The organism is Thalassotalea sp. G20_0 (genome assembly GCF_017744175.1).
Taxonomy (GTDB): Bacteria; Pseudomonadota; Gammaproteobacteria; order Pseudomonadales; family Endozoicomonadaceae; genus Endozoicomonas.
Genome location: NZ_JAGHQV010000014.1, coordinates 57,672 through 115,054, shown reverse-complemented (window position 1 = coordinate 115,054; position 57,383 = coordinate 57,672). Strand labels below are relative to the sequence as shown.

General features: G+C 49.4%; 56 protein-coding genes and 2 pseudogenes (2 of these 58 cut by a window edge). 42 read left to right on the top strand and 16 right to left on the bottom strand.

What is annotated here, in order from left to right; all coding sequences use genetic code 11:
- The 8 genes from J7438_RS10795 to murB all read left to right on the top strand — a co-directional run.
- On the top strand, positions 1-77 hold the end of the coding sequence (locus tag J7438_RS10795; protein ID WP_209276540.1) for a DNA internalization-related competence protein ComEC/Rec2. The gene continues 2,218 nt to the left of window position 1, outside the view; the window shows 77 of its 2,295 coding nt (coding positions 2,219-2,295); its start codon lies beyond the left edge, outside the window; its stop codon occupies positions 75-77.
- 134 nt (positions 78-211) lie between these two features.
- Positions 212-877 (top strand): flagellar polar localization protein PocA, encoded by a 666-nt coding sequence (pocA, locus tag J7438_RS10790; protein ID WP_209276539.1) that lies wholly within the window; start codon positions 212-214, stop codon positions 875-877.
- Complete coding sequence (locus J7438_RS10785; protein ID WP_163372422.1) at positions 874-1,302, top strand: ExbD/TolR family protein; 429 nt, start codon at positions 874-876, stop codon at positions 1,300-1,302. Before pocA ends, J7438_RS10785 begins: the two co-directional genes overlap by 4 nt.
- A complete protein-coding gene (gene lpxK, locus J7438_RS10780) occupies positions 1,299-2,357 on the top strand; it encodes a tetraacyldisaccharide 4'-kinase (RefSeq protein ID WP_209276538.1) in 1,059 nt (352 codons plus the stop codon). The genes J7438_RS10785 and lpxK overlap by 4 nt, the downstream gene beginning before the upstream one ends.
- Before the next feature lie 13 nt (positions 2,358-2,370).
- Positions 2,371-2,565 (top strand): Trm112 family protein, encoded by a 195-nt coding sequence (locus tag J7438_RS10775; RefSeq protein ID WP_503003900.1) that lies wholly within the window; start codon positions 2,371-2,373, stop codon positions 2,563-2,565.
- Entirely contained in the window at positions 2,565-3,419 is an 855-nt protein-coding gene (gene kdsB / locus J7438_RS10770; RefSeq protein WP_209276537.1) for a 3-deoxy-manno-octulosonate cytidylyltransferase, read from the top strand. Before J7438_RS10775 ends, kdsB begins: the two co-directional genes overlap by 1 nt.
- A gap of 5 nt (positions 3,420-3,424) precedes the next feature.
- A complete protein-coding gene (locus J7438_RS10765; protein WP_209276536.1) occupies positions 3,425-3,916 on the top strand; it encodes a low molecular weight protein-tyrosine-phosphatase in 492 nt (163 codons plus the stop codon).
- Between the two features lie 11 nt (positions 3,917-3,927).
- Positions 3,928-4,980, top strand: coding sequence for a UDP-N-acetylmuramate dehydrogenase (gene murB, locus J7438_RS10760; protein ID WP_209276535.1), 1,053 nt, complete (start codon positions 3,928-3,930; stop codon positions 4,978-4,980).
- Positions 4,981-5,094: 114 nt separating this feature from the next.
- Here murB and J7438_RS10755 read toward each other — a convergent pair whose 3' ends face one another.
- The gene (locus tag J7438_RS10755; RefSeq protein WP_209276534.1) at positions 5,095-5,577 is read right to left on the bottom strand and encodes a hypothetical protein; all 483 of its coding nucleotides are present in this window, start codon (positions 5,575-5,577) and stop codon (positions 5,095-5,097) included.
- Between the two features lie 247 nt (positions 5,578-5,824).
- Positions 5,825-8,986, bottom strand: coding sequence for a ribonuclease E (gene rne, locus J7438_RS10750; RefSeq protein ID WP_209276533.1), 3,162 nt, complete (start codon positions 8,984-8,986; stop codon positions 5,825-5,827).
- Positions 8,987-10,094: 1,108 nt separating this feature from the next.
- Here rne and rluC point away from each other — a divergent pair.
- Together rluC and J7438_RS10740 are read left to right on the top strand one after the other, a co-directional pair.
- Complete coding sequence (gene rluC, locus J7438_RS10745) at positions 10,095-11,048, top strand: 23S rRNA pseudouridine(955/2504/2580) synthase RluC (protein ID WP_209276553.1); 954 nt, start codon at positions 10,095-10,097, stop codon at positions 11,046-11,048.
- Between the two features lie 47 nt (positions 11,049-11,095).
- The gene (locus J7438_RS10740; RefSeq protein ID WP_209276532.1) at positions 11,096-12,082 is read left to right on the top strand and encodes a S49 family peptidase; all 987 of its coding nucleotides are present in this window, start codon (positions 11,096-11,098) and stop codon (positions 12,080-12,082) included.
- A gap of 42 nt (positions 12,083-12,124) precedes the next feature.
- On the opposite strand, the gene J7438_RS10735 is transcribed toward J7438_RS10740, so the two are convergent.
- A complete protein-coding gene (locus J7438_RS10735; protein WP_209276531.1) occupies positions 12,125-12,706 on the bottom strand; it encodes a Maf family protein in 582 nt (193 codons plus the stop codon).
- Between the two features lie 177 nt (positions 12,707-12,883).
- On the opposite strand from J7438_RS10735, the gene J7438_RS10730 reads away from it, so the two are divergent.
- From J7438_RS10730 to plsX, 3 genes are read left to right on the top strand one after another with little or no spacing between them, the layout of a single operon-like run.
- On the top strand, positions 12,884-13,498 hold the full coding sequence (locus J7438_RS10730; RefSeq protein ID WP_209276530.1) for a YceD family protein: 615 nt from the start codon (positions 12,884-12,886) through the stop codon (positions 13,496-13,498).
- Between the two features lie 33 nt (positions 13,499-13,531).
- Positions 13,532-13,714: a 50S ribosomal protein L32 gene (gene rpmF / locus J7438_RS10725; RefSeq protein ID WP_209276529.1), complete on the top strand. Its 183-nt coding sequence runs from the start codon at positions 13,532-13,534 to the stop codon at positions 13,712-13,714.
- 8 nt (positions 13,715-13,722) lie between these two features.
- Positions 13,723-14,757 (top strand): phosphate acyltransferase PlsX, encoded by a 1,035-nt coding sequence (gene plsX / locus J7438_RS10720; RefSeq protein WP_209276552.1) that lies wholly within the window; start codon positions 13,723-13,725, stop codon positions 14,755-14,757.
- A gap of 507 nt (positions 14,758-15,264) precedes the next feature.
- Here plsX and J7438_RS10715 read toward each other — a convergent pair.
- Entirely contained in the window at positions 15,265-15,900 is a 636-nt protein-coding gene (locus J7438_RS10715) for a hypothetical protein (RefSeq protein WP_209276528.1), read from the bottom strand.
- An 823-nt stretch (positions 15,901-16,723) separates the two neighbouring features.
- On the opposite strand from J7438_RS10715, the gene fabD reads away from it, so the two are divergent.
- From fabD to J7438_RS10670, 9 genes are all read left to right on the top strand, one after another.
- The gene (gene fabD, locus J7438_RS10710) at positions 16,724-17,662 is read left to right on the top strand and encodes an ACP S-malonyltransferase (RefSeq protein WP_209200862.1); all 939 of its coding nucleotides are present in this window, start codon (positions 16,724-16,726) and stop codon (positions 17,660-17,662) included.
- A 14-nt stretch (positions 17,663-17,676) separates the two neighbouring features.
- On the top strand, positions 17,677-18,459 hold the full coding sequence (gene fabG / locus J7438_RS10705) for a 3-oxoacyl-ACP reductase FabG (RefSeq protein WP_209276527.1): 783 nt from the start codon (positions 17,677-17,679) through the stop codon (positions 18,457-18,459).
- Positions 18,460-18,682: 223 nt separating this feature from the next.
- Positions 18,683-18,916 (top strand): acyl carrier protein, encoded by a 234-nt coding sequence (gene acpP, locus J7438_RS10700; RefSeq protein WP_020582918.1) that lies wholly within the window; start codon positions 18,683-18,685, stop codon positions 18,914-18,916.
- A 323-nt stretch (positions 18,917-19,239) separates the two neighbouring features.
- Entirely contained in the window at positions 19,240-20,481 is a 1,242-nt protein-coding gene (fabF, locus tag J7438_RS10695) for a beta-ketoacyl-ACP synthase II (protein WP_209276526.1), read from the top strand.
- A gap of 24 nt (positions 20,482-20,505) precedes the next feature.
- On the top strand, positions 20,506-21,330 hold the full coding sequence (gene pabC, locus J7438_RS10690) for an aminodeoxychorismate lyase (protein ID WP_209200865.1): 825 nt from the start codon (positions 20,506-20,508) through the stop codon (positions 21,328-21,330).
- Positions 21,323-22,378, top strand: coding sequence for an endolytic transglycosylase MltG (mltG, locus tag J7438_RS10685; RefSeq protein WP_209276525.1), 1,056 nt, complete (start codon positions 21,323-21,325; stop codon positions 22,376-22,378). The genes pabC and mltG overlap by 8 nt, the downstream gene beginning before the upstream one ends.
- A 32-nt stretch (positions 22,379-22,410) precedes the next feature.
- Positions 22,411-23,049, top strand: a complete 639-nt coding sequence (gene tmk, locus J7438_RS10680) for a dTMP kinase (RefSeq protein WP_209276551.1) — start codon at positions 22,411-22,413, stop codon at positions 23,047-23,049.
- Positions 23,050-23,079: 30 nt separating this feature from the next.
- The gene (locus J7438_RS10675) at positions 23,080-24,099 is read left to right on the top strand and encodes a DNA polymerase III subunit delta' (RefSeq protein WP_209276524.1); all 1,020 of its coding nucleotides are present in this window, start codon (positions 23,080-23,082) and stop codon (positions 24,097-24,099) included.
- A gap of 54 nt (positions 24,100-24,153) precedes the next feature.
- Positions 24,154-24,495 carry a PilZ domain-containing protein gene (locus J7438_RS10670; protein ID WP_209276523.1) on the top strand — a complete coding sequence of 114 codons (342 nt, stop codon included), beginning with the start codon at positions 24,154-24,156 and terminating at the stop codon, positions 24,493-24,495.
- A gap of 71 nt (positions 24,496-24,566) precedes the next feature.
- On the opposite strand, the gene J7438_RS10665 is transcribed toward J7438_RS10670, so the two are convergent.
- Complete coding sequence (locus J7438_RS10665; RefSeq protein ID WP_209276522.1) at positions 24,567-25,706, bottom strand: multidrug effflux MFS transporter; 1,140 nt, start codon at positions 25,704-25,706, stop codon at positions 24,567-24,569.
- A 227-nt stretch (positions 25,707-25,933) separates the two neighbouring features.
- On the opposite strand from J7438_RS10665, the gene J7438_RS10660 reads away from it, so the two are divergent.
- On the top strand, positions 25,934-26,716 hold the full coding sequence (locus tag J7438_RS10660; protein ID WP_209200871.1) for a TatD family hydrolase: 783 nt from the start codon (positions 25,934-25,936) through the stop codon (positions 26,714-26,716).
- A gap of 479 nt (positions 26,717-27,195) precedes the next feature.
- Here the strand turns inward: J7438_RS10660 and J7438_RS10655 are convergent, their stop codons facing one another.
- Positions 27,196-27,345, bottom strand: a complete 150-nt coding sequence (locus J7438_RS10655) for a hypothetical protein (protein ID WP_209276521.1) — start codon at positions 27,343-27,345, stop codon at positions 27,196-27,198.
- A gap of 85 nt (positions 27,346-27,430) precedes the next feature.
- On the opposite strand from J7438_RS10655, the gene J7438_RS10650 reads away from it, so the two are divergent.
- The 10 genes and pseudogenes from J7438_RS10650 to J7438_RS10605 all read left to right on the top strand — a co-directional run bounded on the left by J7438_RS10650 (position 27,431) and on the right by J7438_RS10605 (position 37,382).
- On the top strand, positions 27,431-28,768 hold the full coding sequence (locus J7438_RS10650; RefSeq protein WP_209276520.1) for a Na(+)-translocating NADH-quinone reductase subunit A: 1,338 nt from the start codon (positions 27,431-27,433) through the stop codon (positions 28,766-28,768).
- A gap of 33 nt (positions 28,769-28,801) precedes the next feature.
- On the top strand, positions 28,802-29,974 hold the full coding sequence (locus J7438_RS10645; protein WP_209276550.1) for an NADH:ubiquinone reductase (Na(+)-transporting) subunit B: 1,173 nt from the start codon (positions 28,802-28,804) through the stop codon (positions 29,972-29,974).
- Positions 29,974-30,765 (top strand): Na(+)-translocating NADH-quinone reductase subunit C, encoded by a 792-nt coding sequence (locus J7438_RS10640; protein ID WP_286196520.1) that lies wholly within the window; start codon positions 29,974-29,976, stop codon positions 30,763-30,765. The genes J7438_RS10645 and J7438_RS10640 overlap by 1 nt, the downstream gene beginning before the upstream one ends.
- Entirely contained in the window at positions 30,765-31,430 is a 666-nt protein-coding gene (locus J7438_RS10635) for an NADH:ubiquinone reductase (Na(+)-transporting) subunit D (protein WP_209200876.1), read from the top strand. The genes J7438_RS10640 and J7438_RS10635 overlap by 1 nt, the downstream gene beginning before the upstream one ends.
- Before the next feature lie 3 nt (positions 31,431-31,433).
- Positions 31,434-32,030 (top strand): NADH:ubiquinone reductase (Na(+)-transporting) subunit E, encoded by a 597-nt coding sequence (gene nqrE / locus J7438_RS10630; protein WP_209200877.1) that lies wholly within the window; start codon positions 31,434-31,436, stop codon positions 32,028-32,030.
- Between the two features lie 16 nt (positions 32,031-32,046).
- On the top strand, positions 32,047-33,273 hold the full coding sequence (gene nqrF, locus J7438_RS10625; protein ID WP_209276519.1) for an NADH:ubiquinone reductase (Na(+)-transporting) subunit F: 1,227 nt from the start codon (positions 32,047-32,049) through the stop codon (positions 33,271-33,273).
- A 215-nt stretch (positions 33,274-33,488) separates the two neighbouring features.
- On the top strand, positions 33,489-34,760 hold the full coding sequence (locus J7438_RS10620; protein WP_209276518.1) for an ankyrin repeat domain-containing protein: 1,272 nt from the start codon (positions 33,489-33,491) through the stop codon (positions 34,758-34,760).
- 61 nt (positions 34,761-34,821) lie between these two features.
- Positions 34,822-34,956 (top strand): annotated as a pseudogene (locus J7438_RS10615) (NADH:ubiquinone reductase (Na(+)-transporting) subunit F); the annotation flags it as partial.
- A gap of 351 nt (positions 34,957-35,307) precedes the next feature.
- Entirely contained in the window at positions 35,308-36,381 is a 1,074-nt protein-coding gene (locus J7438_RS10610; RefSeq protein WP_209276517.1) for a ShET2/EspL2 family type III secretion system effector toxin, read from the top strand.
- A gap of 236 nt (positions 36,382-36,617) precedes the next feature.
- The gene (locus J7438_RS10605; protein WP_209276516.1) at positions 36,618-37,382 is read left to right on the top strand and encodes an SDR family oxidoreductase; all 765 of its coding nucleotides are present in this window, start codon (positions 36,618-36,620) and stop codon (positions 37,380-37,382) included.
- Between the two features lie 19 nt (positions 37,383-37,401).
- Here J7438_RS10605 and J7438_RS10600 read toward each other — a convergent pair whose 3' ends face one another.
- The gene (locus J7438_RS10600; RefSeq protein WP_209276515.1) at positions 37,402-38,046 is read right to left on the bottom strand and encodes a hypothetical protein; all 645 of its coding nucleotides are present in this window, start codon (positions 38,044-38,046) and stop codon (positions 37,402-37,404) included.
- A 519-nt stretch (positions 38,047-38,565) separates the two neighbouring features.
- On the bottom strand, positions 38,566-39,180 hold the full coding sequence (locus J7438_RS10595; protein WP_209276514.1) for a LysM peptidoglycan-binding domain-containing protein: 615 nt from the start codon (positions 39,178-39,180) through the stop codon (positions 38,566-38,568).
- 445 nt (positions 39,181-39,625) lie between these two features.
- On the opposite strand from J7438_RS10595, the gene J7438_RS10590 reads away from it, so the two are divergent.
- A complete protein-coding gene (locus tag J7438_RS10590) occupies positions 39,626-40,603 on the top strand; it encodes an NAD(P)/FAD-dependent oxidoreductase (protein WP_209200885.1) in 978 nt (325 codons plus the stop codon).
- Positions 40,604-40,616: 13 nt separating this feature from the next.
- Here the strand turns inward: J7438_RS10590 and J7438_RS10585 are convergent, their stop codons facing one another.
- The gene (locus tag J7438_RS10585; RefSeq protein WP_209200955.1) at positions 40,617-40,886 is read right to left on the bottom strand and encodes a hypothetical protein; all 270 of its coding nucleotides are present in this window, start codon (positions 40,884-40,886) and stop codon (positions 40,617-40,619) included.
- Between J7438_RS10585 and J7438_RS10580 the strand changes: the two are divergent.
- A pseudogene (locus tag J7438_RS10580) lies at positions 40,842-41,051 on the top strand (peptidylprolyl isomerase); the annotation flags it as partial. The gene J7438_RS10585 and the pseudogene J7438_RS10580 sit on opposite strands and share 45 nt — an antisense overlap.
- A 7-nt stretch (positions 41,052-41,058) precedes the next feature.
- Here J7438_RS10580 and J7438_RS10575 read toward each other — a convergent pair.
- The 7 genes from J7438_RS10575 to J7438_RS10545 are packed head-to-tail and all read right to left on the bottom strand — an operon-like array spanning position 41,059 to position 49,952.
- On the bottom strand, positions 41,059-44,364 hold the full coding sequence (locus J7438_RS10575; protein ID WP_209276513.1) for an ImcF-related family protein: 3,306 nt from the start codon (positions 44,362-44,364) through the stop codon (positions 41,059-41,061).
- 25 nt (positions 44,365-44,389) lie between these two features.
- Entirely contained in the window at positions 44,390-45,214 is an 825-nt protein-coding gene (icmH, locus tag J7438_RS10570; protein WP_209276512.1) for a type IVB secretion system protein IcmH/DotU, read from the bottom strand.
- A 12-nt stretch (positions 45,215-45,226) separates the two neighbouring features.
- Positions 45,227-46,549, bottom strand: a complete 1,323-nt coding sequence (gene tssK, locus J7438_RS10565; protein ID WP_286196519.1) for a type VI secretion system baseplate subunit TssK — start codon at positions 46,547-46,549, stop codon at positions 45,227-45,229.
- 38 nt (positions 46,550-46,587) lie between these two features.
- Positions 46,588-47,097, bottom strand: a complete 510-nt coding sequence (tssJ, locus tag J7438_RS10560; RefSeq protein WP_353620122.1) for a type VI secretion system lipoprotein TssJ — start codon at positions 47,095-47,097, stop codon at positions 46,588-46,590.
- Between the two features lie 5 nt (positions 47,098-47,102).
- The gene (locus tag J7438_RS10555) at positions 47,103-47,405 is read right to left on the bottom strand and encodes a PAAR domain-containing protein (RefSeq protein WP_209276511.1); all 303 of its coding nucleotides are present in this window, start codon (positions 47,403-47,405) and stop codon (positions 47,103-47,105) included.
- Positions 47,402-47,995, bottom strand: coding sequence for a DUF6931 family protein (locus J7438_RS10550; RefSeq protein ID WP_209200892.1), 594 nt, complete (start codon positions 47,993-47,995; stop codon positions 47,402-47,404). The genes J7438_RS10555 and J7438_RS10550 overlap by 4 nt, the downstream gene beginning before the upstream one ends.
- Positions 47,996-47,999: 4 nt before the next feature.
- Positions 48,000-49,952: a type VI secretion system Vgr family protein gene (locus tag J7438_RS10545; RefSeq protein ID WP_209276510.1), complete on the bottom strand. Its 1,953-nt coding sequence runs from the start codon at positions 49,950-49,952 to the stop codon at positions 48,000-48,002.
- A 284-nt stretch (positions 49,953-50,236) separates the two neighbouring features.
- Between J7438_RS10545 and J7438_RS10540 the strand changes: the two genes are divergently transcribed.
- The 7 genes from J7438_RS10540 to J7438_RS10510 all read left to right on the top strand — a co-directional run.
- The gene (locus tag J7438_RS10540) at positions 50,237-51,274 is read left to right on the top strand and encodes a hypothetical protein (protein WP_209276509.1); all 1,038 of its coding nucleotides are present in this window, start codon (positions 50,237-50,239) and stop codon (positions 51,272-51,274) included.
- A gap of 140 nt (positions 51,275-51,414) precedes the next feature.
- Positions 51,415-51,954 (top strand): type VI secretion system tube protein Hcp, encoded by a 540-nt coding sequence (locus J7438_RS10535; protein ID WP_209200895.1) that lies wholly within the window; start codon positions 51,415-51,417, stop codon positions 51,952-51,954.
- A 74-nt stretch (positions 51,955-52,028) separates the two neighbouring features.
- Positions 52,029-52,529 carry a type VI secretion system contractile sheath small subunit gene (tssB, locus tag J7438_RS10530; RefSeq protein WP_209200896.1) on the top strand — a complete coding sequence of 167 codons (501 nt, stop codon included), beginning with the start codon at positions 52,029-52,031 and terminating at the stop codon, positions 52,527-52,529.
- A gap of 9 nt (positions 52,530-52,538) precedes the next feature.
- A complete protein-coding gene (gene tssC / locus J7438_RS10525; RefSeq protein WP_209200897.1) occupies positions 52,539-54,023 on the top strand; it encodes a type VI secretion system contractile sheath large subunit in 1,485 nt (494 codons plus the stop codon).
- A gap of 8 nt (positions 54,024-54,031) precedes the next feature.
- Positions 54,032-55,288 carry a type VI secretion system contractile sheath domain-containing protein gene (locus J7438_RS10520; RefSeq protein WP_209276508.1) on the top strand — a complete coding sequence of 419 codons (1,257 nt, stop codon included), beginning with the start codon at positions 54,032-54,034 and terminating at the stop codon, positions 55,286-55,288.
- A gap of 13 nt (positions 55,289-55,301) precedes the next feature.
- Entirely contained in the window at positions 55,302-55,691 is a 390-nt protein-coding gene (locus J7438_RS10515) for a GPW/gp25 family protein (protein WP_209200899.1), read from the top strand.
- On the top strand, positions 55,670-57,383 hold the 5' portion of the coding sequence (locus tag J7438_RS10510; RefSeq protein WP_209200900.1) for a type VI secretion system baseplate subunit TssF. Its footprint extends 56 nt past the window's final position; 1,714 of the gene's 1,770 nt are visible here — the first part of the coding sequence; its start codon is at positions 55,670-55,672; its stop codon lies beyond the right edge, outside the window. Before J7438_RS10515 ends, J7438_RS10510 begins: the two co-directional genes overlap by 22 nt.

The following is a 57,383-nucleotide window of genomic DNA, read 5'->3' as shown; positions in this document are numbered from 1 at the left end:
TGTCTTTTACACTCGGTAGCGGTGATCTCACAGTTTCAGCCTACCGCAAAACCCACGCCCGCTACTGGTGGCGCTAACGCAGCCTCAAAGCGATCAGTTACGGCTTATATGGCGCTAATCTCTGTGATACAGTCATACTGGCCGGGTACTGATATGCCTGGCATTAACCGGGCCAGATATCATGAATTTGTCATTATAAGGGAAGATTATTGTGTTCGAACTGGTGAAATCCGGTGGTTGGCTGATGGTGCCTATCCTGTTGTCTTCAGTCATTGCCATGGCAATCATCTTCGAGCGGCTCTGGACGTTGAGACCCTCACGCATTGCACCGAAAAATACCCTTTCTCAAGTATGGAGGTGGATCAAAAGTAATGGATTGGACAATCGCAAGCTTGACCAGCTGAAAGCCGGGTCGCCCCTGGGAGAGATTCTGGCTGCCGGTCTGACCAACGCCCGCAGTGGCCGGGAAATCATGAAGGAAAGTATTGAAGAGCAGGCGGGCAAGGTGATCCATGACCTTGAACGTTATCTCAATACCCTGGGGACCATTGCCGCGATTACTCCCCTGCTGGGTTTGCTGGGAACCGTGATCGGTATGATTGATGTCTTTACTGTGCTGATGGTTGAAGGCACCGGTAATGCCGGTGTTCTTGCTGGCGGGATTTCCAAGGCTCTCATTACCACAGCAGCTGGTCTTACCGTGGCTATCCCGGCCCTGATTTTCCACCGCTATTTTACCCGGCGCATTGATGAGCTGGTGGTTGCCATGGAGCAGGACGCCATCAAGCTGGTGGAAGTGCTGCAGGGTGATCGCAAGGGCTCTTCATCCGCTAACGGCTCTTCATCCGCTCCGGGCAGTGAGGCCAGGAAAAAATGAACTTCCGACGACAGATAAATCAGGAAGAGGTGTCGATCAACCTGACACCCCTGATTGATGTGGTATTCCTGCTGCTGATTTTCTTTATGGTCTCAACCACCTTCACCAAGGAGACGCATCTGGCCATTGACTTGCCGGAATCCTCCGGCGAGGTGTTGCAGCAGCAGCCAAAGCAGATTGAGATCATCATCAGCAAGTCTGGAGATTTTGCCGTTGACGGTCAGGGGCTGGTCAATGGTCAGCTGGATACACTCAAGCGGGCACTGGGCAAAGTAAGCCAGGGAGACAGCAAGATTCCCCTGATTATTACCGCTGACGCCAATACGCCTTATCAGGCGGTTGTTACGGCAATGGATGCTGCAGGGCAGCTGGGTTTTACCAACCTGAGCATGACCACCCGAAAAGATACCGAGTCTGATCAGTGAAGCTCTGGCCCCGTTTCAGCCAGTCGGTCACAGACTCCTGGTATTCTCCTTCCGGTGGCTGGACCCGCTGTCTCAAGCCACTTAGTTGGTTATTTTCCTTTCTGGCTGCGAGAAGAAAGCAGCGTTTACTGCAGACAGCACGGTGGTCTTCGCCTGTGCCGGTCATTGTGGTGGGTAATATTTCGGTCGGTGGAACCGGCAAAACCCCTTTGGTTGCCGCCCTTGTGCGTGAATTTCAGCGAAGGGGCTACCGGCCGGGGATTATCAGTCGTGGATTTGGTGCGAAAACCGGAGGTATGCCCCTGTCGGTCCGGCCGGATTCAGACCCGGCAAAGGCCGGGGATGAGCCGGTTATGCTCGCCCGACAGCTGCATGTCCCTTTGATTGTTGACGTTGATCGAGTAAAGGCGGCCCGCTATCTCTGTGATCAGACAGACTGCAATCTGATCATCGCAGATGATGGATTGCAGCACTATAATCTGCAACGGCATATTGAAGTATTGGTTCTGGATGGTGACCGGTTGCTTGGCAACCAATTGTGTCTGCCCGCAGGCCCGCTTCGGGAACCACCGGAAAGAATGAGCCAGGTGGATATGATTCTGGTCAACACCAACAATGCTTCTGTGTCAGCGAAGGCTGAGGAAGTAGAAAGTTCCCTTGGGCTGACGACGCTGGAGCGGGAAAAACTGTACTGTTTTTCCCTTGAACCTTCTGCGCTGGTCAGTATGGTCGGTATTTCGCAACAAATTCCCGATAAAAGCAGGGTTCATGGTGTTGCAGGAATTGGTAATCCGGAGCGTTTTTTTAATACACTGCGCTCTTTGGGATACGATGTTATTGGGCATCCTTATCCGGATCACCACTTATTTGCACCGGAAGATATCTGTTTTAACGACGATCTTCCGGTAATTATGACCGCCAAGGATGCCGTTAAATGCAGTGGTTTTGCCGATCACAGACACTGGTATCTGCCGGTGACGACCCGTGTATCGGGCTCATGTATTGAGCAGCTGGTGGCAATGATTGAAGCCCGTAAGCCGGTATTTGCTGGCTGATGGCTGAGGAACAATGATGGATAAAACGCTGTTTGAAATTCTGGCCTGCCCACTGTGTAAAGGGGAAGTGCGGCCAAATAAAGAGCGTCAGGAACTGGTTTGCAGACCCTGTGGTCTTGCTTATCCGGTTCGTGACGGTATTCCTGTCATGCTCGAAGGTGAGGCGCGCACATTGACCGTTGATGAACGTTTGGATGAGGCGTCCTGATGGCACAAGGCTTTTTATCGGCTGAGGGCTATTTATCGGCTGAAGGCTCTGACTTCACCGTTGTAATACCTGCCCGATTTGCTTCCAGTCGTTTGCCGGGCAAGCCACTGGCTGATATTGCGGGCAAGCCTATGGTGCAGCATGTTTATGAGCGGGCACTGGCCAGTGCTGCCAGGAAGGTCATCATTGCCACGGATGATGAGCGTATTCTGAAGGTGGCTGAAGGTTTTGGCGCAGAGGTATGCATGACGCTGCCGGGACATCCTTCTGGTACTGACCGGTTGCAGGAAGTGGCCAGAATCTATGGTCTGAAGGATGATGAAATCATTGTCAATGTGCAGGGTGATGAACCTCTGATCCCCCCCTCTGTGATCAATCAGGTGGCCAGAAACCTGCAACTGTCGTCTGAGGCAGGGGCTGCTACGTTATCCAGCCCACTGACCCGGGTGGAGCAGATTTTTGATCCCGGTATTGTCAAAGTGGTTGCTGATGCCCGGGGGTATGCGCTTTATTTCAGTCGTGCCCCTATTCCCTGGGCGCGGGACGATTTTGCCAGGGAAGAAAAAAGAGTGCCGAAAGATGCCTGCTTTCAGCGTCACATTGGCATCTATGCCTATCGGGTTGGGCTCCTGAATCATTATGTGACCTGGGGTGTCAGTCCGATTGAGAACATGGAGTCTCTTGAGCAGCTTCGACTGATGTGGCATGGCTATCGGATTCATGTGGCTGAAGCAGTGGCAACGCCGCCCCATGGTGTCGATACGGAACAGGATCTGCTGGCAGTTCGTGCATTGCTTGAAAGAGAGCAGGAACTGGACAGCCCTGAGCCCAATGAAACAACGGTCAGAGCATAAACAGAATGACAAAAGTACTGTTCGTCTGTCTGGGAAATATCTGTCGGTCACCCACTGCCCATGGTGTGTTTGCCCATCAAGTGGCGGAAGCAGGGTTGTCAGACTGTATCAGAGTTGATTCAGCGGGCACCAGTGGCTGGCATGATGGCGGGTTACCAGACAGCCGTTCCATGCAGCAGGCAGCGGATCACGGTTATGATCTTTCATTTATTCGCTCCCGCAAGGTAACCTCTGCTGATTTTGTTGAGCAGGATTATATTCTGGCTATGGACAGAGAGAACCTGAAGAACCTGCAAAAGATCTGCCCGCAGGAACATGCCTGTAAGTTGAAGCTTTTTCTTGATTTTGCTGGCCTGCCAGTCTCTGAAGTTCCGGATCCATACTACGGTGGTAACGAAGGATTTGAGCGGGTGCTTAATCTGGTTGTGCTGGGTGGGGTTGCGTTGCTGGATCATTTGCAGAAAACCCATAAGTATTTTGTCTCCAATTTCTATTGAATCAACTATTAATGAACTTCCCGGTTAAGATTTGCGACAACTATTCCCTGGTGGAGAGAAATACCCTGGGTTTGCCGTCTACTGCCAGATATTACGCTGAGGCAAATACGGTTGCTGAATTGCAGTCGGCACTGGCTTTTGCCAGGGAAAAGCAGCTGCCCGTTATTCCCCTGGGCGGTGGCAGTAATGTAGTGCTTGGTGATTTTCTTGATGCCCTGGTTGTGCACGTTAATCTCAAGGGAAAAACAGTGTTGAGTCGTGATCAGGAGTGTGTTCGGGTCAGGGCTGAGGCGGGAGAGAACTGGCATGAGTTTGTTTTATGGTCTCTGGATCATCAGGCCTATGGGCTGGAAAATCTCTCCTTGATACCGGGTAACGTTGGCGCTGCACCTATCCAGAATATTGGTGCCTATGGTGTTGAGTTAACGGATTCTTTCGTTTCGCTGGAGGCGGTGAACCTTGAATCCGGGCATGTTGAGTATTTTGACCGGCAAAGTTGTAGCTTTGGTTATCGCGATTCGGTATTCAAAAGAGAAAAGCGTGACCAGTATATTATTGTCGCTGTAACCCTGGATCTTGATGCAACATTAAAACCCAATCTGGGCTATGGCCAGTTAGGTGATCTGCTTGCCAGACGTCTGGGCGATCAGGCTCCCTCCGCAGTGGATATCAGTCGGGCTGTTTGTGATATTCGCCGGGAAAAGTTGCCGGATCCATCTGAGGTGGGTAATGCTGGCAGCTTTTTCAAAAACCCGGAGGTATCACAGTCAGAGATGGATCGCCTGAAACAGGAATATCCGAATATTGTCGCTTATCCCCTTGGGCAGAACTGGAAACTGGCCGCTGGTTGGCTGATTGATCAGACCGGGCTGAAAGGGAAGCGTGACGGTTGTGTGGGGACATACCAGAAACAGGCTCTTGTTCTGGTGAATCACGGTGGAGCCACTGGTCGGGATGTACTGTCTTTCTCCAGGCAGGTTCAGCAGAAAGTAAATGAAAAGTTTGGTGTTCAGCTGGAAAGAGAGCCGCGGCTTTATATGGATGATGACAGAACACCCCTGTGAATCTAAGGATGCAGATTTGTGAGATGGGGGATGATTCTACGTTGCACTGATAGTAATAAACCAGAAGTCCCATGAGTTGTCCGGGACTCCTGACTGACTAGTGTTTCATATCGTTTAACGGACAGTAATAGTGCCAATTGTTGCTTCTTCGGTAGGAGCCTGATCAACGTACCACCATGTTCCAACGGCCTCCTCGGCCCCGTAAGCCTGGGCGTAACGGAAGCGAATCTGGTAAGTGCCCGGTTCGTTGGGCGCAACGATGTGAAAGTCTACATCTTGCTCGGTGATATCATTGTAATGAGGATCAAGGTATCGACCATCAATGACAATGGCATTGGCAATTGATGTTTGAGCACCTATGCCATCAATACCAACAATAATCTGGACAATGCTGGCTTCTTCCCTGGGCCAGAGCCATTTGTAATGGGCATGGATGCCGACAGTTTCACCGGGTTTAACGTCGGCTTCAGTGCCTTGCCCGTGGATATCTACGTTGCTGAAAGCGATGCCTGAATATTCAACGTCTGAAAATGCAGAGCAGGATAGAATACACAGTAAGCTGGCCATTACCCATTGCTTGAAAAGGTTGTTTTTCATAAATTTTCCTCTGTTTTGGTTGTTCTAGTCACATGATTTACTCCCTGTTTTGATTTCTAAAATTGATAAAAGTTCCACCAGTGGCGGGTTGCGGCTCTTTTAATTTGCGTGGGAGCGAGTTCGGCAAAGATTTATTGTCCATCGCTATAGCGCAGGGCGATTTATGACTGGAGAGCCTTCTGGTGGTTTTTCAAGGCAAAAAAAAACGGGGTGGAAACCACCCCGTTCAGACCTGTATCAACCCGTATTACAGGTTGCTTTCTTCAGTACGCACTTGCGGAGCTTCCTGGGTTTCGCCTTCTGGCTCGACAGTCAGTTCGATCTGCTGAGTCTGGCGCTTTGCCCTGGGGTCGTTGTGAGCACGGCTGCGACGACGACGCGGCCTTTCAGCGGTTTCATCAGCAGTAACTGCTTCAGCTTCGCTGGCTTTAACCTCTGCTGTCTGGTCACGCTCAACTGCTTGTGGTACTTCTGCTGCTTTGCTCTCAGGCGCTAAAGGCTTTGGAGTCGGGGCAGTCTCAGCAGGCTTCTCCTGTGGACTTTCATGAACAACTGCCTGGTCTTCATCAGACTGATTTAATGCCTGCTTCAGCATCTCTTCAGCTTCATTGGCGGTCATGGTCGGCTTGGGCTCGACAGCCTCTGTTTCAGCATCCGCTACAGCTGGTTTCTCGAAAGCGGGTGGCATGGTTGCAAACGCTGGCTTGTCGAGATTATGGGAAGCGGCAACGGCTTTTGCCATTTCTGTCATCTGAGGGCGAGGGGTTACCTTCTCCCGCTCAACGGTTGCTGCTTCTGCAGTGGCAACGGGCAGGTCAGCCTGGCGTTCTTGAGTGCTGGTCTCAACGGTGGCTTGTTCTGCTTTTTCCGGTTGCGCTTCAGAATCTCCGGCTGTTGCAATCTTAAGCTCAACTGTCGGCTCTTTATCGGCAGAAGGCTGTGCTGGTGAGTCGCCCTTCGCAGGGATTTCAGGTTCGCTGACTTCCTGAGGCGCAGACTGCTGAGCTTCCCTGAGACGGCGAGGGTCATTCTTCACTCTTCTTGAGCGACGAGGTCTCCCTTCTTCCGGTGCTTCAGGGGTGTTGGCAATTGTTTGCTCTTCGACAGGAGCTTTGCTGGTTTCCTCTACCTTATCCATTGGCATGGTCGGAGCCGCAGGAGCTTCCGGGGCAGATGCAGCAGCTTTGCTGCTTTCCAGCTCAGGCTTCTCGATGCTGGCAAACGACTCTTTTTTGTCAGCACGCTTTTCCTGTGGGGCGCTTTCCTGAGTGGCAGTTTCATGAACAGCAGGCGCATTTACTGCCCCTTTAGCGCTTTCAGGCAGCAGTGGCTGTAATTGCGGTTCATTTTGTTGCTGGCGCTGAGACTGTCGGTTGTTGCGACGACGGGGCGCAGAGTTGGGGCGGCGTCGACGATCACCAGAGCCCTGTTCTGGTTCCTGGTCCTGGCGGCGTTCCTGTCTGGGTTCCCGTTGTTCCGCTACTTCCGGCTTGTCACGCTGGCGTCTTTCCTGCCTTTCGAAGCGATTTTCCTGACTGCCGGAGCGGTTGTCTGAGCGTTCCTGCTGACTCTTTTTACGCTCTTTCTGAGGACGGTTGCTGTCCTGTCTGTCGCGGCGCTGGGAATCAGTTCGGGCCTTTTTCCTGTTTTGGCCGACTTGATCACGACGCGCCGGTTGACGTTGCTGGGTGGGTTTGTTCTGGCCAGCGGATTTGTCATCGTCATTTTCAGAGTTGAAGAGGCTGCCGATGGACTTCAGCAGACTGCCAATAAATCCGGGTTTTGCTTCAGACGCTTTAATGGCTGGTGCAGGCTGTGCCGGGGCAATATTGCGAACGACAGCTTGTTGTCTGGGCTGAGGCCTGGTGGCTGTGGTCAGCTCTTCCGGGCTGGAGTCTTCGCCCTCAAGGATGATTTCGTAGCTGCTCTCGCGATCCTGAAGATTGTCATCACGGAGGCGCTGGACATCGTAATGAGGGGTTTCCAGATTGGCATTTGGAATGACGATGATGCGGGCATCATGGCGCTTCTCGATCTTGGCGATCATTTTGCGCTTTTCATTCAACAGAAATGCCGCCACTGGCACGGGAACCTGTGCACGAATTTCGGACGTCTTGTCCTTCATGGCCTCTTCTTCCATCAGGCGCAGAATAGACAGGGCCAGAGACTCAATATCCCGAATCGTGCCCTGACCTGAGCAGCGAGGGCAGACCACGCCACTGGTTTCACCCAGTGATGGGCGCAGACGCTGACGGGACATTTCCAGCAGGCCAAAGCGGGAGATACGGCTGGTTTGAACGCGGGCACGATCAACCGACAGCGCCTGACGAATACGGTTCTCTACTTCCCGCTGATTCCGGTTGCTGCCCATATCGATGAAGTCGATAACAATCAGGCCGCCAATATCACGCAGGCGCAGCTGGCGGGCAATTTCATCCGCCGCTTCGAGGTTGGTGTTGAAGGCGGTTTCTTCGATATCGCCACCACGGGTTGCACGGGCAGAGTTGATATCAATGGATACCAGGGCTTCTGTTGGGTCAATAACAATGGAGCCGCCAGATGGCAGTTTGACTTCACGCTGGAAGGCGGTCTCGATCTGGCTTTCAATCTGGAAGCGGTTGAACAGGGGGACGCTGTCTTTATAAAGTTTGATCTTGTTCTGGTACTGGGGCATGACCTGTTTAACAAAATCCAGGGCTTCTTGATAAACCGGGGTTTTGTCGATCAGTACTTCACCAACATCCTGGCGCAGGTAGTCGCGGATAGCGCGGATAATGACATTGCTTTCCTGGTAGATCAAAAATGGTGCGGGATTTTTATCGGCAGCATCTTTGATGGAGTTCCAGAGCTGCAGGAGATAGTCCAGATCCCACTGAAGGTCTTCTGTTGAACGGCCAAGGCCAGCTGTGCGAACGATGACACCCATCTCGGCCGGGATGTCCAGCTTGCTCATGGCCTCACGAAGTTCAGCACGCTCATCACCTTCAATGCGGCGAGAGATGCCACCGGCCCGTGGGTTGTTGGGCATCAGCACAAGGTAGCGGCCAGCCAGGCTGACCAGTGTGGTCAGGGCGGCACCTTTGTTGCCACGCTCTTCCTTATCTACCTGAACGATAACCTCGGTGCCTTCCTTGATGACATCCTTGATGTTGGGACGACCACCAGTGTGGCCGACGAAGTATTCCCGGGAGATCTCTTTTAAAGGCAGGAAGCCGTGTCGCTCTGCACCAAAGTCCACAAACGCGGCTTCCAGGCTGGGCTCAACACGAGTGATTTTTGCTTTGTAGATGTTGGCTTTCTTCTGCTCGCGGGCTCCGGATTCAATATCCAGATCGAACAGGCGCTGCCCATCGACGAGTGCAACCCTCAGCTCTTCTTGCTGGGTCGCATTGATCAACATTCTCTTCATAGAGTACCAAATTGCTAATGGCTACCCTGATCAGATGTTGGTGGCGAAAAGTTGTTCGTGACATTCGGTTAATCCAGCGCATTCATTGGTTTGACGGGCAATCCATCGTCTTTCCGGAAGCGCCCGGCCCGCCACCTTACGTATTCGTGGTGGCTGGCAGTGCAACTGGTTTCCTTCAGCTTTTGTACAAACTCTTCGGTGCTACCCGAGTGTACACAGGCCAACAACCGCAGGAGAGCGGTGTGGTCGGTGGTAACCAACTATCAGACTTACAGCCGGGCTTATTCAAGGGTAAGGCTGTAACGATATAGTAATCTGCATCCGTATGTTGACCGGATGCATAGTGGGGAGATGCGTTGATCGGGCGCTTCTGGCTGGTTGTGGATACGTTTGCAGGTATCACTGAGCCTTTCACTAGCATATGACCCGTCCGCTGTTCTTCATCCCTGGTATCGGGAGCGCAACCTCTGTTCTTGGGTGGCACTGTTTATCTATCACGGCAGTGGCCGTGGTCTTTAATCATTCAGTACCATGGCAGGAACTCATGCCCTCAGGGAGGGATGCAACTGGTTCATCTGCCATGATGTCTGCCTGAGCGGCTATTCCCGGAGTTACCTGGCCCGGACTTGTTCATCGGGTAGATGTAGCTCCAGTTTATTTTCGGCCCGGTTAGCGGAATTTAAGTGATGCTATCCCTTTCGGGTCATGCTCAGACTTCGTAAATCGAACTGCCTCTTCGGATAGTTACAAGGCAGTGCCACAACTATATCAGTAATCTGTAAGTGCTTCAAATGACACAAAGCTGATAACATTACCTGGACGAAAATCGCGGTAATCCCTGAAAGTCTTTTTATCTCAACCAGTTAAGGTAGAGCTTCCGGGGCTGCAACTTGGCATAAACAAATATGTGGTTAGACGATTGAAACAAGCGCGCAACGTTAATGGTAAAGGCCGTTCCAGTCACAGGAAGGGGGCCCCAAAGTCCGGTAGAACCGGGGGAGTGGTTTCCGGGCGTGGGGCTGGCCGAGAGTGTTCAGGCCGACAGGCTCTTCCTCGAAGGTTAAAGGATCAGCCTCCCGGGAATGGGGAGGCCGTTGAAGCTGGTGTTGTGGCCGCAAACGTTAACTTTATTACCATTGATGAGGATGCGGCTGGTCAGCGTGTTGATAATTTTCTGTTGCGGGTTCTTAAAGGGGTGCCCAAGACCAGGGTGTATCGTATCGTTCGCAAGGGTGAGGTGCGGGTTAATAAAAAGCGGGTAAGCGCAGATTATCGCCTTGAATTGAACGATGTTGTTCGTATTCCTCCGGTCCGAGTGGCCGAAAGGGAGGCTCCAATAAGGCCCGCTGACAGCGTGATCGCTCAATTGGAAAAAGCGGTACTTTATGAAGATGATCTGCTGCTGATTATCAACAAACCGTCCGGGCTTGCTGTGCATGGCGGAAGCGGTCTGTCTTATGGCGTGATTGAAGCGCTTCGCCAGCTACGGCCGGATAACCGCACGCTGGAACTGGTGCATCGCCTGGATCGGGACACCTCGGGTTGTCTGGTGATTGCCAAGCGCCGCAGTATGCTGCGTCATCTGCATAACCAGTTGCAGCAGAAAGAAAAAGTTGAAAAGCTGTATCATGCTCTGGTGGTGGGTAAGTGGCCAGCGAGAAAGCAGCTGGTTAATGCGCCGCTGTTGAAGAACGTGCTGCAGTCTGGAGAGCGGATGGTCCGCGTGCATGTGGATGGCAAAAAATCCCGAACAGCGTTTCGAGTACTGAACCGTTTTCCAAATATGACCCTGGTTGAGGCTTATCCCATCACAGGGCGGACCCATCAGATTCGGGTTCACTGTCTGCACGCGGGGCATCCCATTGCCGGGGATGAAAAATACGGTATGGATTCAGACAATCAGTCCCAGAAACAGTTTGGTCTTAAAAGGCTGTTCCTGCATGCCGCCAGTATCGAATTTGACCTGCTGGATGGTAAGCGGTTAAAGGTTGAAGCACCTTTGCCGGACGACCTGGCTGAGGTGTTGTCAGCTTTGCAACTGGATGTCGGATCGAAGAATTGATAAATATGCACTGATCGTTTTTGAGTGAACCTGTTTAAGGGGTGATTATGCAAGACAAGTGGCGGGAGTCCTCGTCTGAGGCGCAGGATAGCCTGGACAGTAATCGAGCCTGGGATCTGGTGGATAACCTGGCCAAAGGCGCGCTGCTGGAGCAGCAACGTTCCCGGCGATGGGGTATATTTTTTAAACTGCTGACCTTTGGCTGGTTGTTTTTCTCTGTTGCCGTCATTTATAACGCGACCAATATCAATGATGCAGTGATCAGTGATGGCTCCAGTGAGCATACGGCGCTGGTGGAGATTGATGGCCAGATTGGTGGTGGCGATGTGAATGCAGATGTTGTGGTGTCGGGATTACGCTCAGCCTTTGAGGATCCGGGCACTAAAGCCGTCATTCTGAGAATTAACAGTCCGGGTGGTAGCCCTGTCCAATCTGGCTACATCTATGATGAAATTCTCAGGCTGCGTGAACTGCATAAGGATACGCCTCTTTATGCGGTCATTATGGATATCGGTGCGTCTGGCGGCTATTACATTGCCGCTGCCGCTGATGAAATTTACGCTGACAAGGCCAGTCTGGTGGGGTCCATCGGCGTTATTTCCTCTGGTTTTGGTTTTGTCGGGGCGATGGAGAAGCTGGGGGTTACCCGCAGAACCTATACCTCCGGTGAAAATAAGGCATTCCTTGATCCATTCCAGTCCGTGGACCGTGAAGCTGCTGTTGAATGGCAAGCGTCGCTGGATACTATTCACCAGCAGTTTATTAATGCGGTAAAAACCGGGCGGGGTGATCGACTGGCTGATCGGTCGGATATCTTTTCAGGCATGGTCTGGTCTGGTGAGCAGGCCAAAACACTGGGTCTGATTGATGGTCTGGGCAGTGCCGGTTATGTGGCCCGGGAAGTGGTGGGTGAAGAGGATATTGTTGATTACACCTTCCGCCTCTCGCCGTTGGAAAAATTTGCCCGTGATTTTGGGGCTGGTGTCAGCGCCACCCTGGTGGAAGCCCTGGGTGATGGTTTTCAGTTAATGTGATTTGATCACCGGGTCTGCTGTGCAAGACCCGGTGTATTTACCCTATCTGCCCAAAGGGTAAACCCCTTCATTCATCAGCATGGTGGTCAGGGTGATCAGTGGCAGTCCAACCAGACTGTCAGGATCATCGCCAGCCATTTTCTCGAACAGAGTGATGCCCAGTCCTTCACATTTGAAGCTGCCAGCACAGTCCAGTGGACTCTCTGCATCTATATAGGTGGCAATCTGTGTGCTGGACAGGGTTCGGAACCAGACGGTGTAATCCACACAGGTCAGCTGATGCTCTGCTGTAGCGGTGTTCAGCAGGCAAAGTCCGGTGTGGAAAACCACCTGTCTGCCGCTGCAGCCGGACAGCTGTTGAATGGCTTGTTCCCTGGTTCCGGGTTTGCCCAGAATCCTGTTGTCCAGTGCGGCACTCTGGTCGGAGGCAATAATCAGGGTATCCGGATGCTGGTCGGCCAGTATCAGGGCCTTTTCCCGGGAAAGCCTGATGGCCAGCTCCCTGGCGCTCTCTGTGGGTTCAGGGGTTTCGTCAATGTCCGGTGAGGCCTGGCTGAAGGTCAGGTTGAGTCGTTCAAGCAGGCTTTTTCGATAGGGTGAGCCTGAGGCTAGCAATATATTCATCGTTTTATGATGTGCAGGTGGTGCGGGCAAAGGTTCGGATAGTCGAGCACAGTATGCATGGTTACGAATTTTTGTAAAACACGCCTGCGCCATCCGGCAGCAGGTTGTGAAAAATACAGTCTTCAGGCATGTTATTCATGAAATAGTTGAAATTCTGATAAACCTCACCCGAAAAGGATGTTTGACAGCAAAGGGGCATCGCCCTATGATTGCGCGCTTATGTTATCAGGCCAATTACCAAAAACCGTTGATCCGCGGAAACTCGCGCGTCAGGGGTTACAGTTTGAAGGTTCGCTGGCGCTTAAACAGTTTGATCGACTGGTGGCCAGTCTCGCTGACGATCAGGGCGAGGTGAAGGTCTTTCTTCATTTCTATATGAGCGAAGATCACCGAGTGGTTCTTGAGGGGCATGTTGAGGCGAATCTTAAAATGATTTGTCAGCGCTGCCTTGATGTAGCAGAACTTCCCGTGCGTTCAGACCTCAACCTGATGGGTGTATTGACCGATGAGCAGGCCCGGTCCCTGCCGGAGGGTTATGAACCCCTGATGCTCCAGGAGGAGCCGATGGAGTTAGTGCCCCTGCTGGAGGAAGAGCTTCTGTTGAGCCTTCCTATCGTGGCTTATCATCCGCCTGAAGCCTGCCAGGTTCAGCAGAACTTTACTACTGAATCTGATGAAGAGGCTGAGGCTTCCGCTGCCCGGGCAGCGGAAGAGAAAAAGCGTCGTAACCCGTTCAGTGTTCTGGCTAGTCTGAAAGCTGATCAGGATAAAAGTACTACCGAACCCAAATAGAGTTCCAGGCAAAGAATTTAGGAGAGTTGACACATGGCTGTTCAGCAAAACCGTAAAACCCGTTCCAAGCGTGACATGCGCCGTTCCCACGACAGTCTGACTGCATCTCAGCTGTCTGTTGATGCGACTTCCGGCGAAACTCATCGTCGTCATCACATGACCGCTGACGGTTTCTACCGTGGCCGCAAAGTGCTTGAAGGTAAAGTCGGCGAGTGAGCCGTACCATGCCAGGACGGTCAGCAGCTCCAGGAAGGAAAATAGCGCTTGATATTATGAGCGGGGACGAAAGTCCCCGTTCTCGTATCCGGGCTGCCCTCCGAGCCTTGGATGCTTATCCGGGTCTTCATCTTTCCCTGGTGGGTGATCAGCAACTGATTACCGGTCATCTCTCTTCTACTGCTTTCGATCAGTCCCGTCTTACGGTTATTCATGCTGGAAAGACCATCGGTATGGATGAAAAACCCTCTTTTGCCCTGAGATCCAAAGAAGACAGCTCCATGTGGGTTGCCCTTGAGCAGGTGGCTGGTGGCCGTGCGGCTGCCTGCGTCAGTTCGGGGAATACGGGTGCCCTGATGGCTATGGGGCGATTTGCCCTGAAGACCTTTGTGGGTATTGACCGTCCTGCCATTGCGGGGGCTATTCCCTGTGCCGGTGGCAGTGTTCTGCTGCTGGATATGGGGGCTAATGTTGACTGTTCAGCCAACAGTCTTTACCAGTTTGCTGTGATGGGGTCTTTGCTGGTCGCTACTGTCAGAGGTATCACTGCTCCGAGGGTAGGGTTGCTGAACGTCGGCACTGAGGATATCAAAGGGAATGAACAGGTAAAGCTGGCAAATCGGCTATTGAAAGACGATGGTCGTCTGAACTACATCGGCTATATCGAAGGGAATGATGTGTTTGCCGGTGGCGCGGATGTGGTGGTCTGCGACGGTTTTGTTGGCAATATTGCCCTGAAAACCGGAGAGGGGGTTGCCGGTTTAATTAGTGACAGCCTGGTTGCCGCTTTTCAGCAGACGCTTTGGCGTCGGTTTCTCTCTCTGCTGATTGCGCCGGTCATGCGTAAAATCTATAAAAGCATTGATCCGGTAGTATACAACGGTGCCAGTTTTCTCGGGCTGCAGGGGATTGTGGTCAAAAGTCACGGTCACTCCGATGAAGAAGGTTTTTTCCGTGCTATCGGCGAGGCCGTCAGGGAAGTGGACAGCGATGTTCCCGGGCGGTTGGCAGAAGAGATAGAGTTAATGCTGGGAGGGGAGTAAGGGTATCGTTCAGTGATACCCCGCACGGATTAACAAGCGAGGGAGGGCGGTAACTCCCATCCCACAGATATTTCACTCAATAAATTCTTTGTACTCCTGCTTTAGCATTTCCATGCCCACAGCCTTCCAACTGTCGTCGGTGATCTTCCCCTTTAATGCGTAGAGGCTAACCCGTGCTACCTGGTTGATCAGCTCATTTTTCAGCTCAGGATCAATAGGTGCATGGTCAAATACCCGGGAGAACTGTTTGGCAACAAATGACTTGATCGTTGAGTAACTACTGATGATGCTGGCAATCCGTTCGTGCTGGTATTTAAGTTGCCAAGCAAAGATTATTGCGGCTGTCCTGCTTAACTTACGGCTAAGGCTCTACCGCTAATAATGATCAATGACAACTCTAAACCAGAAACTGTACGGGATTTGCAGGTAATGGTATCAATAATATTTTGTGTTAATTATTCTGTGTTTATAATCATTTTTGGTTCTTTTATGTTTTGGAAAGTTTAATCAGGTTGACTGCTGATCTGGATTTTTTCCGTTGCCTGGCACAGGGGGATTATCTTTGCCATGAAGAGCAGACATCAGGCAATCTAACAATTGATCTTCTGTTAATTCTCCCGAATTTGGATGATCAGCCACAGCCTGATCAAACTGATCAAACAAGTAACGTTCTTCAGGATACTTTTCCCTGTCATCAAGTTCTTTCGCCTTATAAATTGCTCTTTTTGCGGAACCATCACCATGATAATGATCGTAAGATTGAGTATTCAGATTATTTCCAGTGATATTTATTTCCAGCGGTTTATTATCAAGATAACCAAACGACAATGGTAGATTTTTGCTTTGGGCATTTTGTATGTGTTGTTCAGCAATTTTAATGTCCATCTCCGGGAGTAATTTCATCGCCATCAATATTGCAGGATTTTTTATCTTGGTAAATGCAACTCCTTCTCCTTTCGCATTATCCCATAAACACTTTAGTACCAATGGTTTGCTGAGTTTTGAAATACTGACTTGATGCTGACCAAAAAATGCAGAAACGCCTTGAGAACCATTAGTTGATGACTTCTGCGCAGCAGAAAGAACATGTGATTTCCCGGGGATATTAGAAGCACGGGAAAAAACTGAGTTGACAGGGTACATGGTTATAATCCTTTTTTTAGTCCGAATATTTTATGAAAGAAGATAAAGTACTATCCAATTGACTGAAATAATTGGATCGGCTAAAAAAAACGCTTCGGAAGAAGCAGGCCAGAACTTGCAACGCCCGAAACTGCACAAGCATAGCTTAGTTTTTACCCTTCAAATGAAAAAATATTCGGGCAGATTTCAACGGTGCAGAGCTGTCGTCTTATTTTGGAACTCTGCCTCTGCGCGAAACCATCCGGTAAACCGGCCTCATTGACGGGATGACTGATGCCATTAACGACAGAAATCATCTATCCTGCATTGACCATACAATGAAAGCGTATTTGGGGGGGCGCATAAGTAGTTAACCAAATGTAATCATATTTTCTGACTAAGCGAACAGTCGCTCCAGGCAATAGCTCCTGCATCCATGCAGTCGTGTAGCATCGCAACTCCGGTCACACAGCTACGGCTATGCTCCCTGCGGTGTGCCTTGCGTAGTAACTGCCCACGTGGTCAGAAATATACGGTTACAATTGGTCAACTGCTTAATCCAACCGAATCGAAGGGGTATAGACGGTTAATCACAGAGTTTGTTTGCTGCCAGGCAGGAAAGAATATGAATCATTTTTCGGTTCTTTTTTGTTATTGGAAACATAAATTTACTTACCTTGTTGTCTATTTTTCCTATAATTGCCCCGGTTTTTTACTGGGAAGCGTATCTGGCTTCCGGGATGACTGCATTAACTGGCGTAGTTGTACCGGGAGGTTCGCTTCGTATTCAATTGAATTTCAGGCCTCTCGGTAACAAGAGAGCTAAGCGAAAGAGCGGGTTGCAATGACGGATAAGCTTGCTTTTGTCTTTCCAGGACAAGGGTCCCAACAGGTTGGCATGATCGCTGACTATCTTTCAGAGCCAGTGGTGCAGGCAACGTTTGCTGAAGCCGCCGGGGTGCTTGGTTTTGATCTCCTGAATATGGTTTCTGAAGGGCCTGCTGAGGCGTTAAATCAGACGGAGAATACCCAGCCTGCATTGCTGGTATCCAGTGTGGCTCTCTGGCGTCTCTGGTGTGAGCGTCAGGGTGAGGCACCGTCGATGATGGCCGGGCATAGCCTGGGTGAGTATTCGGCCCTGGTGTGTGCCGGTGCGATGAATTTTACGGATGCCGTCAGCCTGGTTCGCCTGCGTGGACTGTTCATGCAGGAGGCGGTTGCCTCCGGTGCAGGAGCCATGGCTGCTATTATTGGCCTTGATGATGCAGATGTGGTTGCTGCCTGTGAGAAGGCGGCAGGTGATGAAGTGGTCGAGGCGGTCAATTTCAATGCTCCCGGTCAGGTGGTGATTGCCGGTCAGGTTGCCGCAGTTAAACGTGCCATTGAGTGTGCAAAAGAAGCGGGTGCCAAGAGGGCGATTGAGCTGCCAGTCAGTGTTCCTTCCCATTGTGCCTTGATGAAGCCTGCTGCAGAGCGCCTCCAGAAAGCGTTGGACGGTATTGAGTTGATTGAGCCGGTGATTCCGGTGGTGCAGAATGTTTCTGCTAATGTCTGTTCTGATCCGGCTCAGCTTAAGGCGAACCTGGTTGCTCAGCTGTACAGTCCGGTACGCTGGGTTGAGTCTGTGGAAACCATGATGGCCGCTGGTGTTGGCCGGTTTGCTGAATGTGGCCCCGGTAAAGTACTGGCTGGACTGAATAAACGTATTGCGCGACGTGCGCCCATTGCTACGCTGGAGTCTGCTGACGCTATGGCTCAGATGCTGGCAGAAGCTAACCAATAAGGAACAGGCGGGAAATGACTGCTGAAAGAGAGCTGGAACGGCCTATTGCAGGAGATGGTCTGAAGGGGAAGGTTGCCCTGGTTACCGGTGCCAGTCGTGGTATTGGCAAAGCCATAGCGCTTGCCCTGGGGAAGGCCGGAGCCATCGTGATTGGCACGGCAACGTCTGAGTCCGGTGCGGCGGCCATTACTGACGCTTTGCAGGCGGAGGGTATTCAAGGTCAGGGCATGGCACTGAACGTAACCTCAGCGGAAGAATGTCAGGCAGTGCTCAAGGCGGTCAGCGCAGAATATGGCGCACCGTTGATTCTGATCAACAATGCCGGCATTACCCGTGATAATATCCTGATGCGCATGAAGGAGGATGAGTGGGATGACGTTATTGATACTAATCTCAGTTCCATCTTCCGGATGAGTAAGGCTGTCCTGCGTGGTATGACTAAAGCACGCTGGGGGCGGATAGTGAATATCAGTTCTGTTGTTGGTTCCATGGGTAACCAGGGGCAGGCAAATTACGCGGCAGCCAAGGCCGGTATCGAAGGTTTCACCCGGGCGATGGCCCGTGAAGTCGGCTCAAGAAGCATTACCGTGAACACCGTTGCTCCGGGCTTTATCGAAACCGATATGACCAGGGCGCTGCCTGAAGACCAGCAGTCCTCCCTGCTTGGCCAGATTCCCCTGGCCCGGTTGGGTCAGCCGGAAGAAATTGCCGCTGCTGTTGCATTTCTGGTCAGTGAGCCTGCCGGGTATATCACTGGTGAGACCTTGCATGTCAATGGCGGCATGTACATGAATTAATCCTCCTTTGCCTGAACCTTTAGTGCTTTGGCAGTAGTGAGCAGGGCGAGGCAAACCCTGTTCTAATGGGTTGGGTTTTGGGGTTTTGTTAAATCTGTTGTCAATTTGCGTGGATAGTCACTGGTTTTCCATGAACTGGCTTGAAATTCCCATAATTGACCATATAAACTAGTTCACCTGTAGCCTCAGGCTGCACCGAATATCGATAGGAGCACAACAAGGTATGAGCACCATTGAAGAGCGCGTTAAGAAGATTGTTTGCGAACAGCTTGGCGTGAAGGAAGACGAAGTCACTAACAGTGCGTCATTCGTAGAGGATCTTGGCGCGGACTCTCTGGACACTGTTGAGTTGGTGATGGCGTTGGAAGAGGAATTCGAAACCGAGATTCCTGATGAAGAGGCTGAGAAAATCACCACTGTTCAGGAAGCAATTGACTACGTTGTTGCACACTCCTGATTCTGCCTTGATTTGCACAACTGTATCTTTGTGACACGCTTTTTCGATACTGATTCTTTAGCGAAAGTATCTTCAAAAAGTGTGTCACTCGAAAGCCGCATGACGATGGTCTGCGGCTTTTGTTGTTTATGGCAGTCTGCTGGCTATCGCTGTAAAAGCTGGCTGCATGATGACGATTATCATCGTGTTGTTGTCGTTTTTTCATAGTCAGGCTGCTGTGGCGATGCTTTGATGTGAATGACGGTTCATTAAATCTGTACGACAGGTCAGCAGGAGAGTCAGTCTTGTCGGAAGAAAAAAATACAGAATGGTTATCGCAGCGAATGCGTAGAAGGGTTGTTGCAACAGGCATGGGGGCAATAACCCCGGTGGGCAATAATGTCCATGACAGCTGGTCTGCTCTGTTGGCGGGACGCAGTGGTATTGAGGCGATCTCCCACCTTGATACGGAAGGTTTCAGTGTGTCTATCTGTGGCGCGGTCAAAGGTTTTGATCCTGACGGTGTTATCGATAAGAAAGATGCCCGTAAAATGGATGTCTTTATTCAGTACGGTGTGGCTGCTGCTGCCGAGGCCATGGCTGACTCCGGTCTGGTGATTGATGATCACCGTGCGCACCGATATGGTGTGGCGATCGGCTCGGGTATTGGTGGTTTGACGTCTATTGAGCAGAACCACTCCACGTTGCTGAACAGCGGCCCCCGTCGAATATCCCCATTTTTTATTCCCGCTGCCATCGTCAATATGGCGGCGGGCTGGGTTTCCATGAAATACAATCTTCAGGGACCCAACTTTGCCACCTCTACAGCCTGCGCTACCGGCAGCCATGCCATTGCCCTTGCCGCGAGAACCATTGCTTATGGTGATGCCGATCTGATGGTGGCTGGTGGTGCCGAAAAAGGTTCGTCAGCGCTGGGCATGACCGGTTTTGCTGCGGCCCGAGCGCTTTCTACCCGTAACCATGAGCCTGAAAAAGCCAGCCGCCCGTGGGATGCGGATCGTGACGGTTTTGTCCTGGGCGATGGTGCCGGTATTCTGGTACTGGAAGAGTACGAGCATGCGGTTAAACGTGGTGCCAGGATATACGCTGAGCTCAGTGGTGTTGGCATGAGTGGTGATGCCTGGCATATGACGTCACCGCCAGAAGATGGTCGTGGTGCTGCGCGTGCCATGATTTCAGCTCTTGAAGATGCCGGTCTGGTACCTGAAAATGTGTCGTATATTAATGCCCACGGCACGTCCACACCGGCAGGGGATGTGGCTGAAACACGGGCGATTCATAAGGTGTTTGGTACCCACGCCGCGCGTCTGGCGGTCAGTTCAACCAAATCCATGACCGGCCATTTGCTGGGGGCTGCCGGGGCTGTGGAAGCGGTATTCAGTATCAAATCCCTGGTTGAAGGTGTGATTCCCCCGACCATCAACCTGGATCAGCCCGGCGAAGGCTGTGATCTTGATTATGTGCCGCACCATGCCAGAAAAATGCAGATGGATCATGTGCTCACCAACTCTTTTGGCTTTGGTGGTACCAATGTAACCCTGGCATTTTCCAAATTAGACAGATAGGGCCGGTTAAAGAGGGGGTTCCGGGTGAGTGAGTATCCAGTCTGGGTGAATGGAGTGCCTGAAAGTTTCCTGCCGGTTTCAGACCGTGGGCTGGCCTACGGGGATGGCTTATTTGAAACGGTTCGGGTTGCCGGTGGTAAGCCAACGCTGGCTGACTATCATTGGCGTCGCCTGCAACGTTCTTGCCAGCAGCTGGGTATTGCCGTGGATATTGAGCGATTGCTTGAAGAGGTGGATGCCTTTCTGTTGGATAACCGGGCCTTTGACGGTGTGCTGAAGGTTATGATCACCCGGGGCAGCGGTGGACGCGGCTATAATCCTGAGGGTTGTCTCTCTGTGCGTCGGATTCTGTCACTCCACCCGCTACCGTCAAGGTCCCGTGATCCCGGAGTGCATGGCGCACGGGTAAAGCTCTGTCAGATGCGTCTTGGGCGAAGTGCCCTGGCAGGGCTGAAGCATCTGAATCGTCTTGAGCAGGTGCTGGCCAGAAGTGAATGGCAGGGCGATGCTTACGACGAAGGTCTGCTGTGTGATTTTGAGGGCAACCTGGTTGAAGGCACCATGAGTAATCTGTTTATTGTGACTCATGAAGGTGACCTGGTGACTCCGGATCTGTCATTCCATGGTGTGGCCGGGGTTTGTCGCGAGTTTATCATTGAGTTTGCCCGTCATCGTGGGATGACGGTTAAAGAGCAGTCCGTACCCCGGGGTCTGGATGTTGCAGAAATCTTTCTCTGTAACAGTGTCAACGGTGTCTGGCCTGTGATTGAATACGAAGGAAGGGAGTGGGGGATTGGTCCCCTGACTAGCCAAATTCGAGATTGTGTACTGGAAGAATTCAATGCTTAGGAAGTTGCTGCTGACACTGTTCGGTGGTTTGCTGTTGGCTCTGTTGCTGGTCCTGGCGGGTCTTGCAGCTGGCTGGTATGGTCTGCGCTGGTATGGTGATCAGCAGGTTCCGGTGACCAGTGATGCCGGGTTTGTCATTGTTGCGGGTGACTCGCTGGGGCGTGTGGTGCAGCGGCTGGCGGCAGACCGGCTGATTCAATATCCTGATATGTTTAAGGTCTTTGCCAGGGTTAAGGGGGTTGCTGCTGACCTTCATGCCGGGGAATACCTGATTGCTCCCGGTACCACCTATCGACAGCTGTTGCAGAAGTTTGTTACTGGCGATGTCCGTTACTTCAGTGCGACCCTGGTGGAAGGCTGGACATTAAAAGAGTTGCTCATAGACTTGAACAGCCACCCGAAGCTGACCGCACCGGTAGAGCAGAAAAATCTGACAGAGGTGATGGGGGCGTTGCTAAGGGATGTACCGCAGACCGATAACCTGGAAGGGATGTTCTATGCGGATACCTACAGCTTTGAAGCAGGGACGCCGGTGGCGTCAATTCTGCAAAGAGCCCATCAAAGACTGCAATCCGTCCTTGCGGATGAGTGGGGTCAAAAGGCCGAAAACCTGCCCTATAAATCCTCCTATGAAGCCTTGATTATGGCGTCGATTATTGAGAAAGAGACAGGTGTGCCATCAGAGCGGCCTGATATTGCCGGTGTCTTTATCCGACGTCTGGAAAAAAGGATGCGACTGCAGACCGATCCGACCGTTATTTATGGTATGGGTGATCGTTATCAGGGTGAATTGAATCGTCGCATGCTGAGGGAGCGAACCGCCTATAACACTTATGTTATTCATGGTCTACCCCCAACCCCGATAGCGACGGTTGGGCGCGAGGCCATTCAGGCAGCACTGAATCCGTCCGATGGGGAAACGCTTTATTTTGTTGCCCGTGGCGATGGTACTCACCACTTTTCCAAAACACTGGCGGAACACAATCGGGCCGTAAGGAAGTATCAGATTACGGAACGGCGGAAAGATTATCGTTCTACGGTGCAATAGAAACACTGGTTATTGATGAAATTGAGAGATTGATGGGTTTTTTTCTGACGATTGAAGGCTGTGAAGGTGCCGGTAAAACCACCGCCAAAGGGGTTGTTCTGCAATGGTTAAAGGCTAATGGTCATGATGTTGTAGAAACCCGGGAGCCCGGTGGCACACCATTGGCTGAACAGCTGAGAAACCTGGTGCTTGTTGAGCACGAGGAGACGGTGACGGATACTACCGAACTGCTGATGGTCTTTGCGGCACGCAGCCAGAATCTCAGTCAGCGTGTTGAGCCGGCACTGGCTGAGGGCAAGGTGGTGGTTTGTGACCGGTTTACCGATGCAACTTATGCCTATCAGGGTGGCGGTCGTGGTATCGATGAGCAGCGTATCGCGGTGCTGGAGCAGCTGGTACAGGGGGATCGCAGGCCCGATATGACGTTGCTTCTGGATATTGAGCCGGAACTTGGCCTGGCAAGGGCGAAAGGTCGGGCTATTGAGCAGGGTGGGGCTCTGGATCGGATTGAGCAGGAAGCGATCGAGTTCTTTCACCGCGTTCGCAATGTCTATCTGGAAAGGGCTGAGCGTTTTCCCAATCAGTACGTTGTTATTGATGGCAGTCAGCCGATTCCAGAGGTTGAAACACACATCATCAAGGCTTTGCAGCGTCGGCTTGGGAGTCAATAGCTCCACGGCCAAGGATAAAGGTTGGATTAATTGAGTTCTGAATCAACTGATATGGTGAGTAACTTCTTGTCAAAGCCGTTACCCTGGCACGGGGCTCAGTGGCAACCACTGGTTCAGCGAATGCAGGCAGGCCTGCTTTCCCATGCCCTGTTGTTGAAGGGAGTGCCCGGGGTAGGTAAAGGTTATTTTGCCAGGGCTCTGGCCACTCGTGTGCTTTGTCATCAAAACAGTGGCGAGTACGCTTGTGGTCATTGTAAGAGCTGTGAGCTGGTCAAGGCGGGAACTCATCCTGATCTGCTGGTGGTTCAGCCTGAGTCGACAGGCAAGCCAATCAAGATTGACCAGATTCGTCAGGTCAATGAGTTTGCCCGTAAAACCGCCCAGCAGGGGGGGCGCAGGGTAATCATTATTAATCCGGCGGAAGCGATGAATGTTAATGCCGCCAATGCATTGCTGAAAAGTCTGGAAGAGCCCGGTGGTGATACCCTCTTTATTCTGGTCAGTGCCCGCTCCGGAGATATGTTGCCGACCATCCGCAGCCGTTGTCAGATGGTTTCTTTTGCTGTACCGGATATTGCGCAGGCAAAAGCCTGGTTATCGGATCATATTGCCGATCCTCTGGTGGTGGATCAGTTGTTGAGCCTTTCATCAGGTTCACCCATGATCGCCAGGGCAATGTTTGATCATGATACGCTGGCAGTTCGAGGACGTTTGTTCAATGCTATGCCCGAACTGTTTCGGGGGAATCTTACCCCCGTAGAGATGGCGAAAGAGTGGCATACGGGTAACCTGGTTGAACTGCTGGCCTGGATGGGCAGCTGGCTGGATGATGCTGTAAAACTGAAACTGGCGGCCGATGAAAGCTGTGTTCGGAATCGTGATTTGATGAGAATGCTGGACTATATGGCTAAAAAAGTGGAAGCGGCTGATCTGCTGGTATTGCGCGATAAAATCATGCTGCAGCGACAGCAGTTGCTTGAGGGCGCTAACCTGAACAGTCAGATGTTGATGGAAGGGGTGTTCAGCGATTATCTTGAGCTGGTGATATAAATCGGGTTCCTAACAGGTTGAATTTGAATTCAGGAAAAAAAGGAGAGGGTTGTCATGGGGAAAGGGATGCAGGGACTAATGTCTCTAACCATACGGGACACGGCATCACTCTATGAAGCGTATATGCCGTTTATCAGTGGCGGCGGGCTGTTTGTGCCAACCCACAAACATTACAACCTCGGGGATGACGTGTTTATTCGTCTGACGTTGATGGATGAGCCGGAGAAGATTCCTGTGCCGGGGAAGGTGGTTTGGGTTACGCCGATGGGGGCCCAGGGTGGCCGACAGGCAGGGATCGGTGTTCAATTTAATGATCCGACTGACAGTGTCCGCAGTAAAATTGAGAAGCACATTGCCGGTGCCTTGTCTTCAGACCGCCATACCAACACAATGTGAGCGGTCTTACGCAGGCGGCTCATATGATCCGCCCCGTTTTACAAGAGCCTGTTTCGTTGATTCATTAATCCTTATGTATGAAAATAATTTCGGCTTTGAGATAGCATCACCAGCGAAATTAAGATAGCGACTCCTGGCAAAACCAGACCAAGATCCTGGACAATGCCAGCCAGCATCAAACCACTTCCGATGATCAGATAATAAAGTAAGCCAAAAAGAGCTCCAGCGCTGCCGAGATTATCCTGATATTGCTGTAGTGCAGAGCTTATAACGTTAGGCATTGCAATACCAAAAGCCATGACGACCAGCAGCATTGGTATCAGGAACCAGATAGTGGTATTTAACAGATATACACCCAATGCACCGAATAGAAGGAAGCCATTAGCCAGCCATAATAATTTATGCTGACTAATATCTCTCTCCAGCAGTCTTTTATTTAAATAGCTGCCCAGCAAGGTGCCAATACTCAGGATTAAACCACTGTGGCCAAATTCCTCAGCACTGCGACCAAGTTGATGAAACGTGAAGCTGCCAAGCTGGTAATAAGAAAACAGAGCAACATTGTATAGTGCTACCAGCAGTGCTGAGTGCCATATATGTGAATCTGAATAGAGACGCCTGGCAAGCAACACAAGGTTTACCGATTTTATTCTTTCTGGTCGTGTTTCGGGAAGTTTCGCCCTATTCAGCACAAATAACAGGAATGCGGAGAAAGACAAAGCAGCAAAAACATACTGATAACCGCCCATTTGAGTAAGTTGCCCGCCAACAAACATGCCGATAATCGGACTTAGTGCAATTCCCATACTGACAAGGCTGAAAACTTTACTGAGTTCGACTCCGGTGAAGAGATCCCGCAACATGGTTTGTGTGATCACCGAACCCACAGCAATACCAAAAGCACTCATCGCTCTTGCAAACATTAATATGGTAAAGCTATCGGTTAACATTGCTGTGCAAGTTGCCAATCCATAAATCAATAGGCCGGCTAACATTGAAGGTCTTCTGCCCCATTTATCAGCCATGATTCCCCAAACCGCAACACCTATTGCGAAAGAAGAAAAATAAACAGAGAGAGTCTGGGCGGCCTGAACTGTACTCACTGAAAAAGCATTGGCAATAGATCCCAGCGCCGGGCTATAGATCGTTTCGACAATCTGTGGAAACATGATCATCAGTAGCAGAATCAATAATGTGGAGTTAACTTTCACAATTCAGTCTTGCCATTAAAAAAACGTGGGAAAAGCAGAAGTGGGTTTATGATATTCTAATGCCCTGACGCTTTAACAGTAAAAACGTATGCCGGGCCGTGAAGTTGCTTTTGTAATCGCTTCAGCATCTCCGTAGTCGTTTTTTTTTGGTATTGACATAAGGCTTGACAAACTGAGGTGAATTGAAAAGTTCAAACTTGTCAGGGTTGAGCTTTCAGGAGAGAAGAATGTTTATTGACTCCCATTGTCATCTCGATCGTTTGGATTTGAGTGCTTATGAGGGAAATCTTGACCTTGCAGTAGAGGCGGCCAGGGCGGCGGGTGTTGATCGTATGCTCTGTATTGGCATCGATCTGGCCAATGGCCCGGAGGTGGTATCACTGGCGGAGCGGTATGAGGATGTCTATGCCTCGGTTGGCGTTCATCCACTGGACTGCAAAGAGGTTGTGCCTGATATCGACGTCGTGCGCTCACTGGCCAACCATAAAAAAGTGGTTGCTATCGGTGAAACAGGGCTTGATTACTACTACGCCACCACCGAAGGAGCTCAGGCGGTTCAGCGACAGTCCTTTATTAATCATCTTGAACTGGCCGCAGAACTGGCGTTGCCGGTGGTGGTGCATACCCGCGATGCCCGGGAAGATACTCTGGACTTTCTCCGTGAATACGGTTCCAGGGAGTCTGCCGGGGTGCTGCACTGCTTTACCGAGTCTCTGGAGATGGCAAAAGCGGCATTGGACCTGAATTACTACATTTCCATATCGGGTATTGTGACCTTTCGGAATGCGTCTGCGTTGCGGGAGGTGGTTGACTATTTACCCATGGATCGCTTGCTGATTGAAACGGACTCTCCCTATCTGGCACCGGTCCCCCATCGGGGCAAGTCGAACGAACCCCGGTTCGTTGCCGATGTGGCACGATTCATTGCTGCTCTGAAAGGAGTGACACCTGAGGAGCTTGGAGAAAAAACTTCTGGCAATTTCTATCGGCTGTTCCGCCGGGCAGTCTGATTGGTAAGCAATGGTCGTGTAATTTAGTGCTATAAAGGAAAAATTATTTATCAGGCTTTGCATGATTGAAGGGTGAGTTTGCCGAGATTTCTCGCTGTTTTCTCTGCTGGGGAAGAGCGAGAAAAACTCTGGCGATTAGGGTATTTGTTGGTTATTTCTTATAGGCATTGGTAAAAATATCCTCTCTGCCAGTATGGCATATCACCTCCAGTCTCTTTATAATTGTCCCACCATTTTCATCGGTGATGTTGCGGATTTAGGCTCAGGTACGGAATTTCCGATCATGCTTCGACTAATTATAAAGAACTTAAGTTCTCCAATTACGACGCTTGTCTATCTGGATGCCCATCAGAATTCTGCTGACTTTCAGCGGAGTTTTTTCTGTGTCTGATCGGATTGCCAGACTGCTTTCCGGGAATATAGCTGCGCAGCAGTAACCTTGAAAAAGGGGGTGCACTACCGGCTTCTGCTGCCTGGCTCTAATGCCTCAGGGTTTCGCTTTGCCCGGCAGGTTTGCTCCCCCCTTTCTCAAGTTGTCTACTGAACATAATGTGCAGTGCCCCGGCCAGTGTTCTGGTTACCGGGAGTTTGGTTTTTGTGTTTTTCGTCAGGGAAGATTCAATGACCATGGCTTCCATAATTCGTTACGACAGTTCCGGATCACCGGAGAGACGGGTTACTCCTGACCTCAACTTGATTGATTAGGCGAAAGGTATGATCAAAATCAAACAGGGGCTGGATCTCCCGATCTCAGGATCGCCTGAACAAAGTATCTCGGAAGGCAGGGCAGTGCGTTCTGTCGCCGTGATTGGCTTTGATTACGTAGGTATGAAGCCTACGATGGCGGTTGCTGTGGGAGATCGAGTTAAAAAAGGGCAACTGCTCTTTACCGATAAAAAGACACCGGGTATCCGGTACACAGCATTGGCTGGCGGTACAGTTTCAGCAATTAATCGTGGTGAAAAACGGGTTTTGCAATCCGTGGTGATCGATGTCGATGGCCAGGAAGAAGAAGAGACCTTTACAGCCTTCAAGCCTGAAGAACTGGCGGGTCTGACCGCTGAACAGGTGGAAGCGCTGCTGAATGAATCCGGTCTCTGGACTGCACTGCGCACCCGTCCGTTCAGCAAGGTACCTGTATTGGGAACCCGTCCGGCGTCTATCTTTATCACGGCGATTGATACTCACCCGCTGGCTGCCAATCCGGAAGTGGTGATCAGGGAACAGGCCGAGGCTTTTGAACAGGGTATCAATATCCTGGGTAAACTCAGTGGTGGCAAGATCTTCCTGTGCAAGGCTCCAGGTGCCAATATTCCTGCGGGCATTGCCAACAGCGAAGAGTTTGCAGGTCCGCATCCTGCTGGTCTGCCAGGTACACACATCCACTTTCTGGACCCGGTTTCTGCCACCAAAACGGTTTGGCAGGTGGGCTATCAGGATGTTATTGCCGTCGGTAAACTGTTTACCACCGGTAAGCTGTTCACGGACCGTGTTGTCTCTCTGGCAGGGCCTCAGGTTGACAAGCCACGCCTGGTTCGTTCCCGCCTGGGTGCCTCTACCGATGAAATCACTGCCGGTGAACTGAAGCCAGCCAGCAACCGTATTATTTCTGGATCGGTATTTGGCGGTCGCACTGCCAACGGTCCATTTGCTTACCTGGGACGTTACCATAATCAGGTTTCCGTTCTGGAAGAGAGTGACGAGCGTCTGTTCCTGGGCTGGGTCAACCCAATGGTGGATCGCTTCTCCATTCTGCGCGTTATGACCTCCGGCCTGAGCAAGAGCCGCCTGTTCAACTTCACCACAACGACAAACGGTGGTGAGCGTGCGATGGTACCCGTAGGCAACTACGAGCAGATGATGCCTCTGGATATTCTGGCGACTCAGCTGCTTCGTGCCATTATTGTCGGCGACACCGAGACCGCTCAGAAACTGGGTGCCCTTGAGCTGGAAGAAGAAGACCTGGCTCTCTGCACATTCGTTTGTGCGGGTAAGTATGAGTACGGCCCCCTGCTGCGTGACAACCTGACCCGTATTGAGCTGGAGGGGTAATCAGTGAAGCCATTAAGAAATCTCCTTGACTCGATGGAACCCCATTTCGTCAAGGGCGGTAAATACGAAAAATTCTATGCGTTGTATGAAGCCGCTGACACGCTGTTCTATACACCGCTGGACAAAACCCATAACACCAGTCACGTGCGTGATGCGGTTGATCTGAAGCGCATGATGGGGCTGGTCTGGTTATGTACCTTCCCGGCCATGTTCTTTGGTATGTGGAACGTGGGTTATCAGGCAAACACGGCCATTGCCAATGGTCTGGGCACTGTCCCGGCTGACTGGCACGGTATGCTGATTGCCATGCTGGCCGGTAATGATCCTGCCAGTATCTGGGATAACCTGATCTATGGTGCTGTTCACTTCCTGCCCATCTACGCAGTGACTTTCTTTGTCGGTGGTTTCTGGGAAGTACTGTTTGCCATTATCCGTAAGCATGAAGTGAATGAAGGTTTCTTCGTTACCTCTGTGCTGTTTGCCCTGATTGTGCCACCCTCCATCCCGCTCTGGCAGGTAGCCCTGGGTATCTCCTTCGGTGTCGTTATCGGTAAGGAAGTATTCGGTGGTACGGGCAAGAACTTCCTGAATCCGGCGCTGACTGGCCGTGCGTTCCTGTTCTTCGCTTATCCGGCGCAGATTTCCGGTGACCTGGTATGGACTGCGGCTGACGGCTTCTCCGGTGCCACCATGTTGAGCGTTACCCAGCAGGGCGGTATGGAAGCATTGCAACAGTCCATCAGCTGGATTCAGGCGTTTGTTGGCGTGATGCAGGGGTCTGTGGGCGAGACATCGACACTGGCTATCTTTATCGGTGGTGCGGTTCTGCTGTTCTCCGGTATTGCTTCCTGGAGAATTGTTGCGGGTACCATGATCGGTATGATTGCCCTGTCTACCCTGTTCAACCTGATCGGTTCTGACACCAATTACATGTTCCATATGCCATGGTACTGGCACATGGTCCTGGGTGGATTTGCCTTCGGTCTGATCTTCATGACCACGGATCCGGTATCGGCGTCCATGACTAACCAGGGCCGCTGGTTCTACGGTGCGCTGATTGGTGTCATGGTTGTCCTGATTCGAGTGGTGAACCCTGCGTATCCGGAAGGGATGATGCTGGCCATTCTGTTTGCCAACCTGTTTGCGCCGCTGATTGACCACTTTGTGGTAGAGGCCAATATCAAGCGTCGGGAGGCTCGGGCCTGATGGGAAACGATACGATTAAAAAGACGCTGCTGGTCACGGTGGTACTGTCACTGATCTGTTCGGTGCTGGTATCCATGGCGGCAGTATTTCTGAAGCCGGTTCAGGACCGGAACATCAAGCTGGACGTTCAGCGTAACATTCTGGATATCGCCGGTCTGAGCACTGATGCCAGGGCGCTGAGTCCTGCTGAAATTGCTGAACTGTACCAGCAGATCCAACCACGGCTGGTGGATCTGAAAACCGGTAAGTTTGTTGATCAAGCCAATGGCCTGACCGTAGACCAGTACGATCAGCGTACTGCCGCCAAAGATGCCAAGACGTCCAGAGCCCTGGGCAGTGCCGACATCGCGGGTATTTCCCGTCAGGCGGACGTGGCCAAGGTCTACCTGGTAGAACAGGATGGTCAGATGCAGACACTGATCCTGCCCGTTCACGGCCGTGGTCTGTGGTCTACCATGTACGGATTCCTGGCGCTGGAAAACAACCTGAACACCGTGAAAGGTTTCGGATTCTTTGAGCAGGCGGAAACCCCCGGACTGGGTGGTGAAGTCAGCAACCCGGTCTGGAAATCCCGCTGGGTTGGCAAGGAAATCTACAGTGTTGATGGCAAGGTAGCGCTGCACGTTATTAAAGGTGGCGTTGACTCAACCAACCCGGGGGCCGTAAACCAGATTGATGGCCTGGCGGGCGCGACGTTGACTGCCAACGGTGTCAGCAACCTGATCAAGTTCTGGTTGTCCGATGCCGGCTTTAAACTGTTCCTGAATAATCTGAAAGCGGGGAATGCATAATGTCTGTGAAGACCAAAGATATCCTGCTGGAACCGGTTGTTAAGAATAACCCTATTACCCTGCAGATTCTGGGTATCTGTTCTGCGCTGGCGGTCACCACCAGCATGCAGGTCAGCCTGGTGATGGCACTGGCAGTTATCGGGGTAACCACCTGTTCCAACCTGGCAGTTTCCCTGATCCGTAACCACATTCCCAACAGCATCCGTATTATCTGTCAGATGACGGTTATCGCCTCGCTGGTCATTGTGGTTGACCAGATCCTGAAAGCTTACGCTTACGACATCTCCAAGCAGTTGTCGGTATTCGTTGGCCTGATCATTACCAACTGTATCGTCATGGGTCGTGCAGAAGCCTTCGCCATGAAGAACGGCCCAACGCTGTCAGCCCTGGATGGTTTTGGTAACGGTCTGGGCTATGGCTGTGTGCTGATGATTGTTGCTTTCTTCCGTGAGCTGTTTGGTGCGGGCAACCTGTTTGGTATGGAAATCTTCGCAACCGTGAACAACGGTGGCTGGTATGTTCCCAACGGCCTGATGCTGCTGGCACCCAGTGCCTTCTTCCTGATCGGTCTGCTGATCTGGGCGATTCGCAGCTGGAAGACAGATCAGGTTGAAGAGGTGGAATTCAAGATTGCACCCAATACCAAATTCAGTGAGGCGCACTAAGTCATGGAACATTTTATTTCGCTATTTGTGAAAGCAGTGTTCGTGGAAAACATGGCGCTGGCTTTCTTCCTGGGGATGTGTACCTTCCTGGCCGTATCCAAGCAGGTGAAAACTGCCCTGGGTCTGGGGGTTGCGGTGGTTGCCGTACTGACCATCACCGTGCCCATTAACAATGTCATTTACCAGAACATCCTGAAAGACGGGGCACTGGTTGCCGGTGTTGACCTGAGCTTCCTGGGCCTGATCACCTACATCGGTGTTATTGCTGCCCTGGTACAGATTCTGGAAATGTTCCTGGATAAATTTGTACCTGCTCTTTACAACGCGCTGGGCGTGTTTCTGCCATTGATTACCGTAAACTGCGCTATTATGGGTGCGTCATTGTTCATGGTTCAGCGTGACTACAACCTCGGTGAATCCGTGGTTTATGGTTTCGGTGCTGGTGTGGGCTGGGCTCTGGCCATTGCTGCACTGGCGGGCATTCGTGAAAAGCTCAAGTACAGTGATGTACCTGCAGGACTGAGAGGTCTGGGCATTACCTTCATTACCGTTGGTTTGATGTCCCTGGGCTTCCTGTCGTTCTCTGGCGTACAGCTGTAAGGGGGATTGGGACGATATGGATTTAAATATTATCTATGGCGTTGCCATGTTTACCATTATCGTACTGGCACTGGTGTTGGTTATCCTCGCCGCCCGTTCGAAACTGGTGAGTATGGGTGACGTGACCATCGGGATTAACGAAGATCCCGGCAAGGCCGTGACCACAGCTGCCGGTGGCAAGCTGCTCAACACCCTGTCCAGCGCCGGGGTATTCCTGCCGTCCGCCTGTGGTGGCGGTGGCACCTGTGCGCAGTGCAAGTGTAAGGTGCTGTCCGGTGGTGGGGAAATGCTGCCAACCGAGCGCTCTCACTTTACCAAACGTGAAGAGAAGGAAGGCTGGCGCCTGTCCTGCCAGGTGGCGGTTAAGCAGGACATGGAAATTGAAGTCGAAGAAGAACTCTTCGGCGTCAAGAAGTGGGAGTGTGAAGTTGTTTCCAATGACAACGTAGCCACTTTCATCAAGGAGTTGGTACTGAAACTGCCAGAAGGTGAAGACGTTAACTTCCGTGCCGGTGGTTACGTCCAGCTGGAATGTCCTCCTCATACCGTAGAGTACAAAACCTTCGATGTCGCCGAAGAATACCGTGGTGACTGGGATAAGTTTAACCAGTGGCAGTACGTTTCCAAAGTGGATGAGGAAACCATTCGTGCCTACTCCATGGCCAACTATCCGGAAGAGAAAGGGTTGCTGAAGTTCAATATCCGTATTGCTTCACCACCTCCGGGTACTAACTTCCCGCCTGGCAAGATGTCTTCGTTCGTCTTCAACCTGAAGCCCGGCGACAAGATGACCGTGTACGGGCCGTTCGGTGAGTTCTTCGCCAAAGAAACCGACAACGAAATGGTCTTTGTCGGTGGTGGTGCTGGTATGGCACCTATGCGTTCGCACATCTTTGACCAGCTGAAGCGTCTGTCTTCTACCCGTAAGATCTCTTTCTGGTACGGTGCCCGCTCCCTGCGTGAAGCCTTCTACGTGGATGAGTTTGATAAGCTGGCCGAAGAGAACGAGAACTTCAGCTGGCACCTGGCGCTGTCCGATCCGCTGCCAGAAGATAACTGGACCGGCTACACCGGCTTTATCCATCAGGTTCTGTTTGATAACTACCTGAAAGATCATCCGGCCCCGGAAGACTGTGAGTTCTACATGTGTGGACCACCCATGATGAACGCAGCCGTTATCAAGATGCTGGAAGATCAGGGCGTAGAGCCTGAAAACATCCTGCTGGATGATTTCGGTGGCTAAACTCTGGCTTTAATGAAGTAAAGGCCGGTGCTCTTTGAGCCCGGCTTTTTTTATAGGCAATATTTATAGCAATACGCCTCACTCATGCTTTTGCGGTAGAACCCATGCTGATGGTGTCTCTGTAAAGGCACTCGTCATGATGGAATTTTCTATTTTGTTTATTGTCCAAAAGCACCCAACCAAACCGCGAATCGCGAACAAACAGAGGTGTGAAAATGGAGAGTGTCAGCGCTAACATCAACAACCCTTCGTTTGATAGCATTATCCGCCAGGACGAAGATGTTTCCACCGCAGGGCAATTTGCTTCCTGGTCGCGGGTCGAAATGTCTGGTCCGGATGGATGGCAGCTTCCTCCTGATCATATTGACCATACCGCGGATCAGGAGCCCTCCAAACTGAATCAACGGGGCTGTGTCGAATGTCATCAGCAGCCCCGATCGTCGCTTCCCCATCAATCCGGGCCATCGTCTGGTATCCCGGCACTGGAAAGCGCCCTTCGCACTGGAGATATGCAAGCCCTCGAAAAGAGTCTGACAATAAACAGTGATCGTGGTGTCAACATACATGAATATGGCCACTTGCTTTTTATCGCTTTGGAGGCAAAAAATTATGCAGGCTTTAAACGATTGTGTGAGGCGGGTGCCAATGTCAATGTTACTAATAAGGTTGGCCAAACGCCCCTGCATATAACCGCCTTCGAGGGCAAAGCGGATTACCTGCAACTACTGATTGATTTCGGCGCAAAGGTCAATGCCGCTAATGAGCGCGGCTACACCCCTTTGCACCGGGCCTGCATAAACGATAACGTCGGCTGCGCGCAACGACTGATTGACTGCCAGGCGGATGTCAATGCCGCCGGTAATTACCCTCGCACGCCCATGCACCTGGCTGCATATACCGATAGCAGCAACTGCCTGCAACTACTTATCGACTTCGGGGCAACGGTTAATGCCACTAATAGCCTCAGCGAAACCCCTCTGCACTGCGCCGTCAGAAGAGGCAACGCCAAAAGTATGAGGGTACTGCTCAATACTGAAGAGGTGAATGTCAATGCCATCGCTAAGTTAGGCCACACGCCTCTGCACATGGCAGCCAGAGAGAACAGAAGCGATATCCTGGATGAACTGCTCACTCACAGTGAAGTGAATGTCAATGCCACCGATTTTTGCGGCGAAACACCGTTGCACATCGCCGCCAAAGGAGATAAAACCCATAGTGTGCAAGCGTTACTCAAAAACAGCAAAGTGCTTGTCAATGCCAAAAATAATTTTGGCAAAACCCCCCTGAGTTCGGCCGCCCAAAAGGGCAAGGCTGGTAACTTGAAGTTGCTGCTCACTAGCCCGGAGGTGAATATCAATGTCATCGATTCAATGGGTTTTACGCCCCTGGACTGGGCCATTAGTGAAGGTCGCGACCGATGTGTAGAACTCCTGCTTGCCAAAGGGGCAAAAAAGTCGGAGGAACTGTGGCGATGCCGTATTTTGTGAGGGTAATAAACACCAGTAGGTAAAACCGTAACCGAACACGGGCCGAAAACACCTGCAAAGCAAAGATCATCCGGCCCCGGAAGACTGCGAGTTCTACATGTGTGGACCACCCATGATGAACGCAGCCGTTATCATGATGCTGGAAGATCAGGGCGTAGAGCCTGAAAACATCCTGCTGGATGATTTTGGCGGCTAAATCTATGACTTGCAGCTGATATTTCAGAAAAGCCTGTTCTCTTGGGAGCTGGCTTTTTTTGTCTGGGTAATTTCTTAATGCGAATTGATAACAGAGGGAAGCTATTACCGGTCTTCACCACCCCTTGATAACATTTTTATTTTAAACGATTAAAAATCATGCCAATCATCTATTCGAATGTAATATATATCAAAATCAGATGGTTAAGTCATTTTGGTGGTGAAAGTGGGCTCTTAAGTACTTTCGTATTCTAATTATCTGTGTTCTGGAAGTATCTATGATTCCGGATTTCATACAGAATCTATAATTAAATAATTTTAGCTAGGTAAATACTGATAAGGGCAGTAAGAAATGGACGCAATAAAGTTGGGTGTCTTACCAGCTATGTCACACTCATGGCATCGTCATGACGAGTCATGGTTTTTAGTAAGGGCGATCAAAACCATTGTTAATGGTATAAAAGCACTGTTTAGTAGATATACTGTCAGTGTTCTTGGTGATGTCACTCCGCGTTTGGTATTAGAAAACCCCAATTCAAGATATGCCAAAGTGTTATGTAAACCCCTGAGTGCATACCAGATCAATATCGTTCAAACATTTAGTGATAAAGGGAAGTATTTGGCTGATAAGATTAAGCAGTTGTGTAATAAAGGCCGCACTGTGGAAGTAAAATTGGCATTCAGGCCAGATGGTGTTGAAGCTGTGCCTATGTACTATTCAAAGAATGAAATTTCTAAGAATTTGAATGGTAAAGTTCATCGATCTTTCTTTGATGCTGAAGATAGTGGTAAGCTTATAAAGTGTCGGCACTTATCCATGGGTTATGTTACTGGCGCTTTTGGTCGTGGTAAGCATACATTCAGTTCCATTGATACCCCGTCAGCACTGAAGTTTTTCTCTGGTAAACTTCCAACAGATAAAGATTTAGTTGCTCGTTGGAGGAAACCATCCAGTGAAGGTTACTATTTTACCAAATCAACTATCAGTCATGCTATTCAGTCAATTGCCAGGAAGTATTGGGATATGCCAAATGCTACTGAGAAAAACTTCATGGTTTTGATTCCAAAGCATATCATGGGCTTGCGATTTAAAAAGCAGGAGGGATGTCTCAAAGTGATTTTTTATGAACCTAATGATACAGGAAGGCATAGAACTTTTTCATTGTATGATCCTGATAATGCATGTGCTCTTGAGCTTAATGATTTTTTTGGTCTTTGGCACGATGATGATCTACATAAATTGGATTCAGGAATTATTATCAGTGATGATACTCAGGAGCATTTTGAACAATGTAATGTCAATGTATTTGGTGATGTGGATTTTCAATCAATTTATAATATTACCAACATAGCTGGCCACAAAGATCATCCAAAAATCCAGTCAGCACGCAAAATAAAACCAGGAGTGAACAGGAGGCAAGGGTAATCAATCACTGAACGGCAATGAATTAAATGTTTTGACTGTTGATAGAGCCATATTATCTGTATAAAAATTAATCCCGGTGTGAGATTCTTAGGATACTGATTGATCCTTCGTCATTATTGCATGTGCATTGGCAGGTTATTATTTATGGTGTCTTCATGCTTATGACGTCATAATAAAATATTTGAAGACACGAATAGTGTACACTACCTGGCATTAATGAAATGGAGTTATGCAGAATGAGTTCTTCCACCGTTTTGATCACCGGGGCAACCTCTGGTTTTGGCCTCGCCAGTGCCCGGTTATTTGCTCAATATGGCCACTCCCTGATAATCACTGGTCGCCGTTCAGAACGTCTGCTGGCACTGGCGGAAGAGTTGACACCTGAAGTACCGGTTCACAGTGTCACTTTGGACGTTCGCGATGCCGGGGCAGTATCAGAAATGGTGGATTCACTGCCTGATGAATTTCGCAATATTGAGGTTCTGGTCAATAATGCCGGACTTGCGCTGGGTGCTGGTCCTGCATGGGAAGCCAGCCTGGAAGACTGGCACACCATGATTGATACCAACGTGACCGGTCTGGTGAATGTCACCCATAAGTTGCTGCCCATTTTACGTGAGCAACCCAAAGCTACCATTATTAACCTGGCGTCGGTGGCCGCTAACTGGGCTTATCCGGGCAGCCATGTCTATGGGGGGAGTAAGGCTTTCGTCGCCCAGTTTTCCCGTAACCTCCGCTGTGACCTGGCTGGCAGCGGCGTACGTGTGACCAGTCTTGAGCCAGGCATGTGTGAAACCGAGTTTTCACTGGTTCGTTTTAAAGGAGATAAGGCGAAAAGTGACAGTATTTATCAAGGAGTTAACCCACTTCGTCCGGAAGACATTGCGGATATCATTTTCTGGATTGCTCGACAGCCAGCGCATATCAATATCAACAGTCTGGAAGTGATGCCAACTTCTCAAGCGTGGGATAACTTCAAGGTGGTCCGAAAAATGGACTGATGGGAAGTTATCCCGGGGATTAGCTGGTTGTGTTACCTTTGATGTTCTGGGGAAACAGGGTTTTTGCCATACTCTCTATTATTTTTTTGCGTTTCATTCGGCTTTCCCTTTTGCTGTTCCTTTGGCGTTCACGGTATTCGGGATCTTTGCGAAGCTCCCTTTGACGATCTCTTTGACGTTTCCTTATGCGCTCTGCGTAATCGGGATCATTATGGTAGCGCTCCTTCTGGCGCTTCCTTTGGCGCTCTGCATACTCGGGATAAGTTTGGTAGTAATTAATTTTGCACCCATCCTTGCGCTTTGCGTAAATAGGCTCCTGGCGAGGAACCCTTTGGTGATCAATGATTGAAGAGCTACCATCCGTAATTTCTTCTCTCTGAGTCGACTGGTTATTACTTGTAGGCTGATTCAGGTTTAGCGGGTTAACTACAGCAACTGGTCCTGAATCTTGTGGATTAAAGAATACGACAGGAGGATGAGTTAACCAGTAATCTGGATTGTAATGGTGCGCTGTTGTTCGTTTCTTGATCTCTGACTCACTTTTCGGGACTGACGGCTGAGTAAAGCAGATGTCTGTTATTGGTGGCAGGGCACCATTATCGGGTTGATTGCTATATTCCCGGGGTACATATTTCTCATGAGCTGGTGGTGGTATCTCATACATATCAATTCCGGAAGAGCCTGCTGGATTAGCTGATGCCACAGGTGCAATCTCATATTCCTTTAATAGACCGGAAAAGCCAGTGCCATAATGATGTATGGCTGATTGATTATGATAAACAGAAAAAGGATCATCCATCCTCTGAACAGACATACCCTGGAACGCGGGTTGTTGTCTGCTATCGTAAAACTGAAAATTCTGTTCTAAACCTAATGATCCGTTATAAAGATCAAAAAAAGCAGGATTGAATGAAGATGACTTATTTTGGAAATTCATTGAATTATTGAATTGCTGAATTATTTCTTAAGACATCTCTTTCTTGTAAAAGTTCTTATCAAACACAGTTTATTTAATATTTGCGTTAACCAGGCATATAAATTGGCTATGACTATGAGCAGTTGTGATGTAAAACGAATTCAAAATGCAGCCTCTCAAGAATGTGGAGGCTGGTGGAAGTGGCAGAGAGGTCATTGATGGTAACGTCAATGACCTCTTTCAGAGTATGAGGCAGCCGTTGTCTGTTTAGTAATTGATAACTGGCAAGTATATTGTGAATCCGGCAAAAATTTTATCCGGATCTTTTATCAAACGGGTGTTGTTCTTCCAGATGGCTTTCCAGTGACGGCTTGAACCGTATGTATTTCTGGCAATAGAGGCTAACGTATCCCCACGCTTTATAAGGTATGGATCCCCTTTTTTGCTTTGAACGAATTTATCCGCTGGTTCTGGAAAAGTTAAGGTTACTCCCTTTTTTATTACATTTTCAGAATCAATTTTTTCGGAATTTGCATTCTTAATGACTATCCATTGTTCATAATCGCCGTATATCTCAAATGCAATTTTCATCAGAGTGTCATTTTGGTTGACGGTGTAATAGCCAAGACTATAAGAAAGGTCGTTTATATCTGAACCTGATGTGGCAAAATTCGATAGTTTATAGAGCTTGGATTTTGCATCATTTTCTGTATAGGTGTCTGAAAATGAATAATTTTCTTTTATTTTTGCGGTCTTTGCCTGGCTGGGGTTTTCAGAAAGTGGTGATGACTCTTTGTCTCTGTTAATCGTGCCTTCTCTTTGCTTTGAATCAGAGCAGGCAGCCAAGCCAACTGCCAGACCGATGATCAATAAGCTTTTCATATATACACCTGGATAAAATATTTTTGAATGAAGTGATCTTATTGTTGGTGAGGAAAATGAATAAATAAAGGTTGTTTGGTTTATTTGACTGGTCAGGTATTAACTATGACTTAACAATTACGTCAGGTATGCTTTATTGACAGTCATCTCTGTTACTGGTCTGGAGTTACTTAATCCAATTGCCTCATTTTCAATTCATTGAGCAAGGTTAGAGCCGGGTCATCCGGTACCCTCAGCAGCTCTTTCCTGATGACCATCAAACCCCCGGATCGCGTCGGAAAACGTAATTAGTACATTTTACATCTATTTGTGCGGCCTCCACGTAGAGGTGGGTTGCAACTTTGCAAATTTTTCCGCAATCTGCTTGCCAGATGAAAATGGTATAAAAAAACGTGGCATTCACGTTTCGTTGAGAGGGCCGGATGATAAGTAACGAGGAATACCCATGAAAGTTGCACTGATTGGAGCCGGACTTTCCGGGATAAAGGCCGCAAGTCTGTTGGCGGAATTGGGGCATGAAGTGACTGTCTTTGAGAAAAGTCGCGGATTAGGTGGGCGGTTAGCCAATCGACGGGAAGCATGGGGTAAGCTGGATATTGGTGCCCAGTACTTTACCGCCAGGGATCCGGGGTTTCAGAAACAGGTAGAGCTCTGGCTGCAAGCGTCTGCTGTACAGGTCTGGGATTTTTCACCCTATTGTGTTGAACAGGGAACATTAACACCGTCACCGGATGAAACGGTGCGCTATATTGGTTCTCCGTTAATGAATCAGCTGGTTTATTGTTTGAGCAGCAACATTGCCGTTAACTTCCGATGTCACATCTCGAAGGTGGAAAAGAGCCGGGAAGGGTGGCGGCTGTTGTCTGACAATGGTGCGCTTTTTTCCGGCTTCGATTGGTTGATTGTCAGTAGTCCTGCAGAGCAAAGCCGTACCCTGCTTGATAGCTGTTCTGATGTGATGGCTCTTGTACCTGAGGCCGTCCATCAACCCTGCTGGGCAGCAGGCCTTGCTACCCAGGGGAAAATTCCAGAAGATGTGCAGGGTATCTTTGGTGATAAAACGGTCCGCTGGGCTTCGCGGTTATCCAGCCGACCCGGTTTTATTAAAGCGCCGGATGTTGACGATGTGTGGATGTTGCATTTCTCGCCAGAGTGGTCTGAACAACAGGGTAAGGAAACGGCAGTGGACATTGGTCAGACAGGTTTGAACTGGCTGCAGACAATAATGGCTACCGGGCTTGAGAAAACTGCGGAATATCGACATTACTGGCGCTATGCCAATATTAAGCCAGTAACCTTTGAGCAACCTTATCTTCTGGATGAACGTCAGCGGCTTGCGGTCATTGGTGCCTGGTGTGCGGGTGGCAGGGTTGAGGGGGCCTGGTTATCAGCGCAGAAGTGTATACAGGATCTGTCGGGTTAATGATGAACAGATCTCACCATGATCGTTGATCGCCCCCGCCTTCTGCGAGGTCCTGATAAATCTCTGTCACGGTATCTACGATCTGAGCCAGATCTATCCGGGTAAAACGGCTTCTGCGCGCGCCAGACTCGATCTGAGTGATTCGCAGCAATTCATCAAAAATGGAGGTCAGTCGTTGTGAGTCCTCAAGGGCATGATCAAGATGGCTGAAAAAATCTTTAGCCTTGCTGGAGTGAAACAGCTTAAGAAAGGTGCCAAATTCGATGTCCTGGCAAAGAGGCATTCCACTTGCCCTTCTGGTAAAAAAGGCAGACACCTGGGAGAGTTCAGGAAAGGGCAGATGGTGCCAGCCTTTGATAAGGTGTGTTTTACCGGCGAGTTACTGACACACCATCTGGTGAAAACCAAATTCGGCTGGCATGTGGACAAGGTGCTTTACCGAACCTGAGTAAAGTTCAAACGCCAAAAACAGCTTTAGGTATGGTAATACGCTTAAAACTGGAGAGCAGGGCTTCAAGATTTTTGTTGGAAGCAGATTGAAGCTCTATTGAAGATTCATAATTATCCTGTTTATGATGCAGGATAATCGTGTCACCATTTTTCTCCCCGGCAGATTCCCGAATGAACCTGAGCCATGCCCACGGACCAGAGTAGGTTTTGGCAGCCTGCTGTTGAGCCACATCATGGAATGATGAACTCAGTATTCGGTCATCGTCATTCATTCGATAAATACTTTTCTGCCATAACGATGGGCCGTGATTGTAAATTATTTTTTTGTACCCGTCGTCCAACTGGTAATGGGTTGAATCTGAACTTAAGGAGAATACCCGAATATTTATTGAATTATCAGCCATGGTTCCGGTGTCATTGAAAAAGAAGCGTTTAATCACCCGGGCATGGTTAAAGAATACCTGTAGTTCAGGGCTAAGGCGGAAATCCTGATGCTCCAGGAGTTGAAGCCGATTGGCGTTGACTTGAAAAGGCTTTAAGTAAGACGAATAAAAATTATCTATCCAGCCTCCCGGACCGAAAGCCGCTTGAAATGCATCAGGCTCTATTTGCAGTGAGCCATTGCCATAAACCGGGAACCGGCCGGCAATGGTCTGGTGCCATGGAGACACTAACTCAGTTAACCACTGATTCTCTATATATTGTTTAGCCAGCCGGAAATAGACACTGCCCCATTGCGAAACCAGCTGTTTGATCCATTGCCGGACGGCCACCGGCTGCCCTTCAGCCAGCAAAGTAAGAGCCAGCACCGGGTGATGCCCATTAAGCAGCTGACGAACCTGTTTGAAAGCAATCACGGTGGGGTTATCAGCACTGCGAAGGTGGATCAGGTTTTCAAGAATTTCTTCCAGATGTTTGTGCAGATTGCGGAAAAATTCCCCGTTACTGTTTTCGTCAACCAGGCGGTGATAATCCGTAAATGCCAGTGACAGCAGTTGATTATGACCGGCGGAGCCACCGAGTTGGTTATAGGTCAGCAGAGTATTCTTTCCTTCACTGCTAAAACCATCTTCGCTACCGGGGTCATTGGTTTCTGCCGCTGTCTGGAACCTGGTGTGCTCTTTAACGGCACCCAGAACATCGGTTAATGGGGAAACACCCAGCAGCGCCAGCAAAGAGACGATATCGGTAAGCTCGTTTATGGTCGACGATCGGCGTATATGTATGCAGTTCAACAACTGATGCCAGTGAGTAATATATTCCTGGGCAAAAAGCTTTCTGACTGAGTCCAGGGTGTTCACTGCCAATGCTGTGGAGACATGGGCAGATTCTCCCTGTATTTTCAGGGTATCCTGAATGCTGTTGATGACCAGTGGTGCATCATGGTGTAGCTGTTTATTGTTCCAGCTGTTGGAGGTGAACAGTAACGGGTGGTATTTGTTGCAGGAGGAGGAATTACTCACTTCAAAAACATGACTGAAATGAGGTCCCATCAGGTTGGCAATAGCAATGGACTGTTTGAAATCAGGCATTACCTTCAGGCGATTGTAGATCAAAATGCTGGCTGTCATGCCTTGTAGCTGTTTTTGTGCTTTCTGTATTAATGCAGAGTCCGGCTGGTAATGGATATAATCTGGCAAGGTCAGGTAATCTGTAAGACGCTGCTCAAGTTGTTCAGAAAACGGCTGGTTTAAGCCCGCCGGTTGTGCCAGAAGAGACAGGGTGTGGTTGATTAATTCATGGGTTACCAGTTGGGATGAGTCAAATAGCATCATATAAAGCCGCAGACTTTCAAAAACCGGCACCGTGTTTCTTTTTTGATTCTGCAACTCCAGTGATTTGGCTAAAGCAGTAATCAGGTAAGGCGACAGTCTCAACTTTAACTGTTGATAGTAATAGCTTTTGAGCATTTCCTGTAACGGTTGGAGACTTCGACGACTGGCCACTAACATCCGGGGTGTTTGCTCGAACTCCGTCAATAAGTCTGCGAGAGAATTAAGCTTTGCCAGCGTGTCAGGCAATGAGCTGATACGGCCCTGGTCTCGCACCAGCAGATCAGTGTTGGCTTTGTAGGCCAGCAGTACCTGTCTGGTCTGGTTGGTCAGCTCTTTTCCAGCCGTGAAATTGCGATATAACCACCAACCGGAAAGACACAGCAACAGGCAACAGAAGCCGTAACCACTGAGGCCGGCAAAGCGATAGAAATAGTGTGCTTTTTTATTCATGCCAGCGCGGTTGGCAAGGGGGAGCAGAAACTGTTGGAAAATATTCTGCAGGAATGAACTGTGATACTCAGAACTGATGGTGTCGAACTTCTGCCGGTTACCGGAAGAAAACAGGGAGTGACAATAGGTGGCTGCGCAGTCATAACGGTTGTTGTCGTCGGGATTGCTCGGCGGGCAGATAAAATAGCCGGCAACATCCAGCCTGTTGGTCAGCAGGGTCTCTGAAGAACGGGCGATAAGCGGCTGAATCTGACTGCCAAATGTTGACAGTTGGAACAGTATTTCCAGACTGTCGTTTGCGTGTTGGGTGTTGTATATCAGGCCAATGAAATCTGACTGGCGTAGGTAAAGCTGTTGCAACAGTTTTTGCCAAGAAGAGTTAAACCAGAGTACTATTTTTTCGGTGCTGTCTTCTGGTCGTATAGCGCCTAACGAACAGGTAAGCTCATCCCTGTGCAAGCTTTTACAAAAGCTGTCATACCCGGGTAACTGGCGAATACCGGAGAGCATGAACAGGGTTGGCAGCTTTTGCTGTGCAGCGACAGCCGCCTGATTGCTGTATCTGCAGATACAATCAAGATAGGCCTCCTGCTTTTCAGGGCTCATGGAGAGGGTAGTCAGTGGTAAATCCAGCAGAATGCCATTAAAAGGCTGTCGTGGTCGTCTGTTCCTGACCATGGCAAGCATGGTGCTCCAGGAACAGTTGCTTTCTTCCAGTTCGTTGAGTTGTTTTACATGGAGCAACAGGCAGTCTTTACCGTGCCAGCCCTCGATGAACTTTTCCCCGGCAATTCGGGGCATGAATAACTCAAGTCCCATGGTCAGGAAAAACTGATCCAGGGCAGCGTTGTTATCAGAAAATACCAGGAATAATGGGCGATGATAGCGATTAGTACGGGAAATGTGTTTGCTGATAAATGCCGATATATAGCTCTGTGTGGCTCGCTCATCCTGTTCTCTGCGCTTCTGGAGCAGGGTAAAACAGAATGCTGTACAAAGGGAAATAATACTGACAGCTACCAGGCAGTAAAGTGTGACCTTCCATTTCAGCAACAACGCCAGCAACCCCAACGGGAATAAAGACACCACTCCCACAATTAAGCACGTTAGCTTAATTATTCTTATTAAATAAGAGTTCATAAACCTTGTCCGTTGTGGTTAATTGGTAACCGTCAGTCGGTTGATTTGTTACATTTCCGGTATCTTCAAGTGTGATGATGGCAATATCTTTTTGCTCATAGATTAAAATGCCACCGATAATAAACAGGAACATCAATGCTCCCAGAAAACACAACAGTGTTCTTCGATAGGGGAACGAGCGTAATGGCTGGAATTCCTGTTGATTGTTGTTGGTCTCCAGTTTTATTTTTTGCAATAAACCCTGTTTGATAAACAGATGGTAGAGTTTTACCAGAAGTGAGTTCAGCTCTTCCTGTCTGCCCTCATTGAAATGGCCGCTAAAGCCGGATTTGAAACAGAGAAATGAGAGAAATAACAGATCCATGTGTTGGTCAGCCTCTTTGAGGCTCTCATCAATGATCTCGAAGACATATCTACCTGCATCCCTTCTATTGAATAAACGGCTACATAAGGTTTCCTGGAGCCAGAAACCAGTTCCCCAGGAGGTCGCCATAATGAGCTCATCCAGCGTCGCAGCCAGAATCAGAAGGGCTTGTCGGTTATCCGGGTGCTGAACCTCACTCTCGTAGTTTTGCAGTTGCTGTTGGATATTATGGTAGAAGGCAGAAATACTCTCCGGTGGTTCAAGCCGCTGAATCCCATTGATCAGGGTTAGCAGTGGCAATGCGCCGTCTACAAGACGGTTACCGGTATCAACGGGTATCATACCTGTTACAGGGTCAAGCCAATCCCCCGGCGATTGGAGCTGGCCATAAGCTGGACTGTTATTCTCAGGATTAGCAACCGGATCAGACATATAAGGTTCTTCTCAAAGCGTTTGAATCATGAATAACCTGACTTCCGGGTCACCCAGCTGTTTATCAAAATGCAGGGCGAAATGGGAGCAGTCCCTGATCAACGGATCGCTGAGATCAACGACAAAAGTCTGGCAATTCGGCAAACATAACTCAATAGGAGGCGTGGCCAGTGGCGTCAGCTTGAGTCCTGATATGGCGGCTTTTAACAGAGATTGAATCCGGTCCTGCGGGGCTACCGTGATAAACCGGGGTATATTCGCCATTAACCAACCGGAGTCAGCACCGGAAATTTCAAAAGAAAGCACGCACTGGACATTAGAGCCGAGTGCTGCGGGAATGGCGGCGGTGAGGATTCTCTCCATTGGAAAATCGGAGTGATCAAGGGGTACTTCCATGACCGTGTCACGGGAGACAACATCCATGGCATTGATAAGCTGTTCAAATATTTCAGGTAACACATCGCCCAGTGAATCCTGATGGAGTGTTTTGGGTTTGGGGATTTCGTAACCTGTCAGGCCGGATAGTCCACCGGCCATGGAAAAAAGTTCTTGATAAAGCTCCCGGGGAAGCAGGTGAGGGCGCGTCATCATAACCGCCAAACGTGCTTGCCACTGACTGAAATACATGCTCCATAAACGATCCTGTAATAATATGTGCTCGCTTTTAAACTGCCTGCCGCTATTGATCCTGAAAGCAACGGCACTGGCCATCTGTTGGATTCTGTTAAAAAGATGCTCGACTTTATCCATGACCACCCGGGATATTTGTAAATTAATAGCAGAAGGAATAAAGCTGCTATCCAGGCAAATGGCACCATTACCATCAATATAAGAAATCCGGGCCACATTAAGACTCACATAACTTTCCATGGCATCATTGCCAATCATTAACTGGAAATTTGGCAGAGCCATATCAACATGGGCGACGGGGGCATCCGGGTTGACACTGTCAACCAGAGACTGCCCATGGAACCGGTAGCGATGCTGGGCTGAATCACCAACTTCTGAACAGCCATCGCGGGTTATTGGCAATACGAGAGTCACTATCGCATCGCTGGTGGCTGATGGGGGGGTGGCGGTTAAAGGTTCGTCCAGAAGAAAAGGGGTACAGTCGGGCAATATGCCACTGGCATAATTGATGCGGAATCTACCGGATTTCAGCGATTCTACGTCAATTTCCAATGCCGTGAAGCCAAAACAGACCGGGTTCATCAATTGGAAATACTGCCCTGCCAGGTACTGGGTAAACCGGTTTTGCTGTTGAAAGTGCTGGGGAGTCATAAAAGCACCTTCAAGCCAGCACACAGGATAGGGTTTCACTATAACAGTCCTCATATACCAATGATAAAGTGAAGTGCAAACCATTGCGTTGCTTATTTGCAGCGTTCTAATACCCCTTTATTGTTATTGAAGAAAACATCAAAACATTGTTTTTTGCCGGGCTGGGTTGTGAACCAGTGACGGGTAGTCGCCTGCTCAAAGTTGCTGAAAAAATAAAGGAGTCCGATAAAATTTGTGTCCATTTCAGGTTTGATGGATTTTGTTACAGTGGTTCCTGGTTTTATCGGGAAAGATTGTTCAAGGTAGATAAGGTCTTTCCCAAGTGAATTTTCTATATCCTGGTATAAAGAGATGAAATCCAGTGATTGAAAGCGATCAATCTGTTTGAGCTGAACGACCTGAATAAATAAGGGATTTTGTTCATTGCCCAGATATGGGTTTAATATTTCACTGGCTTTAATGTTGATCGTAATGGCTTCTTTCGCTGTTAACCCGCTTGATCTTAATCCACTGGAGCAACCAACAGGTGTTGTACATAGCAAAATCAACAGCATCTTCATGGCATATCTAATCATTTCTTCTCCCTGTTGAAACATGATCACAACACTCAAGCCCCTATCAGAACAGTAGGACACCCCATGGCGATAACCCCACCATGCGCAGTGGAATCCCCCATCCTGGCCTGTGGCATTTTATTAATCAGAACAGACTTACTGCAGCCAACGACGGAGTCCGGCGGTCCAACACACAGGCATTGCTGACCAGCACCAGCCGAAGGCATACCACCAATCAACACAGTGGGCACTGAAGGTGCTGGTAGCACCGGCCCCCCCACGTGAGGAATCGGAGGAACTGCGGGGCTTTGCATTGGGCATACGTGCATATCGAGAACACGGGCGGCGGGCATCATAAATTATCCTCCTCCGGCGAAAGAGTGAGTAAGTCATCTTTATGCATGCCCTCAATCAGCTTGATCCCAAGGTTGATAAATCGCGGAAAGAGTGTACGGGTATGCATGGCATCCTCGACCAGTGCCGCCAGTTGAACAGCTCCGGATACCGCCTGGCCAAACAGCGAAGGACTGGGGTCAACAGCTGGCGCATCTTCAGGCGTAATACTGCCGCCACTCCAGAATATTGCCTGTCCCAGCCAGGCTACCGGGGATTTTACGCCAAGATGATGTAAATCTTTTTCGTGGGACCGGCGGTGCTTTTCCACAGGTTCCTTTAACCAGGAATCTATTCCTTCAAGAACATTTGCCTCTTGCCTGCTCCATAAGGCAGGTGTGTGCACCAGACATAGGTAACCCCATGAGATGGAATATTCTTTCTTGAAACAGTGGGCCAAAAAAGCGACAGAGTCACTATAAGCCTGTTCTTTTAACAGGCTGGTCAGCAGTTGATCCGGGCTTGTTACTTTTTTCGCCTGCTGCACAAGGTGTTCATTAAAATCGTACACCTGCAAAAGTCTGGTAAGGTCATCAAACAACAAAGCACTCATAATCTCAATTGACCATTGTTAATTTGCCATTAATGATTATCACACCATCGCTTTTTAAATTCACGCAGGCATCGCCACTGGACGTCACCATTTTTCCTGCTACTTCAACCATCTCTCCACGCAGGGCTGCCAGCTCTCCTTTAATGTTAACCATCTTGCCATTTATTGTTGTTGATACATCCGCTTCAATGGTAACACTGGGCGATTTTATGGTGACTTCTGAAGGGCTGATACTGATTTCACTGTTGCCACAGGTCAGAGTGATACCCGCACTGCCTGATATATTAATCTTCTGTCCCTTGATAGCAGTATCAGAATCAGAGGAATAACTGGCGTTAGCGCCAGATGCAATATCGATGTCAGCGCCGGATACCAATTTCAGGTTCTTTTCAGTATTCATTGTCTGATTACCCGCAACAGAGGAAGCCAGGTCGTTGACAACTTCCAGTAACATGTCCCTCTGGCTCCTTATGTAAAACTCCTCCTGATCTTTGGTATCATCCAGCCTGACCTCGTGACCTTCAGCACCATTGGGCATGGACAGTGTTTTGAAGCCGGTAAAATGCCCTTCACTGTATGGTCTTTTGTTAAGACCATTAAACAGACAGCCTACCACTACAGGTTGGTCGGGATCTCCGTCAATAAAACTGACGACCACTTCCTGTCCGACACGGGGCAATATAAAACTTCCGAAACCAGAGCCTGCCAATGATTGAGCCACTGGTACCCAGCAGAAGCATTGATCGCCTTTTGTTGTTCCTGAACTGTCCCAATGAAAACGGACTTTTATATCACCCTGGTCATTATGATAAATCTCTTTGCTGTCAGGCCCTGAAACCAGGGCGGTTTGTATGCCTGGAATTCTGTTTTTGTTGAGGGCAGGGGGAACAAAAGGATAGTCAATATTGATACAGGTAAAGGTGTTCTCGTACTCTTTTTGCTTACTCCTGGACTGTTCATTGACATTGCAGTGAAACTGGTGAGAGATTTGATCAATATAATACTCTCCCTGCTGGTTAGAATCCGTATGACAGATGATTTCAAACCTGGTGCCAATACGAAACCCGGATTGTGAACTTTTGCAGCTAAGACGATGACTGGATAAGCGATTGGTAAAATTCAGGGCCGCCTGATCAGCAGTCGATCTCTGGTCAACCCGGGAATCCCAGAGCATCGCCTCCGTGGAGGGCGCTGTACCCGAACCTCTATTGGCCTGGGCAGCTGAACTGATGATGGCCTCCGCCTGCTCCCGGTTGTAACCGGTGACAACAGCTTTACAGCTGTAATGGGTGTGGAAAACCGGAGTGCAGCCTCGCAGGCTTTTAATTTTATCGCTGGCCTGTTCGCCATATTCAACCGGCTCATCGATCCGGGTAAAGGCCTCATGGTTTGAACCAACAACCATGGTATGGCTGCCGAAGTCGTGGGCAAAATAGTAGCACTTGCCCTCTTCACTGAGGAGTCGGGAGAAAAATTCAAGATCAGTTTCCAGGTACTGTACGCAAACTGTTCGGGACTCAATATCATTGAAATCAGAAAAACGGATCGATGTATCGAATTCATACTCAGAACAGATCTGATCAATGATTTCGTAGGCATTCATGTTTTGAAAAATACGACAGTTCTTTCTGGTGCTGAGTCTATACAGCCAGGGGCATAGCTCTATCTCCCATAAGGTATCCCCTCGTTCCCTTGAATACTTCCAAAGCTCTTTTACGTAGCCATTAACAACAAATCGTGTTGTTAGCTGTGTTTCAAAACCCGATCTGTAGCTGATAGTTAAAGGTTTGTTAATAAAGCTGTGCTCATCAAAGCTTCCGCTGGTGAATACCGTTGCCCGAACCGTAAACAGCTCACACAGTTTCTCACTGACTTCCAGCTTTGTAGCAATATACTTGTTTCCTGCAACGTCTTCAGCGATAAGACGTCTATTGTCAGGTGTAAAGTTGTTATTCATTTTCATATATTTTTTTAATACACAAATATTTATTCATGGAATCCTAGTTATTTTTCTTAAAAATGAAAATAAAAAAAACTAATTAATAAATGCTGTATATAGCATAAAAAAGTTAAGTGTTTTTTTGAAATTGATCTAGATTCTAATCTAAGTTGTCGGATTGAATAAGTCTGGCTGGAAAGGAGAATAGCCTTCAATGTTTATCTAACTAAACTTCTTCAAGATTTCGTTTCACTGGAATGTATATTGTTCCATTGAAAAATTATTATTGATGTATTTTGATTATGATTATTTTGAATGAGAATCTATATCTATCTCTTAGTTCTCTCTTTACAGACTCGTTCGTACCCCCTTTGTTACACGGCACCGATCAATACAGATTTCTCCGCAAACTGATTGCGGAGGCTAATTCGGTTGCCAGGGCCTGGTTGCAAGAGCCTGATGTTGAAGCCGCAATCAACCTCAGAAAGAGTCTGTTCAGCGCCTGGCAGGAGTGTCATCAGTGGTTGTTAGGTGAAACGAAGAGCAATGCATTGTGGTCACCGGAATGGTTCGGTTGGCTGGCGTATTCCGGCCTGTACACTCCTGAATCACCATGGCAGTCTTTCTGCCTTTCTTTCCTTCTGCTTGATCTGTGTCTTGAACGGGTGCCCACTGATTGTAGTAGTGATATTAAAGAGTCTTTTTGTGAATCCCTTGGTCGCCTTGCTTCCATGATCTCAGATGAGAGTAAAGAGCCACTGTTTTTGGCCCCTCTGCTGGAAACGGAACTATTGAATAATCACTCCTTGAAAGACATTAAGGCAATTAATCAGGGATATGAAACACCTGACCGACTTTCTGCTGACATATTGAGTAGCCTCCAGTCTCTCGCTGAATCATGGGAGAAGCTTCTGGGGCATTTCAAGCGTTTTGGCCAAATAATACATCTTGAGAAAATCAAATCGGTTATTAATGACGCTATTCTGGTGCTCAATCAATGTGTTCCAAAATCGCAGTCCGTTGAGCAAGAAATCACAGACGGTCTTCAAACATCAGATAGTATGGGGGGTGATGGTCTGACAGTCACACCTATGGCACCAAAAGTCCTGAATCGTGATAGTGCCAGGGTCACCATTCAGGAGCTGCTTACCTTTTTTCGCCAGACCGAACCCCATAGCCCGGTTTCCTGGCAACTTGAAACGGCATTGAACTGGCTGGATCTCAGTTTTCCCGAGCTTCTTTTAAAAATGACCGGTGAGCAGCAGGAACTGTATCAGGATATCAGTCGGCGGCTCGGTATGGTTGATACCCTGTCAATTGAAGAAAAAAACGAGGGATAATCTTATGAGAAATTGAAAAAACAGGTCTTCTGCTATTTGTATTAGTAGAGCTGCCTTTAGCCATTGATTGTCTGGCTGATCTCTTTAAGTACGGCCAGTACTATACATTATCAATTTTCTATATTCCCGGGAAAACTACCATGGCTACTTTTTACATGAATATTGAAGGACAAACTCCAAAAGGGGCATCAACATTGGAAAAATTCACTGGTGGTGATGGTTTGCCGAAGGAAGGCTGGTTTGCAATATCGTCGTTTAGCTGGGGAGCTTCCCGATCAATAGGCATGGATGTTGGAGACCACAGTAATATGGAGAGTGGTAATTGTATGATGCACGAATTCAGGCTCAATAAAACACTCTGCGGAGCCTATGAAAACATATTATCCCTGTTACTGGCACCTTCAAGTGAGGGAAAGAAATTATTTCTGATTGGCACAAAGCCTGAAAGGGTGGCAAATCAGGGGCCTGAAGTCTACCTGCAGGTGACCCTTGAGGAAAGTCGGCTCAGTTATTTCAGTATGTCCGGTAATGATGGTACACCGACGGTCCAGTATCACATCACCTATAGCATGTTTCATATAAAACACTGGTTTGAATCGGCCAGTGGTGAATTAACACCTGGTGGGTTGATTACTTATAACGTTAAATCAGCATCGGCAGAATCTACCGTAACAAGTTAATCAGCTGTGTCCGTTCTTTAAAATTTATAGAATTTATTGCGAAAAACTACCTGAAATTGGTGAGGATCAAAAAAATGCCTCAAAATTCCCAACATAAACGTATTCATAAAAATCGTGTCAGTATCACATACGATGTTGATGTGAGCGGATCAACCCAAACCCGTGAACTGCCATTTGTGGTCGGGGTTATTGCCGATCTCTCAGGTCATCGCCCTGATGATCGAAAAGATGCCATAGAAGACCGGCAGTTTATCCGGGTAGATCAGGATAATTTTGATTTGATTATGTCAAAGCTGGGTCCTGAACTCAGTCTTTCTGTAGAAAATAAACTTGAAGAGGATGGGGCACCAATTGCCTGTGATCTCTCTTTTAATGCCATGGAAGATTTTGAACCCGACAATATCGTACAACAGGTGCCTGTTCTGAATGACCTGGTTACTGCCAGAAATCAGCTGATGTCGCTACTCGGCAAGTCGGACCGTTGTCGGGATCTCGAAAAAACACTGAGACAAGTGATCAGCAATAATGATTTGATGCAAAAACTGGCCGATGAGCTGGATATTAGTAAGGAGTAGTTGACTATCATGAGTGATGTTGAAGCTAACCTCGCTGAAACAAACCTTCCGGATGTTTTTGCCAACGGTGTTTTATTAACCCTTCAGGAAAACCGGGGCCAGAGCAATGCAGATGACCTTAAGTCTCTGATCATCAATCTTGTTATTCAATTCAGAGAAGGGCACCTGAAGTGGATGGGTAACCTGACCCATACCATCAACGATGCGGTTGCCAATATTGATGCTCTTGTTTCACGGCAGTTGTCTTCTGTAATGGCAAACCCTGATTTTCGCAGGTTGGAGGGCAGTTGGCTGGGGCTGCAAAAGCTGGTACGTAACTCAGAACTCGGTACCAGCTTGAAGATAAAACTCTTTGATGCCTCTCAGCAAGAGTTGCTAACGCAATTTGAGAATGCACCTGCTGTTGATCGCAGTCCACTGTTTAATAACTTCTATCAGCAGGAGTTCGGTACGGCCGGTGGTGAGCCTTATGGCCTGCTGGTGGGCGATATGTATTTCAGCTACAGCGATCAGGATATTACGCTGCTCCGTTATCTTGCGGAAGTTGCCGCCGCCAGCCACTGTCCTTTTATAGCGGCTGCCCCCTCCGGGATGTTTGAATTACCTTCTTTTGTTGCCCTGGCAGAAGGTCGGCCTGTAGCCACAGGTTTTGATGATCCGCTCTATGGTGCCTGGAATGCTTTCAGAAGCTGTGATGATGCCCGCTTTGTTACCTTGACCATGCCCCGTGTATTGGCCCGGCTCCCCTACGGGGCCGAGACCAACCCGGCAACCCGATTTGACTTTGAGGAGCTGGCCCGCAGCGAGGAAGGCGTTGTTCAACTGGACCATGAACGGGACTTTGTCTGGACCAACGCCGCCTATGAACTGGCGTTGAATATGACCAGAGCATTTAGCCAGTCTGGCTGGTGTACCGCCATTCGTGGCGTTGATAATGGTGGCAGGGTAGAGAACCTACCCAACTTTACCTATCAATCGTTGTCAGGTGATCGTCTTCAGTATTGTCCTGCCGAGGTCAATCTTACCGATGAACGGGAGAAGGAACTCAGTGACCTCGGTTTCCTGCCGTTGGTGCATTATAAAGGGCAGAACTTTGCCGTATTTCTGGGCGCGCAAACCGCCCAGAAACCGCAGACTTTTGTTGAGCCGGAAACCACAGCCAATGCTGCGATATCCGCCCGGCTGCCCTATGTTATGGCCTGCAGCCGGATTGCCCATTATCTGAAAGTGATGGGGCGTGATTATATCGGTTCCAATTTGACCGCTGAAGACGTTGAAAAGCAGCTGAAGAACTGGATTGGCCAGTATACCAACCCCAATGCCATTGGTAATGAAGCCAGGGCAAGATGCCCCCTCAGGGAGTCGCAGGTCTCGGTAGTAGAACAAAAAGGCAAGCCCGGCAGTTATTTTGTGGTTGCCAATCTCAGGCCCTGGCTGCAAATGGAAGAGCTTACTGCGTCGCTGAGAACTGTGGCCGCCATACCCTCTTCGTAATGACTGATATGGGCACACTGGAAATCAACATTTTACGCCTAGTTGCAGCGATTGATGACCTGCTGCATTGTCAGGTTCAGGTCGTTATTGATTCTGTCGCCTATACAGAACTCAAGGCAACCTGGGCCGGTTTGTCCTGGCTGGTCCAGCAGCAACAGGATGGCGATGGCGCTAAAGTCAAGGTTATGGATTTATCTCAGGCAGAGTTGCACAACAACCTGCAATCGTCGGGCAGTCTGTCACAAACCCTGCTCTATCAGAAGGTGTACCGGGAAGGGCTATGTATGCTGGGAGGGGAGCCTTTTGGTTTGTTGATGGCAGACTATCGCTTTGAGTTTTTCAACCATATCCCCTCTGAGCAGGCAGAGCTTGTTGGCAAACTGTCTGAGTTGGGAGAACTGTCTCTCTGTCCTGTTGTTCTTGGTATGGGCAACCAGTGGCAATGTGACAACCCTGCGTTATCCAGCTGTGCATCAAGGTTGGAAAGGGTGGGTACATTTGCCGATTATGAGGGCTTCAGGGCCATCAGAGAACAGGCGTCTGCCGTTTTTCTTGCCGTTACCTGGCCTCGCTTTACTACCGGCAGTGACCGGGGGGCTGACGACAAGGTTTATCTACCTCGCACCGGGGCTGTCTGGTGTCATAGTGGTTATGCGCTACTTGCCCTGGTGGTCAGGGAATTTGGTGAGCATGGCTGGTTTTCCGGCTTGCAGGCTTGGGGTGAGGGGGTCAAGTGTGGAGCTCTACTGCCCGATCAGCCGGGAACCATGGCTGAAGTCCGGCTGACTGAATCGGTGGAATCGACCTTTACCAGACTGGGCATCATGCCGCTGGGTAGCGGCTGGCTTGACCATAGAACGGGTTTTTTTTCCATGTCCATGACCGGGGTACTCCCGGGAAAGGAGTACTGCCAGTTTCTGCCGCCTTTGCTGATTGTCTGTCGTTTTGGGCATTATCTGAAAGTAAAAGCCCGTGAGCGGGTAGGCTCGACCCATCAGGTTGTGGAGTATGCACACGACCTGCAACGGTGGCTTGACCAATACTGCAGCCCCTCAGAAATCAGGGACCTGTCCCTGCTGGCGGTTTCGCCTCTGAAATGGGCAAAATTTTCGGTTCAGGAGGTAGAAGACAAGCCGGGAGTATTTCTGGCAACGCTGGAACTGCTCCCGCACTTGCCGCCGGGATTTACCCTGGATGCATTAAGAATTCACTTGCAACTGTCAACGGAGTCTGATGATTTTCTGTCACATCACACCGACGGATAGTGTGGAGGTAATCATGTTCGAAAAGTTTATTAATATGTCCACTCCTGACGAGCATGACAGTATCCGTGGCGCTGTCGTCTACACCATAGTGACTCTGCTATCAACCCGGGCTCCTCCCGGAAATTCAATGCTGTCTGGCCGCAATGAAGCCGGGCCCGGACAAACCGGCCTTGCCGGTTTTGGCATACCGTGCTGTCAGACTCACCTGATCGATAACCTTCGCCTGCGGCAAACGCTCTGGCAGCGAATTCTTATCTTTGAACCACGCCTGGACTGGGTAACGGTGCATGTAGATTATGGACAGAATCTACTGAGTTTTTTTATCGAAGGGGCGTTATCGGATCGTTACCAGCAGAATATTCAATTCAGGGTTAGTTACCCATGCCATCTACACATAAGTTGAGTCTGCAGAACAGGCGTTACGAACAGGAGTTACACAAACTTCGGGTTAAGCTCCGGACGTTTGCCAGTGAGCAGCCAGAGACCGCCCGGCAACTGGATTTGAACGAGGGTTACCCATCAGATCCGGATATATCCCGTCTTCTTGAGGGGGTTGCCTGGCTCTGTACCGAGCTCCAGATTCGCCTGGATGATGGTTATGAGTCCGTCTGTCGACAGATATACCAGCTGTTTTATTCGGATTTTCTCAAGCCGTTACCGGCACTGGGCATTCTGACATTTGCCACTGGCACATTAAAGGAAGAAACAACCCTTGAGAAAGGGGAATTGTTTGAACTTGCGGATAAACAGGGTAAATACCAGTTTCAAACCTGCAGAAACCAATACCTGATACCGGTCAATATAAACGGCATTAAAAGCCTTTCAGCTCCATTCCCGGAAGAGGTTATGGCGCTATTACCGGAGGTCCGTTCAGCTCTGAAGGTTTCCATTGCCAGCAATGATTTGTCCACCGGCCTGGGAGAATACCTGGGACAGGGCATAGAGTTTTACGCCAACCCGAACGCTTTAAGGGCCGATGAGTTCCTCGATACCCTGGTCAGTTCATTGAAACGTATTCTGATCTGCTTTGATCAACAGGTGATCACCATACCCGTGGAGCGATTATCATGGCCGATGTTTGGTGGCGATTGCCGTATATTACCAACAGATCCCGGTCTTTCCGACAGCCATCTGCTGCTGATGAATTTTTTTCAGGCACCGGAACTGTTCCGCTTTCTTCATCTCGATCTCACCGGTTATGCCGAAAAAATCCGCAGTACAACACTGGATATTCTCTGGTTACTGGATGATGAGATCGAACAAAGTACCGAGAATATCGGGCTGGATCATCTGCTGCTGGGCTGTACGCCAGTGGTTAACCTGTTTGAGGGTTATACCAATCCGGTCAAAATCAACCATGAAACCCATGATACGCCGCTATCCATGGGGCCACTGCACCATCATGCACGGATACGGGAAATACTTTCAGTCACCGATATCACCGAGCCGGAGCAGTCTGTTGAACTATCAGCGCTGTTTCATTCCAGCTTTGAACAGGTCCGTTCAGACGTGAGCTGGCAGTTCAGCAGAGATCAGGACACTGACTATCTACAGTTCATATACACAGGGCAGCATAATCATCCTGACAGGCGATTGCTGGCAGTAAAATGCCTTTGCTATGATCCGCAGGCCAGCCAGTTGCCGGTTACGGCTAAAGTCAGAGGGATCAATGTGTCTTTGCCTTGCGGTATTCGTTTGTTAAATGATACTTCCAGGGTGTGTGTGGATGGTTTGCTGTCTGCGGGAGCCAGCTGGGATTTACTCTCGGCCTTACAGCTGAATATACGCAGTTTCAGAATCCACAGGAATGAGGCCAGTAAATTACAACACTTGCTTGAATTATTTATCCAGCCGGGCTCGGGGAATGCCGGCCAAATAGTGCGGAGTATTGAGTCGCTGGAAGTGTCACATGACCTTCGGCCCACCATAATAGACAACCGCCATTTTGTCAGTCAGGGCTGCTGTTTTCATATAACCCTGAATTGTCAGGAATTAACCGCTTTTCCTGCAACGCTGTTGTTAAACCTGCTGTGCCATGTACTCAATTTCTGGCGGCCGATGGGTACCCATAGTCGTATGATAGCGCATTTAAAGT

Bases quoted from the DNA above. Each gene is read 5' to 3' on its own strand.
- J7438_RS10785 (WP_163372422.1), top strand. From the start codon at position 874: ATGAACTTCCGACGACAGATAAATCAGGAAGAGGTGTCGATCAACCTG.
- J7438_RS10775 (WP_503003900.1), top strand. From the start codon at position 2,371: ATGATGGATAAAACGCTGTTTGAAATTCTGGCCTGCCCACTGTGTAAA.
- kdsB (WP_209276537.1), top strand. From the start codon at position 2,565: ATGGCACAAGGCTTTTTATCGGCTGAGGGCTATTTATCGGCTGAAGGC.
- J7438_RS10765 (WP_209276536.1), top strand. From the start codon at position 3,425: ATGACAAAAGTACTGTTCGTCTGTCTGGGAAATATCTGTCGGTCACCC.
- murB (WP_209276535.1), top strand. From the start codon at position 3,928: ATGAACTTCCCGGTTAAGATTTGCGACAACTATTCCCTGGTGGAGAGA.
- J7438_RS10755 (WP_209276534.1), bottom strand. From the start codon at position 5,577: ATGAAAAACAACCTTTTCAAGCAATGGGTAATGGCCAGCTTACTGTGT.
- rne (WP_209276533.1), bottom strand. From the start codon at position 8,986: ATGAAGAGAATGTTGATCAATGCGACCCAGCAAGAAGAGCTGAGGGTT.
- J7438_RS10740 (WP_209276532.1), top strand. From the start codon at position 11,096: ATGCAAGACAAGTGGCGGGAGTCCTCGTCTGAGGCGCAGGATAGCCTG.
- J7438_RS10735 (WP_209276531.1), bottom strand. From the start codon at position 12,706: ATGAATATATTGCTAGCCTCAGGCTCACCCTATCGAAAAAGCCTGCTT.
- J7438_RS10730 (WP_209276530.1), top strand. From the start codon at position 12,884: ATGTTTGACAGCAAAGGGGCATCGCCCTATGATTGCGCGCTTATGTTA.
- rpmF (WP_209276529.1), top strand. From the start codon at position 13,532: ATGGCTGTTCAGCAAAACCGTAAAACCCGTTCCAAGCGTGACATGCGC.
- plsX (WP_209276552.1), top strand. From the start codon at position 13,723: ATGCCAGGACGGTCAGCAGCTCCAGGAAGGAAAATAGCGCTTGATATT.
- J7438_RS10715 (WP_209276528.1), bottom strand. From the start codon at position 15,900: ATGTACCCTGTCAACTCAGTTTTTTCCCGTGCTTCTAATATCCCCGGG.
- fabD (WP_209200862.1), top strand. From the start codon at position 16,724: ATGACGGATAAGCTTGCTTTTGTCTTTCCAGGACAAGGGTCCCAACAG.
- fabG (WP_209276527.1), top strand. From the start codon at position 17,677: ATGACTGCTGAAAGAGAGCTGGAACGGCCTATTGCAGGAGATGGTCTG.
- acpP (WP_020582918.1), top strand. From the start codon at position 18,683: ATGAGCACCATTGAAGAGCGCGTTAAGAAGATTGTTTGCGAACAGCTT.
- fabF (WP_209276526.1), top strand. From the start codon at position 19,240: ATGCGTAGAAGGGTTGTTGCAACAGGCATGGGGGCAATAACCCCGGTG.
- mltG (WP_209276525.1), top strand. From the start codon at position 21,323: ATGCTTAGGAAGTTGCTGCTGACACTGTTCGGTGGTTTGCTGTTGGCT.
- tmk (WP_209276551.1), top strand. From the start codon at position 22,411: ATGGGTTTTTTTCTGACGATTGAAGGCTGTGAAGGTGCCGGTAAAACC.
- J7438_RS10670 (WP_209276523.1), top strand. From the start codon at position 24,154: ATGGGGAAAGGGATGCAGGGACTAATGTCTCTAACCATACGGGACACG.
- J7438_RS10660 (WP_209200871.1), top strand. From the start codon at position 25,934: ATGTTTATTGACTCCCATTGTCATCTCGATCGTTTGGATTTGAGTGCT.
- J7438_RS10655 (WP_209276521.1), bottom strand. From the start codon at position 27,345: ATGGTCATTGAATCTTCCCTGACGAAAAACACAAAAACCAAACTCCCG.
- J7438_RS10650 (WP_209276520.1), top strand. From the start codon at position 27,431: ATGATCAAAATCAAACAGGGGCTGGATCTCCCGATCTCAGGATCGCCT.
- J7438_RS10645 (WP_209276550.1), top strand. From the start codon at position 28,802: ATGGAACCCCATTTCGTCAAGGGCGGTAAATACGAAAAATTCTATGCG.
- J7438_RS10640 (WP_286196520.1), top strand. From the start codon at position 29,974: ATGGGAAACGATACGATTAAAAAGACGCTGCTGGTCACGGTGGTACTG.
- J7438_RS10635 (WP_209200876.1), top strand. From the start codon at position 30,765: ATGTCTGTGAAGACCAAAGATATCCTGCTGGAACCGGTTGTTAAGAAT.
- nqrE (WP_209200877.1), top strand. From the start codon at position 31,434: ATGGAACATTTTATTTCGCTATTTGTGAAAGCAGTGTTCGTGGAAAAC.
- nqrF (WP_209276519.1), top strand. From the start codon at position 32,047: ATGGATTTAAATATTATCTATGGCGTTGCCATGTTTACCATTATCGTA.
- J7438_RS10620 (WP_209276518.1), top strand. From the start codon at position 33,489: ATGGAGAGTGTCAGCGCTAACATCAACAACCCTTCGTTTGATAGCATT.
- J7438_RS10610 (WP_209276517.1), top strand. From the start codon at position 35,308: ATGGACGCAATAAAGTTGGGTGTCTTACCAGCTATGTCACACTCATGG.
- J7438_RS10605 (WP_209276516.1), top strand. From the start codon at position 36,618: ATGAGTTCTTCCACCGTTTTGATCACCGGGGCAACCTCTGGTTTTGGC.
- J7438_RS10600 (WP_209276515.1), bottom strand. From the start codon at position 38,046: ATGTATGAGATACCACCACCAGCTCATGAGAAATATGTACCCCGGGAA.
- J7438_RS10595 (WP_209276514.1), bottom strand. From the start codon at position 39,180: ATGAAAAGCTTATTGATCATCGGTCTGGCAGTTGGCTTGGCTGCCTGC.
- J7438_RS10590 (WP_209200885.1), top strand. From the start codon at position 39,626: ATGAAAGTTGCACTGATTGGAGCCGGACTTTCCGGGATAAAGGCCGCA.
- J7438_RS10585 (WP_209200955.1), bottom strand. From the start codon at position 40,886: ATGCCTCTTTGCCAGGACATCGAATTTGGCACCTTTCTTAAGCTGTTT.
- icmH (WP_209276512.1), bottom strand. From the start codon at position 45,214: ATGTCTGATCCGGTTGCTAATCCTGAGAATAACAGTCCAGCTTATGGC.
- tssK (WP_286196519.1), bottom strand. From the start codon at position 46,549: ATGAGGACTGTTATAGTGAAACCCTATCCTGTGTGCTGGCTTGAAGGT.
- J7438_RS10555 (WP_209276511.1), bottom strand. From the start codon at position 47,405: ATGATGCCCGCCGCCCGTGTTCTCGATATGCACGTATGCCCAATGCAA.
- J7438_RS10550 (WP_209200892.1), bottom strand. From the start codon at position 47,995: ATGAGTGCTTTGTTGTTTGATGACCTTACCAGACTTTTGCAGGTGTAC.
- J7438_RS10545 (WP_209276510.1), bottom strand. From the start codon at position 49,952: ATGAATAACAACTTTACACCTGACAATAGACGTCTTATCGCTGAAGAC.
- J7438_RS10540 (WP_209276509.1), top strand. From the start codon at position 50,237: ATGATTATTTTGAATGAGAATCTATATCTATCTCTTAGTTCTCTCTTT.
- J7438_RS10535 (WP_209200895.1), top strand. From the start codon at position 51,415: ATGGCTACTTTTTACATGAATATTGAAGGACAAACTCCAAAAGGGGCA.
- tssB (WP_209200896.1), top strand. From the start codon at position 52,029: ATGCCTCAAAATTCCCAACATAAACGTATTCATAAAAATCGTGTCAGT.
- tssC (WP_209200897.1), top strand. From the start codon at position 52,539: ATGAGTGATGTTGAAGCTAACCTCGCTGAAACAAACCTTCCGGATGTT.
- J7438_RS10520 (WP_209276508.1), top strand. From the start codon at position 54,032: ATGGGCACACTGGAAATCAACATTTTACGCCTAGTTGCAGCGATTGAT.
- J7438_RS10515 (WP_209200899.1), top strand. From the start codon at position 55,302: ATGTTCGAAAAGTTTATTAATATGTCCACTCCTGACGAGCATGACAGT.